Raw genomic sequence first — 57671 nt, forward strand, 5'->3', positions numbered from 1 at the left:
AGACATCCCGAACTGGAGCTTCACGATATTATACATATAGGCGATAATCCTGTTGCAGACGTTCTTGGTGCAAATGCCATTGGGATCAAGAGCTTACTGATCAATTCAAATCATCTAACCATCTCACATCTACTTTCATGATTCCATTTACTTATTCTTTGCATAAAATTGATAACACCAGCCATTTTGGCTTTCATCCGGATGACTACAGCCTTTTTAAATTCGGAGATGATCTGGTTGCTGAAAAATTCGGGAAAGACCTGGCCGATGGATTTATCCGGGACTTCCTCTCAGAAAATCAGATCGAGGAACAAATGGTGGTGATTTCCAGTCCATATTCTTTCATCCCAACGGCAACCTTCGCGATGAAAAATTATTTTGTCTACCAGCTGAACCGTTGGCTGGCGGAACAGGGGATGCCCGTCGTACAGGAGGCAAAAGTGCACCGGACCATTACTTATAAAGAAGATTATGGAGAATTGAGTGCGGAAGAGCGAATCAGGCTGATCGGTAACGATTCTTTTCATATTGATAAAGATTTTCTGGAAGGAAAAACCTTATTGTTTCTCGATGATATCAAAATCACCGGGAGCCATGAAAGAATGATTATGAAAATGGTCAAAGCATATCAGCTGAAAAACGACATCCATATGCTTTACTTTGCTGAGCTGGTGAATAAAGAAATTCATCCCAACATTGAGAATTATCTGAATTATCATAAAGTTAAATCCATTTTTGATCTTGAAGAGATTATTAACAGTGGTCATTTCTGTATGAACACCAGGATTGTAAAGTACATCCTGAACTGTGATTATAACAGTTTTGCAGTATTTCTAGGAAGGCAGGATGCACGTTTTATAGATCAGTTGTATGATCTGGCACTGGGCAATGGTTATCACACGATAGAAGCCTATGCTGAAAATCTGGAGCTTGTAAAAAAGAACTTAAATAATAAAAACTATAAATTGATATAATATGGCCATTAACTTGCAAAAAGGGCAAAGAGAAAATATTGGAGCCCCTAAATTTACTATTGGTTTAGGCTGGGATACGAACAGCTCAACAACGGGTACTGCGTTTGATCTTGACGCTTCCGTTTTTATGTTAAACGACCAGAAAAAACTGGTTTCCGATGAGAATTTTGTCTTTTATAATAACTTAATCTCTCCCGACGGTGCTGTGGAGCATACCGGAGATAATCTAACCGGAGATGGGGATGGCGATGACGAGCAGATCAAAGTAGATCTGACAAAAGTAGATTCTAAAGTAAGCGAAATCTGTATTGTAGTAACCATACATGAAGCCGATCAGAGAAGACAAAACTTTGGACAGGTTAGAAACTCTTTTGTGCGTATTTTTGATCCGGTAACAAATGAAGAACTATTGAATTATGAGCTGGATGAGGATTTTTCTATAGAAACTGCAGTGGAGTTTGGCCGCATCTATAAACGCGAAGGCAAATGGAAATTTGAAGCAGTTGGAATGGGAATGAAAGGCGGATTACAGGACTATGTAAACAAATATCAATAAGAAATTATGGCAATCAATCTTCAAAAAGGGCAACGCATCAGCCTTGAAAAAAGCAACGGAAGCAAGCTTCAGAACATTTGCGTAGGAATCAACTGGGGCGCAATAGAAAAGAAAGGCTTATTTGGTTTTGGAAAAACAAAAGAAGCTGTAGATCTTGATGCAAGCTGTGCCTTGTTTAACGACAAAAAACAATTACTGGATGTAATCTATTTTGGCAGCTTGAAATCCAAAGATGGCTCTATTAAACACAGCGGTGATGACCTTACTGGTGATATGGGCGGGGACGATGGATTAGACAACGAGATCATTACTGTAGATTTCACACGTCTGAACCCTGAAGTAAACCATGTCGCTTTTGTGCTGAATAGTTTTAGAGGACATGATTTTGGTACCATTCCTTTTGCCTCTATTCGTATTTATGAAGGAACTCCAACACGCGTAAATGAGGTTTTTGCGACATATGATATTGCACATGGATCCAATTTTGCAGGCCATGTTTCTATGGTGATGGGTATTTTCTATAAGAAAAATGGAGAATGGAAATTTAATGCCATAGGAGAACCTACCAAAGACAGAAAGCTTGAAGATACTGTAAAAACTGTAACACAGAGTTATTTATAAACTCTAAATGCTATCAATTTAAATGCTATGGAAACAACCCCAAATGCCCCTTCTGAAATTACCCCGGTAAAACTGGATAAAGATGGTAATGTAGACTTAACGGCCATCACACCAGAAGAAGAGCAAAAATATAAGGAGATCAGCAAGTCCCTTGAACCCTCTGATGTGAATTCTATATTGAATTACGGGTTAGATGCCCAGAATTCAATGGAGAAATACAGTAACGATTTTCTGGCTTCTGTACGAACTTATAACAGCGGAGAAGTGGGAGGACTGATCAACGAACTGCTTTCTGAATTGAACTATATTGATGTCAATGAGTTAGAACAAAGCGGATTTAAGTCTTTTATTTCAAAAATTCCTTTTCTGAAAAGCTTGGTCGTAGACGTAAAAAAGCTGTTCCAGAAATATGATGTGGTGGTCAATAATATTGACAAGATCACCAATAAAATCAAAGCCGGGCGCTTAAATTCGATCAAAGACAACAGCTCACTTCAAACCATGTTTGATAGCAATGTAAGTTATATCCACCAAATGGAAGAACTGATCATTTCAGGTCAGCTTAAATACAATGAACTGAGCATTAAACTGGCAGAGATGGAAGGGCGCCCTGCGGATTACCAGGATTATGAAATTGCAGATCTCCGGGACTTTCTGGGCAGGCTGGATAAAAGACTGGCTGATATGAAGATCGTCCGTTTTATCATGCTGCAGTCTCTTGCGCAGATCAGGGTTGTACAGAACAACAATACCTCTATTGCTGAAAAAGCACAGTCTATTGTATCTACTACTATTCCAGTCTGGAAAAATCAACTTACCCTGGCAGTTGCCCTGCAAAGGCAGAAAGCCAATGTAGAAATGCAGAAAAAAATCTCGGATACCACCAATACCATTCTTCAGAAAAATGCTGAAATGCTGAAACAAAATAGTATTGATGTGGCAAAGGAGAACGAGAAGACAGTGGTATCCATAGATACCTTAAAAAGAACAACACAATCTTTAATTGAAACTTTAAATGAAGTGAAGAGAATTCACGAAGAAGGCAATCAAAGCAGAAGGGCGCTTGATGGTGATCTGAAAAATTTAGAAGCAGAGCTTAAGAAGAATGTGACGCGTGTTAATTAACTTTAACGCATGGATGAAAACCGTTTAAATATCTTAAAAGAATCACGCAGGGAGATGAGCCGTTTACAGCTTCTCTCTGCGTTTTTTGAAGAGGATGCGGTCTATAAAATCTATCTAAGGAGCCAGGTGATCCACCAGATGTTCGAAAACAATGAAGAACTGGACATAGAAAAGCTGGATCTTTTTCATGTACAGTTTACTTCTAGTGTAATTGAGTTGCTCCGGAAAATAAAAAAAAGCAACGAAAAGAACGTCAGTCTGATCTATGATGAAGTTCATCTGAACGAGGAGCTTATTGCACAGATGAACAACCAGCTTTTTAGTGAAAAAGCATTCCATCTTGACAAGCTGAAACAGGCATCAAAGGTTAATTTGTCTTTAAGAAGATTGTTTGAAGTGCTGTCTGATTTAAGTACAGATTTTCCATTTTCCAAGAACATCAATGCCTTCAGCTCCAGATATGCAAAAGATTTCTTTCATGCCATTTCTCCGGATGAATTAGGCTTGTTGACGGACTATGATCCTAAAAACACCTATGTGAGCAGTTACGCGACCATAGAACGGAAACTGATGGGCTTGCTATGCAAACAGGAATTCCAGACAGAATTCTTTTGTGGTTTAAAATCCGGACAGCTGGCTGCTGAGATCTATAAGTTCCTGGATATAGATCGGTATTTTCTGTTTTTTCCAAGCAGGAATCTTTTTCTGTTCTGTGATTTAAATTTGTTAAATAAAATAGATCTATCTGCTAATAGATCTGAAAAAGAGAAACTGATCCAGGAGCTGGCCTACAAAAATGATAAACTGCAGGCCAATGCTGCTGCTCAAAAAACATTTATTCCTAAAGAGATCATTGATTTGCTGGAGGAGAATTATTTAAAGATATCAGATATTAATTTTATTGATCATTTGAACAATTTTGATGTACAGGCTAATATTTTAAAAGCGATGCTGAAAACGGATCTCTTTTAACTGTACTTGTACATGAATACCTAACCAATAACAACAAACACATACATGGATTTTTTACACACGATTCTGGGAGAGGATATTGAGGCCGGGCTCCTGATTATTTTAAATTTAATTGTTATAGAAAGTTTGCTTTCTGTAGACAATGCTGCTGTACTGGCCACAATGGTGATGGACTTGCCTAAAGAACAAAGGGATAAAGCACTAAAATATGGTATTATCGGTGCTTATGTTTTTCGTGGAATTTGCCTCTTTTTAGCGGCATGGCTGGTTAAAATCTGGTGGCTTAAACCATTGGGCGGTCTTTATCTTTTATACCTTGCTTTCGATTATTTTAGAAAGAAGAATGCGAAGGGTGCTGAAAAGGAAGAGGAAGAAGTGGATAAGAGTAAAAGCTGGATCTATAGATCTACAGTTGGGTTGATTGGAACCTTCTGGGCAACTGTGGCTTTGGTAGAGGTGATGGACCTTGCTTTTTCTATTGACAATGTCTTTGCGGCTGTCGCATTTACAGATCATATCTGGTTAATTTATATCGGCGTATTTATCGGTATTCTGGCCATGCGTTTTGTTGCCCAGGCTTTCGTAAAATTGATGGAGAAGTTTACTTTTCTGGAAACTGTTGCATTTATTGTGATAGGGGTTTTAGGGATTAAACTCACCTCGTCTTTATTGACACATTTTTATCCGGAGTCTCCGGTTTCGCAACTGATCGAGGGCGAAAAGACAGATCTTTTTGTTTCAATATTCACCGTTGCCATATTCATTTTACCTGTATTGTCTTCGTTGTTGTTTAATTATCCGAAAAAGAACCTCATAAAGGAAGAAGAAGGAAATTAGTGCGGAAAATTCTGTACAGCTGCTTCAAGACTAACGATATCAGGCGGGCTGAAGAAGCCCGCAGATCTCTGAGGTCTTTCCGCAGCGTACGAGAATTTTCCGTAGCAAATTGCAGAGGAGGGTGGTGACCAGGTATAGCGCAGAACAGCAGGAGGAGATGTACGTTTCCGGAATTCAAATGTTCGTTAATGGACATTTGAATTTGATCACAGGCCAGCAAAAAGCTTTTGAAGGCCTTTTTTTTAACTGGCATGCCATTGGCTGGCGTAGAAATAAAAAGACCATAATGTTCAAGCTTAATCTAAAAATTGCGCTGCGCAACCTCTGGAAAAACAGGGGCTATACACTGATCAATGTTCTTGGTTTAACAATTGGGATGGCCAGTTGTATTCTCATCTTTATTTTTATACGCTTTCAGTTGAGCTTTGATAAAGGGTATAAAAATTCAGATCAGATTTACAGAGTTGTCAGTCAATGGAGATACAATAGTTTTGAAGATTATTCGTCTGGGGTGCCTATCCCAGTATCGGCAACTGTAAGAAATGAATTTGCAGGGGTGGAAAAGGTTGCTGCTATTGTAAAAAATGGTGGTGTGATGACCGTTAAAGATGCACAGGGAAAGCAGACCATTAAAACAGACCGGACATACTTTTGTGCAGAGCCCAGTTTTTTTGAAATCTTTGATATTCCATGGCTTAGTGGTGATCATGGTAGGGGTTTAGCTGAACCCAATACAGTTGTTTTGTCTGAATCTACAGCAAAAGAATTTTTTGGAAGTGCGGAGAATGCTGTCGGAAAGAGTTTTTTATTGGGAACAAAGACCAATTTAAAGGTAATAGGGGTATTTAAGGATATGCCCGAGAACAGTAGCTTTCCCTTAAAAATTGTGTTGAGTTACCAGAATTTTTGGGCAAAAGAGGATAAGTCATGGGATTCTGTAAGTTCTGGTATCCAATGTTATGCCCAGTTGAAGGATGGCTTGAAGGAGGCTGATGTACAGGCTACATTGAAGAAATTTAATAAGACATATCTTGAATCCAGGAAGCTGGAAGGAAATCAGACGGTAGATTTACAGCCTCTGGATGACATTCACTTTGATCAGCGCTACGGGAGTTTTGCAGATACTTCAATTACCTTAAAAGAAGTATATGGGTTAGGAATTATAGGCTTGTTTTTAATGATTACAGCTTGTATTAATTTCATTAACCTGGCTACTGCACAGGCTATTAACCGCTCAAAGGAAGTTGGCGTTCGTAAAGTAATGGGAAGTAAACGTAAGCAACTGGTCGTTCAGTTTTTGACAGAAACTTTTGCCATCACTTTAATGGCGCTTTTGCTGGCTTGCATGATAGCTGAGCTGGTTATTCCGAGTATGGAGAACCTGTATAAACCAGGTGTTGATTTTAGTCTCTTTGGCCACCCAATGATTTTTGCCTTCATGTTTGGATTGGTTCTCTTCGTAGGCTTTTTGGCCGGACTCTACCCGGCAATGGTGATGTCTGGATTTAATCCAGCACTGGCTATAAAAAATAAGGCTACTGTAAATGCGGGTAATTTCAGTTTGAGAAAAGTATTGGTGGTGGTACAGTTTACCATTACCATCATTTTGATCATTGGAACACTGGTGATCATAGAGCAGATGAGCTATGTGAGGCAAAAACCACTAGGCTTTAATACAGAAGCTATTGTAATGATCAATGCACCAGCGGATAGTTTAAACAAAATGAAACGTGAAGGATTTAAGCAAAGGGTGTTAAAAATACCTGGGGTAAAACAGTTGAGCTATTGCATCAGGCAACCCCTCTCTAACGACATGAATACCACGAATTTTAGTTTAGACGGTGTAAGAAATAAAGATTTTGAAGTGCGGCTGTCCCCGGTCGACCGGAATTATTTTGATGTTTTTAACCTGAAGATCATTGCTGGAAAGCTCTATGCTGAAAGTGATACTATTAATGGTTTTATTGTAAATGAAACCTTTTTGAAAAGCGTTCATCTTTCCGATCCGCAATTGGCCATAGGGAAGATTGTTGAGGAGGATAATAAAAAGGCCCCTATAGTTGGAGTAGTTAAAGATTTTAATGACCGGTCCCTTAAAGAGAAAATTTCTCCAATGCTGATGTTCTCCCGTGAAGAACAATACTACAGAGCGGCCATTAAAATAGACAATAAGCAGATTATACCTGCTATGAAAGAAATTGAAGCGCTGTGGAACAGTACTTTTCCTACCGCAGTATATTATTCGGCGTTCGTTAATGAAGATATTAAAAACTACTATGAAACAGAGCGGATTATGGGGGTATTGTTCAAAGTTTTTGCAGGCGTGATCATTTTTATATCCTTTATTGGACTGTTTGGTCTGATCTCCTTTGTCGCCACACAACGGACTAAAGAGGTAGCCATCAGGAAAGTACTTGGAGCATCCACCCTGGAACTGGTCAAAATGCTTAATGGATCGTTTCTGTTCATGGTTTTCCTGGCCAATCTGGTCGCCTGGCCGCTGGCTTATTTATTGGTGTCCAAATGGCTTTCAGGTTTTGCATACAGGATAGAGATCAGCATATGGCCTTTTCTTTTTGCGATGGTTATTTCTATGCTAATTACCTTGGTTACGGTATCCGTAAGGTCTTATAAAGCTGCTGTAGCCAATACCATCGATGCCTTAAAATATGAATAGTTTATCTAATTGTTGGGAACAACAAGATCAATGTTAAACAGCGGAAATTTGGAAGCATAGAGGAAAAAAAGAGAACAGAATAATTTCAGTTTTGTGATTGTGCATTACATCAGTAAGAAATAGCTGGGTTTTATTTTGCCAAATTTCTATTATTTGATTTAAAATTTTGGTAAATTGGATTAATGTTTGCAATGTATAAACAGAGTTTGAACTAAAATTTAAATTACGGACTCCTATAGCAAAGAAAACCATGAAAAGACTACTTTCACTATTGACCATTCTAAGCTTCTGTGTAAGCTTAAGTATGGCGCAAACTGCTCAACCTGCGCAAACTACTGCCGCCCAAACCAAGAAGGCCGCAAGCAAAGCAAAAGCTGAAGCAAAAAAAGAAGCAAAGGCTGCTAAAGATGCCGCCGCCACAACCGGAGTTAAATTAAAAAAGGATGGCACACCTGATAAGCGTTATGCAACTAAAGCTGCAGATGCAGCTACCAAAACTGCAACTAAAGCAGAAGCCAAAAAAGATGCGGCTGTTGCAGCCACAAATGCAGCTGGCGTTAAATTGAAAAAGGATGGCACACCTGATAAGCGTTATGCAACTAAGGCTACAGATGCAGCTACCAAAACCGCAACTAAAGCAGAAGCTAAAAAAGATGCTGCCGTTGCAGCAACAAGTGCTGCTGGTGTCAAACTAAAAAAAGATGGTACACCAGATAAACGTTATTCTGCGGCCAAAGATAAAGTACAGGCTACTACTCAACAGGCAGAAACTAAGGCTGCTGATGTGAAAAAACAAGCCAGTTCGACAGTAGCTTCAACTAAAAACTATACTCCTACAGTAGATGGATCCTTGCATGGACCAAACGGCGAACAAGTTTTAACTGGTCCCCGCGGTGGAAAGTATTACATCAACAAAAACGGTAATAAAACCTATCTGAAAAAAGATAAACAATAATATTAAAGTTTTTAAGAACAGAAAGCCCCCAAATAATAATCTAAATTTTGGGGGCTTTTTATGCTTAAAATTTAACCGGTTCTCTTAAAATAGTTCTTAATTTTTCAGGGGCTGTTCTGTTAAAATCTGTAAGGTAGATCTCCTGATGAAATCCATTCCTGATGAGTTCGTTTGCGTCCATAAACCTTTTAATCTGTTTTAAGGTTTCAGGTTCGGTATCAAATGGGCCAATATGCATCATTTGTACAACCCTTTCTTTGTTTTTTTGCAATAATTTAATTTGTTTGACCAACTGATTTTGCTTTTTTTTCACAACCTGATCAATTGCATCAGAAAGGTGACTGTTCTCTACAAAATCAGGCATTCGTATCATCATGGTGTAGTTCCATTCATTTCTGGGAATAGTGACAGGAGCATCTTCCATAGTCGCTTTTTTGTATTTTTCTTCATCAAAAGACCACTGTCCTTCAAGTTTTGCAATTACAAAATCTCTGTTTGCTTTTTTTAATAGAAATTTAACAGCATACGCTGTTTGATACAAGGCTTGTACATTTTCTGAGAACCCTTTTCCGGAAGGGTCGCCTTTTCCCTGAATGGACAGATATTGCGTTTCTTCAATATCGACGATCTCTGGTTGCATTTTTGCATTGTAATAAGCTTTATAATGCTTTGTCAAATCTAATTTTTCCATTTTATTTTGTTTAATGATTCAAATAAAAATGGCCTGACTGACAACCTTATGGCAGTTGTTGTTATTTCTTTATAATAATGTCCCTCCCAGTTACTAAATGAATGGTATACACCCTGTACAATCCATCGTCGCTTATGTCTATTTTTTCAACCAATCCGGTTTTACTGAAGGTATCTGTGACCAGATCGCCAATTTTAAGATCTTGTAGTACTTCTGAGGGGGTATCCTGATTCAATCTGATCATTTTTATAGTTTTACTTGTCTGATGATGTTTTTAATATTTAACTCAATAATATCTGTCATTGTTTTACATTCCAGATACTGCTGATCAGAGAAATATTCCGCCATTCCATTTTTTAAGGTTTCTATATTTTCTGCTGAGGTGAGTACCTCTGTATTGGATACGTCTCTGAGGTCTGTTAATCTGTGCCTTTCGCTGCGAACCCGATGCAGAATAGAGGATTTCTCTTCCTGTTGATATTGAAGATAGGTTTTATCGGTCAATTGCTCCATACACATTTTTACATAAGGAAAGTTCTCCTTGAAAAACTGGGGTAGATAGACTTTGATGTTGCCTTCATAAAACTGCTGATCAAAATCAATTGCACGGATCCGGAATTGGATATCGTCAAAGTCTGGAGTGATCTGAACGACGAAGTTATAGGCCCGCATATCGCCAAGGAGCATCACCAAGCAGCGTTCATTAAATTTTACAAATTCTTTAGCTATACGGGTAGGATTATATTCCGGATTGTGTAAGTAGTTTTTTGCGAAAACATCTCCTGGGATACCTGCAATGTGTTCTTCAATCAGGGTTTCCCGGTCTACTAAATAATTTACCTGATTTGGGGATAAGATTTCCTCCATTTCCAGGCCATAAATTCTGGAAGCATCTGCTCTTTTTACATAAAAATAGTCATAAACATCATTTAAACGGTTTACAATCCTGATCCTGAACGGATGGGTATTGCCAAAGGTACAATACTCTATTTTGTCAATGTATTTATGCTGGACAATTCTGAGGTTACCTGAAGCTTTTAAATTGGCATAAATAACTTTTAGACCATTGTGAAGCTCCTCTATACGGTCATTGGCATAAATAGGCCCTTCCCACAGAGAATCTTTTCCATATTTATCCATGATCGGAAAAGATTCATCAAACTGCAGCAAATCAGTATAGGTGATGGGAAGCCTGGATTCCCGCTGGTAAGTCCTGAGGTATTTTTGTAAGGCAGGAGATACCGGAAAAATAGGTTTTTTTAAGGCTATTTTTACATCATTCAGTTCCATCAGAAGCAATTTGCCTCCAATTTAGTGTTTTCTGTAATTAATACAATAAATCAATCAGACGGGTCTCTTCATTTTCCTGAATGGAGTTGGCCTTTTTAAGATAAGTATTGTCTTTATAATGCATACCTGCCAAAATGAGTATTTTGTACATTTCCGTTTTATCGTAAGGGCTAATTTGCTGATGTTCTTTCTTTTTATCCTCCAGCGTATAGGGGATCAACCAGTCCAATGCTTTTTGTAAATTTGCGCCATTTGGAGTTTTATAAGTCCAGACATCGAGGCCTACCTGTTCTCCAAGCAGGGCGATATTAAACCAGTTGCTTAGATTTAGCGTGCTGTAGCCATAGGCGTTTGTTCTTTCCAGCTCCAAAGGTTGCTGGCCATCGGGTTCCAGTTGAATAGATAATCTTTTCAGGCTTGCAGCTAAAATTTGCTTTGCCTTTTCTTTATCGCCTGTAAATAGCGCAAAAGAAGCTGTTTGCATATCGTAAATGGTGCCATGGTTATTTTTTGCGTTATGCTCGTCGTTCCCGTTTTTACTCGTCAGCATCCAGTGCAGGTATTGTTTATACCAATCTTTGATCTGTTCTAAATCGGTTGGTGTAAAACTTTTTGAAGTTGTCATAATCTGCATCCAGTCGGCCAGGTCGGCTAGAGATCGGGTCTCTATAATTCCTATACCTCTGCCATCGTTTACGCCTTTGATGGCCTGAGCATAATTAAGATTAGGGTTCATCTTGGTTTCGGGATTAAGAAACCAGATGCTTAGCAATTCTTTTGCTTTTGCTGCATATTTATCCTGGCCACTAAAAAAATAGGCAAGGGAAAGAAACTGGCACATATTAGACACGTTCTTCATATTCGTACCATCCGTTATTTCTTTGATCTCCGGATTCCTTTGTCCATCCTTTCTGATATAAGGAAGTCCATCGGGTTTAGAAGGGTCTGGCCAAAAATAAGGAGCCAGGCTCATATAGTCGTGTTTTGATCCACTTGGTGGTGTAAATGATTTATCCATTACAGATTTTGGTTTTATAGCGAGGAAGCCATCTGCTTTATGGATAATTTGTTGTACTTCATCCGTTACTTTTTGATCTCCTTTTTTATAAGCTTCTTTGACAGATTGAAGACGTTTCGGATGAATTAAAACGATCTTAGAAAGCTGGGCAAAAGACAATTGGAAAGAAAATGCAAGCAGAATGATGCAAGCTGAAATGGATTTAATCATCAGGAAGATTTGGTTAGGTTAATACAAATCTACTCTTTTGGGAAGCTTACACAAGTAGAACTTTTGTTACGTTAAATCACGCTTTTTTTTGAAGAAATCTGAAGGTACATTCGTTTTCTGCACTAAGTTTGTAATATTTCATGCAAAGCACAGAGACAAGATAAGTAGGGGCATAGCTGATCATCAATTCATCAAAACCCTGTCTTCTGAAATTTCCGGAGAGGAAGAGATATATAGAGAATACTAATGCAGACAGTAGTGTGGCGGTACAAATAATCGTATTTTTGCGATAATCATTTCCATTGGATTTTGGAATGTTTTTAGCAGAAAGGAGAAATGCAAAAAAGAGACTTGAAAGAAGTACCGCTAAATCAAGATAATTTAACTGCATATCAAAACTCCACTGCTGTTGCATTACATCCATGAGCTTCATATACAGGAACATTACAGATAAAGTGACCGGAAGAACGAGAATAGATGTTGTAAACATCGCTTTTAAAGCATGCTGAAGTATGTGTTTCATAATATTAACCTAACTGCTCTTTGATGCTTTTGTTATATTTTTGTTACAATGAATTTTGGTTTATAATGAATTTATTTTAGGACCAATTGAAGAGGGAATGATCCTGGATATGCACTCCTGCAATTACAATTGTATATTTACCAGCGTTAATAATTATACTCGAATGAATAAAACAATTCAAATTGCAGTTCTTGATGACTACCAGAAGGTGGCTTTACAAACGGCAGACTGGACAGTGGTACAGCAGCTTGCAGATGTAGTGGTGTTTAGTGATCATCTTGAAAAGGAGGAAGCCATAGTAGAACGGCTTTTGCCTTTTCAGGTACTTTGTGTAATGAGAGAGCGAACGCCATTGAACAAATCTGTTCTGTCAAAACTCCATCATCTGAAACTAATTGTATCTACAGGAAGGCGCAATGCCTCAATAGATGTCAAGGCTTGTGAAGAATTCGGAATTGAACTTCGGCATACAGATTACGTGGAAAGTGGTGCACCGGAACTGACCTGGGCTCTGCTGATGGCGATGGCTAGAAATGTTATTGTCGAAAATGAAAATTTTAGATCCGGCAAATGGCAATCCACTGTTGGAACGGATTTGTCTGGAAAAACCCTTGGCTTGGTGGGATTAGGGCGTATAGGGCAAAAAATGGCCAAATTTGCTCAGGCCTTTGATATGGATGTGGTGGCCTGGAGCCAAAATTTAACTACAGAAAAGGCTGCAGAAGCAGGAGTAAAGCTCGTGAGCAAAGCCGAACTTTTCAGAACAGCGGATTTTGTAAGCATTCACCTGGTACTGAGCGAACGCTCAAGGGGAATTGTGGGGGCACAGGAATTGGCTTTGATGAAAAAGGAAGCCTATTTAATTAATACTTCACGAGGTCCGTTAATTGATGAAGCAGCGCTGATCGACACCTTGCAAAACAAACGTATTGCCGGCGCTGCACTTGATGTGTTTGACAAAGAACCTTTACCTGAAAATCATATCTTGAGAAAACTAGACCAGGTTCTTGCTACGCCTCATATTGGTTACGTTACAGAAAAAACTTATCGGGTGTTTTACGAAAATACCGTGCGTAAAATTGAACAATGGCTGAAAGAGCATTTTGTTTAAGGATTTACGTAAATAGATGATTTTTTTTATGTAAAATATTTATTTAATGTCTAAACGATAAATTTGTTTTTTGTTTAGGTTTAATTATTTTTTATATAAGTTGCTTTTGTTAAATAAATTAACAAAATTTGGGATGACATTTATTGAACATTGCCCTGTTGGTACGAACAGATTTTCTAATTGCGCTCAAGACATGAAAAAATCTTCTTTGTTTAAGGCTGCCATGCAGTGTACTGTGGTTCCCTAGGTTTAAAATCAGTAATAATCTTATTTATAAAAATGGGCAAAGAAGAAATCTTGATTGAAATTGAAGAGGCGGTTGCATATGCTGACTTAGTGGAACTGGATAGATTATTCGATCTTTACTTAAGTATGGAAACGGAAGATGAAGCGAGTAAAACGCTTGCAATGATCTTATATAGCAATTACAATACTTTTTCGGAAAATAATACGGTAAGAATGATGGAAATGCTGATCCGTAAGTGTTCAAATCTGGCCACTTTAAGAGAATCAGAAAACTTTTTATTTAGAATATCAGTTCTCAGAGGGTCTGTAAAGCTGTATAATTGTTTTATTAAAGAGGGAATTGAACCATTCTTGTTGAATTGTGGTTCGGAAGAAAGGGAGAGTTACTATAGTAAACTGGCCGGTGTAGCAGAGATGCTGACCAATGTGCTTTTTAAGAAATATAGCCAATACACCAGAGGAACGGATTATAACGGAGCATTTGAAAGGGATGAGGGAAGCAAGGATGTTCTATTGATCAACAAAGAAGATTACGAATTGATGGATGATATTATAGAGAAATATAATACCATCGTTGGACGCCGGGATATTATTAAAAACCTCATTAAGCGTTCAGGTCAGAAATGGCAATACAGCTAGTCTATAAACGGGAGGGTAAACCAAAATGTAGTTCCCTTTCCTGGAGCACTGTCTACACCGATATTTCCACCATGGCGCTTAATAATTTCTGAACAGATGTAAAGTCCTAATCCGAGGCCGGAATATTGTTTTTCTGTGTAATCTGCCCGATAATAACGATCAAAGAGATGGGGTAATTTGTCTTCAGGGATGCCTGGTCCAGTGTCTCTTACGGAAATTATTGCCAGATTACGGTCTTTTTCTACCTTTAGATAAATAGACTTAGAATCCGGGGCATATTTAACGGCATTATTTACAAAATTAACGATAACCTGCTCAATTCGATGTTCGTCGGCATTAATCTGCAGGTGCACATCGCCTTGTACAATAAGCGTATACCGACCTTCTTCCCTGATATGACTACAACATTGATTGAGCATATTGATCACGGTAAAAGTGGTCTTATTCAGGGTCAATTGTCCTTCGCTCATCCGGGATACGTTAAGAAGGTCGTCAATCAGACTGGTGATCTTTTCCATACTTTTTGTGGACTGATCCAGGAGTCTTGAAAATATAGGTTGAGAAGGATTGTCTCTCATGCGGTTCATGAGCTGTAAAGATGCTTTAAGACTTGTAATTGGGGTTTTTAATTCATGACTGGCGATACTGATAAACTCATCCTTTTTCAACAATAATTCCCGGGTACTCCGTTCCAAAGATTTCTCCATAGAGATATCCAGGACAGTGCCAATAAAACGGGTAGCTTTGTTTCCTTCATTGAGATAGGCCTTACCTTTGGATTTTATCCAGCGAATTTTTTGATCATGATGCCCGATAGAACGGTATTCAATATTAAACTCCCCATTATTTATACCGCTTAATGCCTTATTAACTGCTTCGGTAGTCAATTCACGGTCGTCGGGATGAATCAGGCTTAGAAAGATATCAAAGTCAATTGCATCTTTAGGGTATAGTCCATATAATTCCTTACAGCGGTTATCCCAGATCAATTCTTTTGTAAATACATTTAGATCCCAGGAACCAATTCCTGCAGATTCTATGGCAAAGTGCAGTCGTTCTTTACTTTCTGCAAGTAAACGTTCCGCTTCGGCAAGACCTTCCTCCACTTTGCGTTTATCCGTTAAATCATGAATAGCAAGTAATGTCAATGTTTCATACGTATGGGTATCAAATTGTCTTGCTGTGAGCAGCATAATCTTATGACCAATAGTATTGAATACATGATTCACTTCAAAAGCCTTAAAAAAGCCTTGTTCAGGTAGTATATGCTCTAATTGCTGCCGCAGAACTGGTATGTTCCATTGTCCGTTCCCCAGGAGATACAGAAAATTTCCTTCTGTTTCTTCTTTAGTTACTTTGAAGGTCTGATAGAAACCATCTGTTGCCCGGATTACTTTAAGATCTTTGTCCAGAATGACCAGTGGGTCATGTATGGTGTTGAATATTTCTTCAATGTATTTTTTAGAATTATTCAGTTGTTCATTACGATCATGTAATTGCGTGTTTACGAGTGTAATTTCGTCATTCGTCCTGAGTAGCTTTTTGTTGGTCATGTCCAGCTCCTGTGATATCTTTTTGAGTTCAGTCACATCATAAAAGCTAATGACTGCACCATCCGGTTGAGAGCTGTTTTTTCGGATATAAGGCATGGTCATCACCTGGTATATTTTTCCATTCGATGCTTCAGCTTCCCTTGTAATGGTCCGTTCATCCAACATAACTTGTTTAATATCATCAACCAGTGTTTCTAATTTTATGTTGGTGGTGATATTACTTAATGGACGGCCAATATCACTTTCCCGAATGTTAATATGTTTTACTGCACCGGGAGAGTATTTTTTTAACAAAAGGTTCTGATCGACGAATAATTGTCCATTGAGGTTACTTCGGAAATAATTGTTCAGGTCGTCATTCAATTCCGTTAATTGCGTATTGGTTGCCTGGTATTCTTTATTAATGGTGTGTAATTCTTCATTTACAGATTGCAATTCTTCATTTGCTGATTGCAATTCTTCATTTGCCGATTGCTGCTCCTCGTTAAATAATTGCATTTTTTCATCGTAGGATATGGATCTTTCATTAGCGGCCTCCATTAATGCTCTGGCTTCCGCCAGTTCCCGTTCCAGACTTCTCAAATGGTCTTGGGCCAAAAGACTAAAATCGGCAGTTGCGATCACATCAAGATCTTTTGATCTGATCTTATTTTCAAAGAATAAGATCAGTAGTAATTTATCCTCCGGCTTATCGATGGAAAACGGCTTGATTACTATATTAACAAAAACCGTCTCCTGAAATTTTAAACCATTGAGAACAACTCTTTGGTTCCATTTCAATGCTTTGTATGCTGCGGCTTTAAAAACAACCAATACATCGTCTGGTATTAAGTCATTTAAATTAAAATTGAAATTTTCATTCTTTAAATATCTTGTGGTATCTCCAAAGGAATGGGTAACCATTAAATCTTCATCAGTACAAACACCACTAAAGCCAGATTCCTCCAAAATTGCGCTGTTCAGGTCATCTGCTTTTACTAACCTGGTCGAAGAAGGCATACTCTTTTTGTTAGAATTCATTTTTGTGTTTACATCTGTTTTTTGAAAGAATAGGTTTTCATTCGGCCTGGGAAGCTGGATCTCTTTTACATAATCTTCAATAACCTTAGGCATGTGTTGAGGCGAAAGAACAAAATCGGCGCAACCTGTTTGCAGAGCAGAAAAAGGCATTTCTTTGAAGGCAGCAGTCTCTGGATCCTGTACGATGATCATCCCTCCGGATTTTTTAATCGCTTCAATACCTTTGGACCCATCATGACCTGTACCTGATAAAATAATCCCTATAGCTTTTCTCCCGCGCTCTTCTGCCAATGAGGAAAAAAAATGGTCAATGGTTAGATGCGGCGGGTGTTTATCTTTTTTATCCGATAGAATCAATCTCCCCCTTTTGATGGACATATAACTGTTACTGGGAATCAGATAAACTTTGTTGGCTTCGACTGGAGTTTGATCGGTCACCTCAATGATCCGTAACTTACTATGAGATTTAAGGATCTGAGCCATATGGCTTTTAAAATCAGAAGAAAGGTGTTGGATCAGAATATAAGATACCGCATCTAAAGGGGTGTGATCAAAAAAATCGGATATGGCCTCAAGGCCACCAGCGGATGCGCCAATGGCAATGATATATTGTTTATTGTCAATTTTTGCCATTGGATGAGGATCTCCAGTAAAGAGAAGGATGAGAAAGGGGAAGAGACCCTATCAAAGATAGTCATTAATAACTGTCTTTGCATTGAATATCCGTATTTACGGAAAATGACGGTTTAATCATTCTTTAGGGTTTAAACCTGCTTTTTTCAGATACTGTTTCTGTACCAGTAAAACACTGTCGGGCATCCTGTTCAGGGTTTGATATTGAATATCTAAAGCTTTATATAAAGTGTGTCTTTTTTCGATATTCTTTTCGTCAATAAGTTCACCTGCAGATTTGCCATATTGTTCTATACTTTTAAAATAAACCGCGACTGCATTGCGGAATTCTGCCGCATCTTTATTGCTGCTTTTCATCACATCCAGAGAAACGAGGTTGCTTTTTGCGCCATTGGCAATATTACCAGCTATGGCCCCTAAACGAATCGAAGTGGAAGGGTCAGAGGAAAAGATAAGGGTAGAATCACTGAAGGTTTTTTGAGCCCCGTCTACCTGATTCATTTCGCGTACAAAAAGATCAGTAACAAATTCATTGTAGGCATATTCTTTATTCTCATTGCAGGCGGTACCGAGCAGTACAATGAATAAAATTGCAGTTAAAGCTGTAGGTTTCATAGGATTTTGAATAGAATGTTTAACAAGATAAGAAATAATAAAAAAACGCACCTGTTAACAGATGCGTTTTTCATTATATTGTAGAGATGTATTCGTTCTCTAAAGAGCCATCGTCATAGAGTTTAAGGATGGCATAACCTGGAGGTGTTTGCTGATAGTAATAAGGCTGGGCTGATTTTGCATCTCCCTTATCCCACCAAAAGCCACTCATTGCTCCATTACAGAAATATTGAACATCATTGTACCAGGCGCGGTCCAGTAAATGTTGATGGCCGCTCAAGCAGACTTTGACCTTATCCTTGTATTTATAAAACAACTGTTTAAGTTCTTTGTGATCACCATGCTGGCCACCTTCCCAGGTATTGGTTACCGTTAAGATCGGGTAATGTGACATCAACAATACTGGTGTATTAGCAGGAAGTTGTTCCAGCTCTTTCTCCAGCCAACTGTATTGTTCCTGATCCAGTGTAATGTTCTTATTATTACCATCTAGAATGATAAAATGCCAGCCTTTTTTTGAAAAACTATAATAGCGATTAGGTATTTTTAGTCTTTTGACCACGTAATCTTTTCCATACATTTCATCTTCCTTAGATGGAGCTGCCCACCAGGTATCGTGATTACCAATACAACTGTGGACTTCATAGTCTGAAATTTCTTGCAGGCATTTGTCCCAAACACCCCATTGTTCCACAACGGATTCTCGTTTGATGTTGTCATAATCGGCAGCATGAATGCTGTCGCCACCATTCAGAAAAAAGTCAATCTTCAATTTCTTAATATCCCTAAGATAACGTTTAAATTTCTCGGGAGCATCTTGAAAATTGCGTATGTGTACATCTGTGATATGCGCCACCGTGAGCACCAGTTTCTTTTTTGAAGGTTTCTCAGATACGGGACCGGCTACCGCCTGGCCAATTTCCCCCAGGGCCAGCGCTAAGGTGGCCAGGGGAATTGCTTTAATTAAACTTCTTCTTTTCATATAGGTCCGTATTATTGCCAGCCCGTAGGTTGCGTTAATTTTGGATTAAGAACAATCTGTTGCAACGGTATTGGAAAATAGTAATATTTAGGCTCTATAAATGAACGCGGGGAACTGATGTCTTGCGGAAACATGACAAATCCTTTGGTTCCCTCACTTAAATAGAAACTATTGCTGTTCAGGTAATACAGAACCAGTTTTGAACGCACTGACTCTGGAAGGGAGGAGATAGGACCGGTTTCTGATGGTGAATTCAAGATGGCAATATCTTCTACACCATCGCCAGTTACATCATAGGCGCCTAAAGCTGGAACATACATACCTTGGGTAGGCTTAGCCAGTAATTTACCCGCTTTCCATCTTAAAAGGTCGTCAAACCTGAAGCCTTCACAAGCCAGTTCAACATTGCGCTCCCGTCTGATTTCCAGCAATACGCCTTGATTGGCTCCAGTGGTTAAAGGATACATGGCAACCAATACAGGATCGGGTTGTGCATTTGCCGTAGTCATATTCAGTGCAGGCATCCCTACACGGCTTCTTAATAAATTAACAGTTTTATCCAGATCTGACTGAGTTAAGGTATTGAGTTCTGTTTTTGCTTCTGCATTGATCAGCAGTACTTCCGCATAGCGGATTACCGGCAGATCTGTAAATTCTGTATAGACTTTGGTAGAAGGGTCAAGTGCATAGAATTTGATTTGCGGATAACCTCCAAAAGTTGGCCTGGTTTTATTGGGAATACCTCCTATAACTGTAGAAAACCCAGGAGGCATAATGGTTGTGGCCATTCTTGGGTCTCTGTTGCTGAACATTTGTACATATGGTTTTGTACTGTAACCAGGGCTGGATGTAAAAGGTGTACCATCGAGCATCAGATAGGTATCTGCCAGTGATTTGCTCAGAGACCATTGCCAGTCAAAAACATAGTGTGTACTGTTGGAACGGTTTAAGGCCTGATCGTAGTCCTGGTAAAAGATCATTTCTTTGTTGGAACTCAGATCTGTACTGGTAAATAATTTTTGGTAATCTTCTGCTTTCTTACCGGTATTATAAATGCTAAAACCGGCAGCCATAACCTCCTGAGAGGCTGAAACCGCTCTCTCCAGAAAAGAGTTTGCTGTACTTTGAAGGTTCAGTTCGTCATGGTATTTCCGGAAGGTACCTTCAAACAGGCAGAATCTGGCCAGCATAGACAGGGACGCCCATTTGGTAATTCTGGTGGCAGAGCCATCGGCTTTCACATGTGCTGCTGCAAATTCGAAATCCGCACGAACTGAATCTGCAACCAGGCTGCGTGGGTCTTTGGGTTTATACAATGCGGCATCGTCAGTTGCACCCAATACTGTATTGTAAAAGGGCACATCACCAAAGCGTTTCATCATCTGGAAATAAAATACAGCTCTGTAAAAGCGGGCAATGCCTTTAAAATGATCAATAGAGACCTGATCTCCTTTTACATTTTGGAGATTGTTCAGCATATAGTTGATCCGGCGCAGATTATCCCACTTCCAGGAATCGGAAGAGACATTTGAGGCACTGATATTGCCCCGGATCATATTGTCCACCTCGCTTCCGCCAAGGTAGACTGAAATATTGTCTGAAAAGACATCACTTGTACCGGGTCCAAATGAAGTGTTTCCACTCATCTCGTAAAAACCATTGCTATAGGTTTCCATATCGGCAACAGTCTTAAAAAAATCTGTGGAGGTAATGGCAGTTTGAGGAAGTCTTTCCAGAAAATCTTTCTTGCAGCCGGCAAAGAGAACAGCTGCAAAAAATGCCATCAAAAAAGTATGGTAGTATCTTGTTTTCATGATGCTTAAAAGTTAACGTTCATACCAAATGAATAGGTGCGCTGGAAGGGGTAGATATTCCCGTTAAGACCTTCCGGATCTAATTTCACTTTGAGTTTAGTGTATTCAAAAAGGTTTTCACCACTTACATAGAAGTGAACATTGGCCAGTTTTAATCTGTTTAGAATACTTTTTGGAAGTGTATAGCCCAGCGTTATATTTTTAACCCTTAAATAGGCTGCGTTTTGCAGGTATTTGTCATTTGGAATACCAAGTTCCATTCCCGCATCTTCAGCGGCATAGGCTTTTACTCTTGGAAAATAGGCGTTAGGGGTTTCTGGTGTCCAGTGATCCATGTTCTGAACGGTGACATTTGTCCATGGCTGGGCATAAATTCCCCAGAAATAGATGTTGGAATTTCCTGGGTACCAGTCTCTTTTGGCTACGCCCTGCAAAAATACGCGCACATCAAATCCTTTCCATGCAGCGGAAAGATCGATGCTGTAAGGTAAGTGAATGGCATTGTTTCCGATTTTGGTCTGGTCTCCGGGTTTATCAACGGTATTGTTTCCAAAATCAACCTTTCCGTCGTTATTGCGGTCTTTAAATTTAATGTCACCTACATAATAGCGGTAGTTGTTGTCGTCTTCACCAACAGCAGTCTGATCAGCGTGATTTTTTAAGTCGGCTGCGTTCTGGAAAAAACCTTCTGTTTGTAAACCCCAGATCTCGCCAATTTCCATGCCTTTATAATAGTTGGTCAGGGAGTTTGTTGGATTATCAAAGCGGGTAATGAATGTTTTACTATCACTTAAGGCAAGAGTGACATTATAGCTCAACGGAGAACCGGCTATTGGAACATCATCTTTCCAGCTCAGTTTCAGTTCCCAGCCATTTGTTTTTAGATCTGCGGCATTAGTTGTTGGTGAAGTAGCACCGAAAACCCCTGGCAATGGTTTTCCTGGAACCAGCATGTTTTTTGTGTATCGGGTGTATTTATCCAGACTCAGTTCCAACTTGTTGTTTAAAAAGCTCAGGTCAGCCCCCACATTCACTGTAGATACTTTTTCCCAGGTAAAATCATCTGAGATCGGCGCCGGAGGGTTTACATAGGTTCCCTGTTTACCGCCCAGGATCTGTCCGCCTTTGGCACTTTTCAATATGGACAGGTAATCATATTCATTGACCGAAGATTGATTTCCAAGTATCCCATAAGAACCTCTGATTTTAAACTGGTCCATGTGCAGGGCTTTCTTTACAGATTCAAAGAAGCGCTCTTCAGAAACGATCCATCCAGCAGAAGCGGAAGGAACAAATACCCATCTCCGGCCAGCAGCAAACCTGGATGAACCATCATAACGGCCATTAAACTCCAGCAAGTATTTCTCTTTATAATTGTAGTTTAAGCGGTAGAAAAGTCCCTGAACTGCCCATTCTCTAATGTTTTCTGTCGTAGTTTGATCGCCCGTTGCGAGGTTGATTGACGGAATATTGGTAGAGATCAGTTGTTTACGATCGGCCTGGAAATACGTATTGATGGAATGCTCCTGGTTATAACCCACCAGTCCGGAAATAAAATGGTTGCCCAATTTTTTATGTGCATCTGTATAGACGTTGACTACATCGTACTTAATGTTTGTGTTTTGATCTTTGGCACTGGTCGTAGAGGTTAAAGGAGGCGATAAATTTGGCCCTGTTTTATAGGCTACGGGAATTTCATAAGATTTGGCAAGTGTGTCGATTCTGCGGAAAGTCGCATCCCCTTTTAAACTCCAAACATCTTTAATCAAAGAGGTATTGAAAGAGAAAGTGGTTTGTAGGGTATGGCTGTTGACATTTATTCTTCCTCCTTCCTGTGCTGCGCCCAATACACTGGCACCTTGTGAAGTCCAGGATCCATCCGGATTTCTAGGTACGTCAATAACATTGGAGCGATTGATTTGTTGAAAATAACTTCCACCATTTACAATAGTAGGGGTTTCATAACCGCCCTGGCTAAGTACTGTATTGTTAGATAAGGTAAGCCATTTGGTCACATTTAAATCTACTTTAGCCCGCATGTTATATCGGTTATTCTTCTCATTGGCATTTTTTACCAGGCCTTGCTGATTGTAATAACCTGCAGATAAATAATAACTTAACTGATCAGTTTTTTTCGAGAGTGTGAGGTCGGCATTATAAGTAGGGGCTGAATTGTTATAGGCCTCTTTAATCCAGTTTGTATTTCCAATATAGAACCATTTATTTGGATCATTTGGATCGATGATAACGCTTGGTAAGGACATATCTAAGGAGCGCAAACGTGCAGCTTCGACCAAAGCCGGGCTATAGGCTGGATTGTACAATGGATAGGCCGCCTGGTTCTTCATTTGTAATACCGTATAAGGATCAGTAACCAGGTCTGGCAGTTTCCCAACGGTCCGAATGGCAGTATAGGCATTAAAGCTCACATTGAGTTTGTCGCTTTTAGCAGATTTGGTCGTAATCAGCACAACACCAAAAGCAGCCCTTGCCCCATAGATTGCTGCGGAGGCCGCATCTTTCAAAACGGAAACGCTTTCAATGTCGGAAGTGTTTAACGATAGAAGTTCAGAAGAAGAGTAGGGAATATTGTCTACCAGGATTAAAGGCTTGCCGCCATTAATGGAAGTAAAACCACGGATATTGAATTCTGGTGCGGTATTGGGCGCTCCATTGGCAATCGAAATGTTCAGGTTAGGGATCAATCCCTGTAAGCCCTGACCTAAATTGGCAATAGGCCGGTCATTTAGTTGTTTAGCCGTGATCGCATCTACTGCACCTGTTAAATTCGCCTTTTTTTGCGTACCGTAACCTACCACAACCACTTCATTCAAATCAGAAAGTGCAGGAACCATTTTAACCGACAGCTCATTGGATGTTTTTAGAGATATCTCCTGTGTTTGATAACCCATGTAAGAAAGCACGAGTACAGCATCATTATTAGGAACCTTAAAGCTGAAATTTCCATTCTGGTCTGATTTATACCAGGTTTTGGTACCTTTAACCAGGATAGATACATAGGGCATAGGCATTCCTTTTTCATCCAGAACCTTTCCTTTAACCTCTATATCTGTAAAAACCCTGACCAGTTTTTCAAAGAAAGAAGTAGAAGATGGCTTAATGACAACGGTATTGGCTTCAATTGAAAAGCTTAAATTTTGCCCTTCCAGACACGCTACCATGACCTCATTAAGAGGCGTGTTTTTAAATTTCGCATCGATGGTCCGGTTGGTTTTAAGCTTATCCTGTTCCCAGAGAACATTGTACCCTGTTTGCTTTCTGATTTCCTTAAAAACGGATTTTATGCTGATGTTTTTTCCTGTTAAAGAGATATTCTGCGCACGAATGCTGGCACTGGCCTGGACCAGGAAAGCAAGCATGAGCAGGGAAGTAAGTTTAACGTTCATTATCAACTGCCTTTTTAATGCGGTTTTTGGTAAAAATTTGGCCATATAGGTACTTGCCCTATGTAAAAAGCCCGTATAAATTTTATACATTTGATTGTTTGTTGTGGGTTTAAGTATTGTATATCCTAATTTATTTTGCTTGCCCATACTCAGCACGCAGTTTACTGCGAACATAGATCAGTGGTGTTCCGAGGCATCACTGATTTTTTCTTTTGGAACAAAGCGGTTGGTTCATTTTAAAACGATAATTTTCCTCCCTTCTATTTTAAAGTGAACAGATTCGGTTAATTCCAATGTTTTTAAGATCTGCGATACACGCCCAAATCTGGACACTGTACCATTAAAAGATTTTTTTCGAAGTTCGTTTTGCTGAAACTCAATATCTACATTATACCAGCGGGATACTTTTCTCAAGATGCTCTCCAGGTTCTCATTATTGAACATAAAAATGCCTTCTTTCCAGGCTAAGGCCTCTTCTACATCAACCGACCGTACTTTAATCTCCCGGTCAACAACAGCCTGCTGGCCTGGAGCCAGTATTTGAGTATCTCCACTATTATTGGTTAAAGACACCTTTACACTGCCTTCAGCTAGTGTGGTTTTAGTGGTTTGCTCGTCGGTGTAGGCATTTACATTGAAATGTGTGCCCAGCACCTCAATATTTTGTCGCTCACTATTGACAATAAAAGGCATTTTCTTGTTCTTAGCCACTTCGAAATACGCTTCTCCCTTTAAAATAACCCTTCTTTGCTGCCCGCTAAATCTGGCAGGGTAGCTTAAACTGGAAGCTGCATTTAGCCATACCTTAGTTCCATCGGGCAGGTTGATCTGGTACTGGCCGCCTTTAGGTGTTTCAATGGTATTTAAAGCAGCAGAACTACCTGCATCAGCTGCACTTAAGTTTGCTTGTTGGGTGTAAACCAATTGGCCGTCTGCGGTTTTGGTGATCAATATTCCGGATTGTTTTGCAATGGTGCCCCTCAGCGCATCTTCAAGCACAATTTTAGATCCATTGGCTAAAGTCAGGATGGCCTTGTTACCACCGGAAGGCAAATCTGTTTTTGCAAAGTCAGTTAAATTACCCCTTGAAGTGGTTGGTTTTGTGAAATATAACGAAACCCCCAATATTGCAATTACGGCAGCTGCAGCGGCAGACCAGTACAGTGTTTTTTTGAAAGGATATTTTATGCTGTTCTGCTGGCTGATGTTTTCCCAGAGTACTTTTTCCATCTCCGGGTAATCAAGCGGATCAATATCCTCAGGCCTGTCTTTGGTCTCTTCCAAATACCAGCTTTCTACAAGAGAGGCATCTTTAGGATTGCCCTTGCCTTCCAGGTATCTGGATATTAATTTTTTCGCTCTTTTATTCTTCATTCTATATTACCAGTTGGGGCGTTTTTACATAAGAGCATTTGTAAGGACCCAGGTAGTAGAGAAAATTGAAAAATATTTTAAAAAAGTTTAAAAAAATGGAAAAACAACAGAATAGTCATGCTGGCACCCAATTTCAGTTTGAGTATTTTAATGGCATTGTTCATTTGTTTTTTTACCGTTTTATCAGAAATTTCCATCTTACAAGCAATTTCTTTTTGAGAGAGGTGTACTTTTCGGCTCAGTTCAAATACTTCTCTCATTTTAGGTGGGAGTTTGGAGATCTCACTCTCTATGCGGTTGGATAATTCCCGGTTGCGGACCAGGTGATCTGTAATATCGGTGCCTTCATCTATGAACTTTTCCAGTGAATTCATATAGCGATCTTTGATCTTTCCTTTTTCAAATAACCTTAAGATGCTGTTTCGAACACTGGCGTATAAAAAAGCAGACAAAGAAGTATGGAGATCAATAGTGGATGATTTGGCCCAGATCATGACAAAAACATCCTGGATCACATCTTTTGATTCCTCCTCATTTTGTAGCATTTTCTTGGAATACCTGTAAAGTATACCCCAATATCTTTTATAAATTTCCTCGTAGGCCCTGTGGTTGCCCGCTTTTAAAAGCACCATAAGTTCCTCGTCAGAAAGTAAATTATAAGCGATCATATATGTCTGCAATGAAAAGACAAAATAAACATTATATTTTATACTTAATGTTTATTTCTTATTGTTGTTGTGTTAAATCTGCAGCAGATTCGGAATGCTGAAAAGGGCATCATTAATTATATACGACACCTACGGTATAGGTATGTTTATACTACGACTTACCAGGAATTAAAAGTTAATAAAAATGAACAGAAAATGAACACGTGAGTATAAAGATATTGCTGTCAGGTAAACTATTTTTACCTGCTTATATCTTTTGGGCACAACCTTCAAAGGGTTATATTACTTATGGGGAAAAGACGACTCTTATTATTTATATTCACGATACTTTTTATGAACGCTGCCCGGGCGCAACAAGATGCCCAGTTCAGTCAGTATATGTTTAACGGAATTTATATCAATCCTGCTTACGCAGGCTACAAAGAACAGCTGAACATTCATGCCTTTTACAGGAGCCAGTGGACCGGAATTACCGGAGGGCCTAAAACCATGTCATTGGCTTTGGATGCTATTGCTAACGATGGTAATGTAGGTCTGGCTTTGCAAATTTCCAAAGATCAGCTTGGTGCACAGAGTAATCTGGCTGGTTATGTCAATTATGCTTACCGGATCCGGATGAATGAAGACGGCAGCGCCCGCCTGGCTTTCGGTCTAGGGGTGGGTGCGGTACAGCTCGGTATTGACGGAGCGAAACTAAATCCTAATGAAGCAGAACCGGACCAGCCTACCGGCAACCAGAGTACCACTGTGCCAGATGCGAGGGTTGGTGCTTATTATTCTGACAAGCATTTTTATGCAGGGTTCTCTGCTGATAACCTGATCTCTCAATATACGAACATAAGCCGTTATGCTTTTATTCCTCAGCCTAAACCCCATTATTATTTAACTGCTGGTGCATTGGTGCCTTTATCAGAAGATTTTCTGTTAAAACCCTCTTTTCTGTTAAAGGATGACCGGGCAGGCCCGACCAGTTTAGATCTGAATGCCTTTTTACTCCTTGGAGAACGGATATGGGTGGGTGGATCTTACCGAATGGGCGTAAAACTCTATGACAAGAGTTACCTGCAACGTGACCTGAGTATGCAAAATTCGGTGGTCGCGGCAATAGAAATTTTCGCTTCCGATAACTTTCGCATTGGTTATGCTTATGATTTTTCCGTGGGGCCTTTGCAAGGGTATAGCGGAGGAACGCATGAGATCTCAGTTGGCTATTATTTCAAGCCCAAAAAGACAAGAATGTTAACACCCAGATATTTTTAAGGCTATGAAGTCTATTCTATTTAAAAACGCATCGATTGTTGGCTGTGTTGCAATTCTGTTGTGTTATGCTGGCGTTGTAAAAGGGCAATATGTGATCAAAGAAGCAGATGCTGCTTATGAACTGTATAATTATGAGAAAGCTATAGACCTTTATGAGCAGGCCTATCAAAAAAAGGAAAGCTTACATGCAGCAGAGCGACTAGCCTTTTGCAATCAGCAAGTGCGAAATTACAAAGCAGCAGAAAGCTGGTATGCAATAGCCGTAAAATTGCCGGAGAGCAGAGCGGAAAACGTGTTGAATTATGCACAGGCCTTGCAGAACAATAGTAAATACAAGGAAGCACGGGAACAATATGTAAAATATGCCGCATTGAACACCGCAATCACAGCCCAGCAAAAAGAGCGCTGGCTGGCCAGTTGTGATTCGGCTTCAAGCTGGATGAAACATCCCAAAGCTATAAATATTGACGACCGGAAAACGTTGAACAGTAAGGCATCTGACTGGGGAACTGCGGTTTATGAGAATGGCCTGGTTTTTAGTTCTGACCGTGGAAATGTGGAGTCAGAGGGGCTCAGAAAAGGGAAACCTTTTTTGAAATTTGATGGTTCTGAAGTTCCCGATCGGAAGGTATATGGCTGGACTGGGAATGGCTATTTAAACCTGTATGAACAGAAGACGGGCGATGATACGGTTACTCTTTTTCCCCTGCACGTACCTACTGATTATCATGTGGCTTCCGCTAGTTTTAGTACCGATGGAAACGAGGTTTATTTTACATTGACCCGGATTCCCAAAAAGGGAGAATTTGACAATAAGCGGATCCAGACAGTGAACATAGAAATCTACAGTGCAAAGAAAGATACGCTGGGAAACTGGACCGAACCCATTCCCTTCAAATATAATAAGGTGAATGCTTATTCTGTTGGCGACCCCTTTTTGAGTAAGGATGGTCAGGTGCTTTATTTTGTGTCCAATATGCCAGGTGGTCGGGGTGGAACTGATCTTTACTACAGCCGGCGTGAAGCTTCAGGAGGCTGGGCTTTGCCAGTTAATATGAGTGAATTGAATACTGGAGGAAATGAGCGCAGCCCCGCCTTTGATGAGCAGGGAGGTTTTTATTTCAGCAGTGACGGCCGTATAGGAATGGGAGGGCTGGATATTTTTAAGGCAAAACCTGACGGTGATCATTTTGGTGTGGTAGAGAATGCAGGTTATCCTTTAAATTCTCCTCAAGACGATTTCGCCTGCTTGCCCATTTCAGCAGATCAAGGGTATTTTTCTTCTAACCGGATGGATGGCTTGGGTAGCGATGATATTTACAGTTACCACAGACAAAAGATGCTGGCGTTCAGGCTGGAAGGTGTGGTCTACAAAAAGGGGACTGCTGAGCCTTTAGGTGAGGTGGTGGTGACGCTGCAGAAAACCGGCGGAGGAAACCTTAAGGTACAAACTGGTGTCGATGGGCGTTTTGGGTTCCATCTCGCCGAATCTTCTAGTTATGGTTTAACGGCAGAGAAGACCGATTTCAGGCGTGACAGTGCTTCGGTGAGTACAATCGGTTTAACAACCTCAACCGTATTGAAACAGGACCTGTATCTGGAAATGATAACCTTGAATAAGGCGATCCGTTTGGAGAATATTTATTATGATTTTGATCAGGCAGGCATTCGCCCTGATGCAGCGATAGAATTGGATAAACTGGTGCGGATCATGAAGGATAATCCAACGATGTGGATAGAGCTGGGATCTCATACAGACAGTAGGGGGAATGACCAGTATAACCAATGGCTTTCTCAGCGAAGGGCAAACTCAGCAGTGCAGTACATCATTGATCAGGGTATTCATAAAAACCGGATCTCAGCTAAGGGTTATGGTGAAAGCCAGTTGTTGAACCGTTGTGCTAAGGGGGTGAAATGTTCTGAAGCTGAACATCAATTGAACAGAAGAACAGAATTTAAGATTGTGAAATATTAACTGAAAAATCCTGATGCGCTGCTCCAAGGCTAACGATATCAGGTGCGCGAAGAGCGCACAGATCTCTGAGGCCTTTCCGCAGCGCATCAGGATTTTTCATAGCAAATTGCAGAGGGGATTTATCTAAATTCTACCACACCTCCAAAACCTGTTTTTTCATTGATGTTAGATTGAAACAATACCGTAACAGAGCTGTAAGCCTTATCCTTAGGAAGGTCGACTTTAAAATCAGCTGGTTCAGCATTTGTTTTCTCTCCGATCTTTTCTCCGTTTGCCCAGATCTCCGCTTTGCCCGTCAACTGTTTAAACAAAATTTCGGAACCGCGTTGTATTTGCCGCTTGGAAAGCTTGATATTGCTTCTATACATCACGTACTTACCTGTCATTTTTTGCAGTTTTCCAGTGGTACTGGGCTGCCAGCTGTTCATGTCATTTTCTGCAATTTCCTTTTTAGGATCGGGCTTACTCATGCTCATTTCCGATACCAGCCATTTTTCTAAAAGCTGATTGGAAGAAATGACAGGTACATAAGACAGGGCAGGTGCTTGTTTTACCGGAATAACCAGCCGAGCGGGTTTCATCCCTTCTGCGGAAGCGGTTATAGTGATGGTTTGATCTGCACTGATTTCATCAGTTTGAATAATAACCTGCGCCAATCCATTGAACAAGCTTCTAACATTTCCTTTTTCCGGCTCGTGCGAATTGGGATCCCCATTACCTACACTAACAATTCGGCCAGGGCCATTTAAGGTGAAATTAACCTTGAAGTTGGCGTGAGGAACAGCTCTGCCCTTGGCATCCAGAGCTTCAACAGTGATGGGCAATGCGTCAATACCATTTCCTTTTACTGAAGCACGGTCTGGGTTTAGTGCTAAACGAACCGGCGCACCTGTGGTTTCAACCGCGTAACGCGAAATTTCTTTTCCTCTTTTATAACCAATGGCCATTAGTTTTCCTGGCTGATAGGGAACTTCCCAGGTGTTCATTTCATATTTATCTGCATTTTGTTCTCCAATCAACTTGCCATTTAAAAAGAGTTTTACAGTTTCTGCATTGCTGATGGCCATTACTTTGATATTTTTGCCAATACTATCGGCAGGCCAGTTCCAGTCGGGAACCAGATGCATAACGTCTTTGTCTTCCAGCCATTGTGCCTGGTGGATGTAGTACGCTGCTTTTGGAAATCCGCAGAGATCCATAATACCGAAGAAGGAACTGACAGTTGGCCAGGCATGAGGCGTTGGTTCTCCGTGATAGTCGAAGCCTGTCCATACAAAACCACCTGCAAGATAGGGGCGTTCCGCAATCGCTTTCCAGCCATTGCGATGGGTTGCACCCCAATCTGCGGCATGGGTATCATAACCGTCAAAAACATGTTTACTGTTGTTTGTTGTGTATTCACCCCGGGTCATAAAGGCCGATACGTCTTCTGAACTGGTTAAAGGGATGGTCGGGTTTTCTTTATGAAAGCGGTCATAAGCCCAGATTTGATAGTTAAAGCCAACTACATCTACGGCCTGGCTTACGTTTACAGGGTCAAATAATCCTCCGTTCATGGCAGCGGTTACCGGTCGGGTAGAATCCAGTTTTTTAACCTCATGGCTCATTCTTCTAACCATTTGATAGCCGATTTCTGTTCCCTGCATCGGCTCTTCATTAAAAACAGACCATAAAATGATGCTTGGGTGATTGCGGTCCCTGCGCACCAGCCATTGCAGTTGCCTAACATATTCCGGCGAAGAGTTGAAGTTTCTGTTTTCATCCATCACCATGATTCCCATGCGGTCGCAAAGGTCAAGAAACGACGCGGAAGGAGGGTTGTGTGAGCATCTGTAGGCATTTACGCCCATTTCTTTCAGCTTTCTTAACCTGAATTCCTGGATGGCATCTGGTACGGCTACACCTAAACCCGCATGGTCCAGGTGGTTACATACGCCTTTCAGTTTTACGTGTTTGCCATTGAGGTAAAAGCCAGAATCTGCATCAAATTTTAATGTTCTGAACCCACATTTAGTACTCAGGGAGTCTGTTATGCTGCCATTTAATTTTACGATGGTTCTGACATGATAGAGTGCTGGATTTTCAAGTGTCCATAAAGCTGGATTGCTGGTCTGGATTTTAAGAGTTACAGAATTTGTATCCAGGGTATTTACAGTAACAGATTGCTCTTTCTTCTCTACCAATTTTCCTGCTGGCGTATATAGTCCAACTTCCACTTGAGCCGTTACGGGTTTGGAACCCGTATTTTGTAAACTGATCTCTGCCGGGATTTCCCACTGGCCACTGGCCAGCTTAACAGGGTTGGCATATACGCCATCAGTAATGATATGTACTGGTGAGCGTTTAATGAGCCAGGTATCTCTGTAAATTCCTGCACCTTCGTACCACCAGCCTTCCATGGAGTTTGCATCCACGCGAACGGCAATGGTGTTCACCTCATCGCCGTATTTGGCAAAAGGGGTAATGTCAATATAAGAAGAGGTATACCCGCACCAGTTTCTGTGGACAACTGAGCCATTGATCCAGATGGTGGCATAGGTGGCAATACCCTCAAATTGTAGTTCCAGGTGCTTTCCGCGATCTAGTGAATCTAATTTGAACTTTCTTCTGTACCATCCAAACCCTCTTTTCCTGTAACCCTGTGAAACATTCTCTGTTGAATCACTTGGGTTTTCTATCGCCCAGTCGTGGGGTAAATTCACTATTCTCCAGTTATGGTCATCGTAGCCTGGTGCAGCTGCACCAGATGCACTGCCTGCTTTCGCATTCATGTAACTTTGACCATGTCCTTTGATAACGGGAAAGGCAATATCTCCTTCATAGAACTTCCAGCCTTTATTGAAAGATAATTTTTCCTGTGCCTGAGTTAAGATACTGCATAGGAGTATGCAGGTAAAGAAGATTGTTTTTTTTAAAAATAGGTTCATCGGGTTATTGAGCAAGTTTGTAAAGGCCAATATTGGAGATATGAGGTGTTAATCTGGAAGACTCAATACGAATGCGGACTTTAGTCGCGGTAATTGCATCAAATTTGATCAATCGCTTATAACCAACTGTAGTTCCTTCTGCAAATTTTACCCATTGGTTATTGTTCCAGTATTCGGCTGTAAATTTTTCCACCCGCTGGCCTTTGCTGATGTCTTCCTGGAGGGAGAGTACATCGAAGGTTTTAACTTGTTTTAAATCATATTCCCAGGTCATTCCATTTTTTTTAACCGATGCTCCAGACAGTAGATTATGGTTAAAAGTTGCATCCATTTTGTGTTTCCATCCCTGTAAGGTTTTTTGGTCGCTTTCGCTGATCAGGCCTTGCTTATTAGGTGGGATGTTGAGCAGAAGCACACTGTTACGGCCAACAGAGGTGAAATAAATATTCATCAGTTCATCCGGTGTTTTAACTTTTGAATCTTCAGCAGCATGGTAGAACCATCCTGGTCTTATCGATACATCCGTCTCTGCTGGATACCAGGCCAGCGTTTTGGCCTTAATAATTTTGTCCCTGCCACCCAGATCATCTCCAGTCATATCACCCTGCGGTGGAAAAGAAATATCTTTTTGTGAATTTTGTGCGGTACTGGTATTGGTTTGCTGACCAATTGGTACGACGCTCCATTCTGTTAAACGGCCTTTTCCTGATTCTGTGCCTACCCAGCGAACATCGGGACCGGATATTGCAATTACGGCTTGTGGCTGGATTTTACGGATCAGACGATACCAGTCTTCAAAATGATAGGCTGGTTTTTTACCGTTTGGCCCTTCTCCGTTGGCACCATCAAACCATACTTCATCTACTTTTCCGTAGTTACTCAGCAATTCAGTTAATTGCTCCATAAAGTATTTGTTGTATTTCTCGGTATCTCCATAGTCTGCATTGTTTCTATCCCAGGGAGAAAGATAAACGCCAAAGCCTACGTTGTAAAGTTTACATGCTTCTGCAACTTCTTTTACGATATCTCCTTTTCCGCCTTTATAAGGGGTGTTTTTAATGGAGTGTTCTGTGTATTTACTTGGCCAGAGGCAAAAGCCATCATGGTGTTTAGCGGTAATGATGACTTGTTTAAAACCGGCTTCTTTAACGGTTTTTACCCATTGTTTTGCATCTAGTTCTGCAGGGTTAAATGTAGAAATGTCTTCTTTTCCATCTCCCCATTCCCGGCCGCTCATCGTGTTAACGCCAAAATGGAAAAAAGTAGTGAGTTCCAGGTTTTGCCAGCGCAGCTGCCTTGGCGCGGGAACTACATTCGCGGCTTTTTGGATCACCTCTTTTTCGGTATCCGTTGGCAGAATCTGGACAAAGTTCTTGGTTTGGGCATTTGCCGATAAAGTACAGATCAGCAAAGGCAGGCTTAGGTGTTTCAGATATTTCATTTGTTGTGTTTGTGGTTGCTAATTTAAGATAAAAAGGAGCCCTTTTAAAGAGGACTCCTTCATTAAAATTTAATATTTGCAGAATAAAACTACCATCCGGGGTTTTGTTTTAAATTCGGATTTAAAGTGAGTTCCTGTGTTGGTATTGGGTACAGGTACAATTTATCATTCCAGGTCCTGGTAATGCCGGGATATATTTGTATGTAATGGTTGTTGTCTACCACAATGCTGCCTACTTGTCCGGCAGGATATTGCGCTTTAAGTGCGGGGGTGAGTTTCATACCTAAGGTGGTTTCGGAGTTGTTGATCAAGCTTCCGGCATGCCATCTGTGTAAGTCATCAAAACGAAAACCTTCAGAGCCCAGTTCTATTCTGCGTTCCCGCCTGATTTCATCAATTAATACAGGCAGTCCTGGAAAATCTGACTTCGGATCTTTTACCAGGTTGGCTAACATCATATGTGGCATGCCCACTCTGTCGCGTAACTTGTTAATGGTTTGGTCCAGTACGGATTGTGTACATAAACCGAGTTCCGCTTTGGCCTCTGCTTCAATTAAAAGTATTTCAGCATATCTGAAAATGAAAAGATCTAAGGTGGATTGCCCTGCATTCCAGGCAGCCAGACTCGACGATCTTCCTTTAATAGGCTGATAGCCTGTAGAGGTTACCGATGTGCCTATTCTAGGAAGTGTAATCAGGTCTCCGTTCAGAAAGTCGAAACCTCTTGTTGCTATTTGCTGCTTATAACGAGGGTCACGATTACTTGCTTCATCTTCTGGTGTGTCATCTCCTTTGTAGAGGGGGCTAATTGAAGTGGGCAAACCATCTTTACACAGAAAAGATCTAGCAAAATTCTTGCTGTAACCATCTCCCGCTTCTCCGAGCTGCCGGTCATAGTTGTTCATGAGTATAGTGGTAATGTACCTCATTGGCATGATGGCTTCTGTGTTTCCCTTGAGTTCATCCTGGATAAAGAGATTGTAATAGTCGGAACCGGGATTTCCAGTTGTATAAATGCCAAACTTTCCTGAGCTCATCAGCTGTTCTGCAGCATCTGCTGCCTGTTGAAGGTATATGGACTCATCACCAACGCCAAAGTATTTTCTGTAAGTGCCTTCCCATAAACACATACGGGCTTTAAGAGCAAGAGCAGCATATTTATTCAAACGTCCGTCGGCTGCGTTTACCGGCAAATGATCAATCGCAAAATTGATATCTTTCAATACAGAATCCATGACCTGTTTGTGTGGCATTCTTGTGCCATACAGAACGCTTTTGGAAGTATCAGATATATATATGTTGATATAGGGAACATCTCCAAATGATTTTACTTTTCCCCAAAAATCATTAGCCCTGAAGAATAAGGTCTCGCTTACATAGATGTTCTTGATGTCGGCACTGATATTTGCTTTGGCGTAGTTGGCCAGAAAGAAATTGTAACTTCTGATGTAACTAAAATTCCATTGTACCTGAGTTAGGTCAGGGGAAGTTGGTGCTGTATTTGGAATGGTATATGTACCGGCCAGAAAGACATTTAAGGAGGCATTTGCTTTATCATCCGAGTTGTCATCTGCATTTACAAAAGTTTGTACCGGCAGCTGAGAATAGTATTGATTGCAGTACAGCTGCAAATCATTCTCATTTTTGAAAAAATTCTGCGGACTGATGTCGCTTAGCGGGGTCCGGTTTAGGAAACTATCTTTTTTGCAGGATGCAAAGGCAATTGCTGCAAACAGGAGTATATATATAATTTGTTTAGTTTTCATGTTGTTATAATTAAGTTTCTACTCTTTTATAATGTAACCTGTAAGCCGAATGAAACGGATTTATTGATCGGATAAACTTGATAGCCAAAACCATTGGTTGCCATTTCTGGATCATAGGCTTTAAACAGTGAGGTAATGGTGAACAGATTTGCTCCTGTTACATAAAATCTTACTTTTTGGATGTTTAACTTATTAATGAGCGGTGTAGGTAGTGAATACCCTAAAGTCAGTTGCTTTATCCTCGCATAAGCTGCATTTTGAAGATATTTGGTTTGAGCCTGTTGGTTACCAGATCCTGCAAAACGGGGGCGTGCAAAATAAGCGTTGGTATTTTGCGGGGTCCAGTAGTCTGTCGCATACTGATAGGGAATATTCCATTCATTTCCCTGAAATGCATAAAAGGCATAATCATTAGGCATAAAATCAGCTTTTAAAACACCTTGAATAAAAGTGGTGAAATCAAAGTTTTTGTAAGCAAGGCCCAGGTTAAAGCCAAATTTGTATCTTGGGGTCCTGTTACCTATAATCTTCTGATCACCGGGGTCTGATAAGGTACTGCTGCCTTTGCTGATCTTTCCATCGTTATTCAAGTCAGCATATCTGATGTCTCCCGCAAGCCATTTGTAACCTGCAAGAGCAGTGTTGTCAACTGCAGCGGCTTCAGCATCTGTTTTGTAGAAACCTTCTGTCACAAATCCCCAGATGTCTCCAAGTCTTTGACCGGGGTAACTCTGAGTGATACTCATAATAGGGTTTAAGTCGTATTTTTTGATGGTACTGTAGGCGTCCGAAAGTCCTAATGTCATGTTATAGGACAACTGATTGTTAAAAGCGCGGTCTTTCCAGGTCATACTCAGCTCCCATCCCTGTGTTCTTAGATTTGCTGCGTTCCTTAAAGGCGCACCGGTTCCAAGTGTAGCTGGCAATTGCTGCCCGGCAACGAGCATATCCTTGGTATCCGTAATAAAGTAATCGAAACTCCCACTCAGCTTGTTGTTAAACAGAGCATAATCCAGACCGATATTTTTTGTTTGTACTTTTTCCCAGGTAAGGTCTGGGCTGATTAAAGAAGGAACCCCCACTGTAACACCTTTCTGGTTGTTGAACAAATAACCCACAGAGCCACCCGGTTGTGTTGCAATATATGGATACTGAGCTGCAGACGTAATTACTCCGGTACTCACTTGCTGGTTAGGAAGTTGACCATATGATGCCCTGATTTTTAATTCGTTCAAGATGTTTTTGGTGCTTCCCATAAAGGATTCTTCAGAAATATTCCATCCTGCAGAAACAGACGGAGAAAAGGCATAGCGGTGATCTGCAGGGAAACGTGAAGTTCCGTCATATCTGCCATTTACTTCCAGAAGATATTTTTTATCGTAAACATAATTCAGTCTGAAAAAAGAACCAATTAATGCATATTGGGTTTCAGTTCCACCTACGCTTGGTTTAGGGTCATTATTGGCGCCGATGGCAGGGAGCATATTGTCAATAAGATTGTTTGCGCCCTCATTGCTCAAGACATAGTGCTGGTATTCCTGGTTATACCCTGCCATGGCCTTAAAGTAATGTTTTTCTGCAAATGTATTCTCATAGGTAGCATAAGCATTAAAGGCGTTATAGTTGTTGTTTTGCCTGGATTCATAAACTCTTGATGGGTTTGTATAGGGGAAAACATCTAAAAAAGCACCATTTACACCATATTCGTTAAAGGGAATTAAATGTTGTTTTTCAGATTCATTATAATTGTTCCATGTATAATCTGAGGTAATGGTAAGATGGTCTACCGGTTTCAAAATAACTCTTCCCGTAGTCCAGAAATCATTTTGCGCGTCAATATCCCTTCCATTTTGATTGATTACAGCAATTGGGTTGGTATAATTGCCCTGACCGGAGTAATTTCCATCTGGATGATAAACAGGCATTACCGGACGAAGGTCGCCGGGAATCCATGCTCCACCTTGATTTACATTTGTACTTGCACTTTTATTGTTGTCTGTATGTGTCATGGACATACTTAAATTAAAAGTCAGCCATTTGGTTACATCAGAATTCACTTTTAAGCTTGGTGTATAGCGTTTGTAAACCTGATTGGCAACTTTTTCCAGACCGTCCTGCGTAAAATAACCCATGTTTGCGGAATAGGTGGTTTTGCCTTCACCACCGGAAACAGACAGGTAATGCTGTTGCTGTGGCGCCCATCCAGGATATAAGACTTTTACCCAGTCGGTATTCCCAACATATCTGTATCGTTTTGGATTACCCGGATCAATATAGGCATTGGGATTGTTGGCAGGATCTCTGAAGTAAGCTGCAATTAACAGAGAATCCTGATTGGTAAAGGGCTCTGAGGAAGTATAACCACCACTTTTTGAGCCCGTTCTCTGTGCACTGTTGAATATATCAATATACTGTTGCGAATTGATGGAGGAAAGTACTTTTGTTGGTCGTGAGGTCGTGTACGAACCAGAATAACTGACTTGTGTTTTACCCTTTTTTCCCGTTTTTGTAGTGATCAGAATTACACCATAAGCTGCTCTGCCACCATAAATGGCTGCGGAAGCGGCATCTTTTAAAACCGTCACGCTTTCGACATCATTCGGGTCGATCAGGTTAGGGTCACGCTGCACACCGTCAACAAGAACTAAAGGGCTTGAGCTCGAATTTTGGCCAATGGTTGTGTAATTCCTGATGTTAAAACTGGCACCCGTTCCCGGTTGTCCATTATTAATATTTACATTTAAGTTTGGTACCAGGCCATTTAAACCGTCGCCCAGATTTGTCATTGGCCGGCTGTCTAATTTTTCACTTCCAACACTTGCAATGGAGCCTGTTAAATCCAGTTTCTTTTGCGTACCATAACCAACCACCACAACCTCACTTAAATCACTGTTGGCTGGCTTTAGCTGAACATTAATAGTAGATTTTCCATTGATACTCACCTCCTGACTGATGTAGCCAATATAACTAAATACCAGTATGCCATTGCCATCGGGAACGGTAAAGGAATAAGATCCATTATTGGAAGAAATGACCGTGGTTGAGCTGCCTTTAAGTTTTATGGTCACACCCGGCAGCCCCAATCCCTTTTCGTCAGTAACCATCCCTTTTACAGAAAATTCATTTGTCTGGATCTCATTGTTTTTGTTTTTTCGCTGAACAACTATTGTATTGTTAACAATGGTATAGGATAAAGGCTGGTCTTTGAAACAGGCATCCAAAGCTTCAATTAATGTCGCGTTACGCAACGACACATTTAAATGATTTGTGCCTTCCAAAGTTTTGTTCTCATACCAGATTACATATTTGGTTTGTTTTTGAATTACACTAAAAATTTTTTTCAGAGAGATATTCCGCTCTGAAAAATTGATTTGCTGAGCATAGCCGGAGGCTGAGGCTTGCAGGCAAAATACAGTCATTAAAAAAAACACACACTTCATAAACAGAATGAGTTTAAAGGAAGCCTGGCGTTTTTGGAACGCAGGCTTAAATAGCGTATAAAAATTCATACTTTTGTTATTTGGTTAACTGGAAAAATGATCTAGAAATAGATTTACCGTTGGGAACGGAAGGTTAACTTTTATTGCCCGGCAATGTTGGTCGCATTGCCGGTTTTTTTATTAACCGGGAGATGTTTCTATGCGGTTAATGTTTCATAGCTGATGTATTTAAGGTTCATAATTGGTTAGTTTTCTAAGATTAGGGGGTTACAAGGAGTTTTCTGCCTTCTATTTTAAAATGAATATGGCTTAATTCCAGAATTTTTAATATTTCCTGGAGATTCGAGTTTTTTGAAAAGCCGCCGTTAAAGGAGCGTTCAGGTATATTACCTCTGTATTCCACATCGATATCGTACCAGCGGGAGACCTGGCGCATAATTGATTTGATATCCTGGTCTGCAAAGAGGATTTGACCGTTTTTCCAGGCAACTACACTATTTAAATCTATGTTATCGGAAATAATGAAGCGTTTATCGTCCTGAAGGGATGCCTGCTGTCCTGGTTTTAAGGTGTTTTTCTGGAAAGTATTGGAGACTTCAACAGATCCTTCAAGCAGGGTAGTTTCAAGTGCGGGTTCATCAATATAAGCCTTAATATTAAAATGGGTGCCTAAAACCTTTACTTTCTGCTTGTCTTGTACATCAACAATGAATGGTACATTTTTATTTTTTGCTACTTCGAAATAAGCCTCGCCCTGAAGTTTAACTTCACGCGTTGCTTTTGCAGTAAAACAAACCGGATACTTCAAAGTTGAGGCAGAATTTAACCAGACCTGAGTTCCGTCTGGTAAACGTATTTGATACTGGCCGCCTCTTGGTGTTTCTACGGTGTTGTAAACCTCCGCGGATTCTTTCTGTTGACCCTCTGCTATCGTATAAATGAGTTGTCCATCTGCGGTTTTACTGATTTGTACGCCAGATTCTTTAGCTAAAGCACCATTGCCCGCATCTGTCAGGACAAGACGCCTTCCGTTTGCAAGGGTGAGATAAGCCTTATTTCCACCTGGTTGTATTGGCTTCGTACTTCTCTTTAAAGTGAGGAGTGGAAGGGGAGATCTGTTGAAATAGAAGTGAAGAGCAACTGTAGTACATAAAAATAAAGATGCCGCGACAAGGACACGAGGCCAAATACGGTAGGTTTTCCGTTCTGTAAATTTTAATTCTTTCTGTATGCTTGCAAAAATTTCTGCTTTATGTGCTTTTTCTGTGATCTTTTTATGGAATAGAATAGTTATAGGTTCATCAAGGCTTTGTTCAAACCAGTGATCAAACTCAAATTGTTCAGCAGATGTTAGCGTTCCGTTGAGATATTTGTGTGCTAGTTCTTGTAATCTGATCTTTTCTTTGTCCTGCATTTTAAGGGCCTTTATATACTAGTACCCTGAAAGGAGAAAATGATTCAAATTATTTCAAAAATATTATTTACAAAAAGGTGTCGCCTCGAATTAAAGCAGAAAACTGGCGAGGAAACTGCTTAAATGAGCACGCAATACCTTTTTTGTTCTAACCAAATGCGAATTTATTGCCTTTTCGCTCATACCGAGTTCTAAGGCAATTTCCCGGTGGCTCATTCCCGCTTCTCTGTTCATTCTGTAAATGATCACACTTTTTTCGGGGAGTGTGGCCAATACTTTTTCTAAACAATCGCGAAGTTCCTGAAATTCCAGATATTGTTGGGTAGAATCATCCAATATGTCATAAGTAGCTAGTTGTTCTCCTTCATAAAGCCGCTGGGACCTTTGTTTGTCCAGCCATTTAATAACCCGGTATTTAATTGATACCACCAGATAATTATTTAGACTTGAGCTAATGCTGAGATTTTCTCTTCGTTTCCAGAGTGAAACAAAGATATCCTGAACGATATTCTCTGCCTCAATGATATCGCCTGTTTTTTGGGTGGCCAAGTGTAAGATCTTTTTCCAGTATCGATTGTATAGTTCTTCGAATGCGGCATGCTGACCTTCTTTTAGGAGCAGAACAAGTTCGTGATCTGAAAGTGCAGATGGCATTTGGCTATAGGTTTAGTTCACAAAAAAAAGATGAGTTTTTAACAGCAAAGGATACACTATTTTTTGAGTCTTCCAAATAAACAAGGTCTATTCTTATTTTTTGGCAATAAGACTTAATAATCAGCTTATTTCAGTTAGTATAGGTTGTCGGAATACGTAAAAGCTAAATCTATGTTATTTTAAATGTGGCTGATTCAGAAGAGAAAGCTGGTTAAATAAAGGATCGTCACTGCGGTGATCAATAACAATGGGGTAGCCCATAAACCAACACGGAAGAAATCGTATGCACTCATGTTGATTCCTTTTTGCCTTGCTGAACTGATCACCAGCATAGTGGCTAAAGAACCAGCTACGGTTAAGTTTGGTCCAATATTACACCCAATCAATGCCGCATATTGGACCAGTTCTGGTGAATGTGCCATGTTCAATACGGAAATAGATAATAGTGCCATGGGGATATTGTTGATGATATTTGACCCAATCCCTGCTCCAAATGTAGCACCTAGCATCTGCAATGACAGGGGAATATGCTGGAGTGACATTAATCCCTGCGCAGCGTATTTAGTTAAACCCAAATTTTGTACGCCCTGTATAACGATGAAAAGACCTATAATAAAAGGAAATAGTGACCAGGAAATCCCATTGATGACCTGCTTGCTGATCTGCTTTCTGTATATACTCCAAATCAATAAAGCCGCTGCGCCTGTCAGCGCGATAATATAAGGCGCAATTCCAATTAAAGCACCAATAAAATAACCGATAGTTACACTGGCTAATACAACAATTGCACCCTTAAAATAAAGCAGATCCTTAATTACACTTTTAGGTTCCGGCAAATTCAATACATTAAATTTTTCCGGCAGATTTTTTCTAAAGTACCATTTGAACAAATGATAGTTTAAGAAAATGACAGCAATTTGAGGCAGAAACATCCGTAAAGCGAACGCTGCAAATGAAAATTTTAGCGGCCCCTGGAAAAGAAGGTTAGTCAGGTTACTAACGGGTAAGAGTAGTGAACCCGTATTCGCAATAAAAGCGCAGGCCATTAAAAAAGGTAAAGCGGGAAGTTTTAATCTCTTTACAAAGGATAAAACGATTGGTGTAAGGATGATCGCCGTAGTATCAAGCGATAGAAATGCCGTGATAATGGCGCCCAGAATAAAGACATTCCGGTAAAGTAGTTTTCCATTTCCAGCGGCCCACCGCGCTGCCCAGATGGCCGCCCATTCGAAGAAACCAGAACGGTCCAGCAGATCTGACAATAGCATTAAAGCCAATAGAAACAGCAATACATCTGCACCTTGAGCAGTAATTTGTAGCGCTTGTGCTATGGTTTCCCTTTGGGTAAGCAACATAAGGGCGGCACCTATTATAGTAGCCCAGGCCTCAGGTAAACCTTTAGGCTTCACAAGAATCAGGAACAAGGTTAGCACAAAAATGCCAAGCGTTATTATTATAGATGCCATTGGTCGCTCTTCTAACAAAATCAGTTCCAAAGCTGGTGAAAATATATTAGAATCTTTTTTGCAAAATAAACTAGCTTTACCAGACCAATTGAGAATTACAATAGATGCAGGAAATTAAATGGGGAATTATAGGTTGCGGTGATGTAACCGAAGTGAAGAGCGGGCCGGCTTTTAATAAGGTGCCCTACTCATCTCTGGTGGCCGTAATGCGCAGGGATGCAGTAAAAGCAGCAGATTATGCCCTTCGGCATGGTGTGCCGAAATGGTACAGCAATGTACATGAACTCATCAATGATCCTGAAGTAAATGCAATATACATCGCCACCCCTCCATTGCAGCACGAAGAATATACATTGCTCTGTATGGCCGCTGGTAAACCTGTTTATGTAGAAAAACCTGTAACCGTCAATGCGAGCTCTGCTGTACGAATGAAGATGGCTTCCGAACAATATGGTGTTAAATTGAGTGTGGCTCATTACCGGAGGGCGCAGCCTATGTTTTTGAAGATCAAAGAACTGCTGGAGCAGAAGGAAATAGGCGATGTACGATTTGTACAATTGCAAATGCTGCAGCCTGAAAACACGGATATTATAGCTTCCTCAGAAACCAACTGGAGATTAAATCCGGAAATTTCAGGAGGGGGATTGTTCCATGATCTTGCTCCTCATCAACTCGATCTGATGATCTACTTCTTTGGTGATCCTTTGGTATCATCGGGAGTGTCTGTCAATCAGTCTTTGATCAGCAAAGCGGATGATCTGGTGGCCGGGCATATTTTATTTGAAAACGGAGTGGTTTTTAACGGAACCTGGTGTTTTACGGTTTCAGCAGAAAACAGGAAGGAGGAGTGCGAAATTCTGGGCTCCGAAGGAAAGATCAGTTTTTCTGTATTTGGAAATAAAGTTTTATTGACAAAAAAAGGACAAGAAGAAGAATTGGTTTTTGCACCTATCCAGCATGTAGAGCAGCCTATGATTGAAAAGGTGAATGAGTATTTTCTTGGTCGTTTGTCAGACAATCCTTGTTCTATTGAGCAGGCTATTTTATCAATGACCGTTATGGATAATTTTACTGCACTGCCATAGGGTTGTCAGTAGGATGTTTTTTCTTTGGCGTTAAATCCATAGAAAATCAACCATGAAAGACATCCTGACCATTCAAACCAGAAACATAGTTCAAAATTTTTACCAGGCATTAGCCAGCAGAGAATTAGAAACACTTTGCGGCCTGTTTTCAGAGCAGGTAGACTGGTACATACCAGGAAACGAAGGCGTGGCACCATGGCTGGGAAGAAGAGAGAGCAGAGAAGAAATTGAAGATTTCTTTCATCTTTTATGGCAGAATATAGAACCCGTACATGCACAGATTGACCATATTCTTGTTGAAGGTCATTTCGCTATTGCTTCAGGCGAATTTAGCTCGAAAATGCTAAAAACCGGAAAACTGTATTCTTCTATGTTTTCTGCACAGTTTACTATAGAAAGCGAGAAGATAGTACGTTACCGATTGCAGGAAGATAGTTATGGATTATTTAAGGCATTGACCTTAGCCAGGGATAAACGTTATTCTTCGCCTTTTTTATTGTTCTTTTAAATGATATCGTAGCGAAGAGATCGTTTCTTTTGCCGAAATTTTCTTAAATTTACGTTTATGAACAGCACGCTTAACTTTCCACTCAAAGTTTGGCTGACCAGTATTTTTATTGGCCCTTTGTTTTTGCTTTTAAATGCCAGTAACAATAATGCCGTGATGTTCAATACCGATATTACCCAGATTATCGATTACGTTTTTTCAAAGGATTTTGTCATCTATTATTTGGTTGCAGTGGGGGTAGGAGGGGCTTGCTCAATACCCTGTTTTCTCTTATTATGGCTTTGTTATGCACTTCTGGTTAAAACCTCTTTGTCTGCACTAAACATCAGAGTGCTGCTGATCCTGTTTAGCCTGATATGTACTATAGGGATCTTTATGTTATTTTCTATGTCTGATTTGGAGCATTTTTGGAGTATGGGCAATATCGTTATGATGGCTTCGTATGGATTGCCTTTGATGATAGGCTTGTTCATTTATAAAATGAATTTAAGAAATCAACTCTCTTCTGCAACACCAGAATCCGAACTTGCTGAAAAGGGTCAAGACTAAATCATATTACATATTAGCCAATAAGCTTCTTTAACCAGTGGGGGATTGGTATGCGAATCATACCATCGCCAACAATCGCTTTAATAAAACCGGTTTTCGAATCAATAACAAGAATTAAACCGAGTAGTATAATGATCCCCATTAAAATGATTTTACTCCGAATATATTTTGTGCTTGCAGGAGTGACTTTTTTGGGTTGGGGACTTGGGCTTTTTGATTTTTTCTTCATTGAAACAGAAATGATAATAATGCAAAGATTAAAAAAAAAATGTAGCATAGAACAGCAATATGGTGCTGATTTTACTTCAATTGGTACGTTAAAAACAAGAATGTTAAAAATATTTGGATTTAAGAAATAATAGAATACATTTGCACTGTATTACATAAGTAATACAGTAATACGATAAACTTGTTTCTATGATTGAATTATCGAACCTTAGTTTTGGATACAGCAAAAAATCGCTCTTATTCAAAAATCTCAACCTCAACCTGGATGTTGGTCATATTTATGGTCTCCTGGGTAAAAATGGTGCAGGTAAATCTACTTTGCTGAAAAATATAGCTGGTCTGGTATTTCCCTTTGAAGGGAAATGTAAGGTAAACGGGTTCGATGCTGCCAAACGTTTGCCTGTATTTTTGCAGGAGCTCTTTTTTATCCCCGAGGAAGTGTATATGCCGTCAGTGACAGCTAATGAATTTATTCGTCAGACAGCACATTTTTATCCAAAATTTGATCAGGCCTTATTTTATAAAGTGCTTGCAGAATTTGATGTTTCACCAGATTTGATTCTCAGTAAGTTGTCATTCGGACAGCAAAAGAAAGTAATGATCACCTTTGGTCTTTCTACCAATACCTCCTTGCTAATCATGGATGAGCCCACCAATGGATTGGATATCCCTTCTAAAGTTCAGTTTCGGAAAATTGTAGCTTCGTCGTTAACCGAAGACCGCTGTGTAATTATATCAACCCATCAGGTCCGGGATTTGGACAGTTTAATCGATACGCTTGTCATCTTGCATGAGAAAGAGATCATCCTCCATAAGAGTCTGGACGAAATTGCAGATCGTTTACATTTCAGTACCTCTGGGCAGGCAAATAAAGAGGCTATTATCTATACTGAACAAAATGGAATAGGTAACAATACCATTAGCTTAAGTCGTCCTGATCAATACAGTAAAGTAGATATGGAATTGCTTTTTAACGCCATTATTAACGATCACCAGGTCATCATTAACTCTTTAAAATAAGTCCTATGAACAATACATTTAATCTTATTCGGTTTCTGCGCCTTTTTAAAAAGCAAACAGCCGAACAGTACAAAACCTATTTGATGTCAGTAGGCGTACTTATCGGAATTCTGGCATTGTTGCTTGGATTTATATCTTACAGTAACGGTGGAAATATAGGTCCCACGGCTCAAGGGGCTGTTTTTTTTAATTTAATGCTTTTTTCTGGAACTATATTTACCAGTCTGATCTTTTCAGATTTAGGCAATAGTAAAATGTCTATACCGATTTTAACCCTCCCGTCATCACATTTGGAAAAGTATCTTGTGGCCTGGCTGTATTCCTTTGTTATATTTCAAGTCCTGTACATAGCTTGTTTTTATGCTATAGATTACGCTGTAATTGCTGTAGGCAATATGGATCAGACCCATAAAAGTGAGGTGGTCAACGTATTTTCGATGAATTTTAAAATTTGGATTGCGTTTCCAATGTTTGCAGTGTTGCATTCCATTTGCTTCATAGGCTCTATCTTTTTTGAAAAACTGCATTTTATAAAAACTGCATTTACTTTTTTTATATTCCTTATTTTTCTTTGTCTGATCAATGCCATCATGCTTGGTGCAATTTTTCCTGCCAAAGTATTGAAAGGAGTTCCATTTAATAGTGTAGCCCTTGAAATTAATGAAAAGTTTTGTTTTATCAGACCGACCAATACCAGTGACGTTATTTTATTGGTTATGGCGGGTTTATTAACGCTTGTGTTGTGGGCGAGTACTTATTTCAGGCTTAAAGAAAAACAGGTATAATATGGAATTTAGAGATAACGAAGCCATTTATATCCAGATTGCTGCTTTTGTAACAGAAAGAATCATGACACAGGAGTGGCTACCGGAACAAAAGATCCCATCGGTAAGAGAAATGGCCTCTGACCTGCAGGTCAATCCGCTTACTGTAGTGAGGGCTTATGACTTTCTTCAGAATAAGGAGGTGATTGCCAATAAAAGAGGAATAGGTTTTTTTATATCGGCAGATGCTAAAGAGAAAATCAAAGTATACAGCAAGGAACGCTTTATAGGGCAGGAACTTCCTGAACTATTTAAAAATATGTATCTGCTGGGGATTACTATAGAAGAGATCGAAGTGCGTTTTAACAATTTTATTGAACAGAACTATAAAACTAAAGAATTATGAGAACCAGTACAATATTAATTATTACAGCGGTTATCATCACATTAATTTGTCTTGCCGCGTATAATTTTAACCTGAAGGCTTCCTATTTAAGGGGCGATTACAAGAACCCTTTTTATGGTTTAGAATACAATGCTGTAAAGAATATAAACTCACTTGAAATAGAGTCTGCAAATAAGATTTCTATTCGTGTGGAGCAAGGAAAAGCAGAAGGACTTTGGATAAATGACAGAATAAAAGACAAACTGGTATGGTCTATAGAAGGGGGGATACTTAAAATTGACCTTACTAAAGAGGCAAAAGAAAGCGACTTCCAGGTGAATGGCAACGAGCTTGTTTTGACCACGCCAAATATTTACAAAGTTGTTGCCCACCCGTATTTAGAAAAGGAGAATCATGGCGACCGAAATTACCAGGGCTATATTGGTATATCCGGATTTAATCAGGATTCATTAACACTGGACATTGGTTCAGCCATGTATGCCAATCTGGACAAAATGCAGTTGTTGACTTTGAACGCTGTTATTGGAGACCAAAAAAATGGAAATACCAATCTGGTACTTTCCAGTGCTAACGAAATCAAATCAGCCACTTTTAACATCCCGGGAGAAAGCAAACTTGACCTGCAGAGTCCTTCAATCGTTAAAACCAGCTATATTTTATCCAACAAAGCGACCGTTTCCCTTAATGGAAAGGCTTTGCAGCCATTGAATCAGCCTTAGGTCATATTTTGAATATATATATTCATTTTCAAAAAAGCAGACTCCATAGAGTCTGCTTTTTTGGGATAAGGTATTATCTTTATGGTTGTTAAACTATGTTAAAAGTAGGGGGTTGGCTATAAAATAAGGAAATATCGCTTTTGAAAAAGCGTTTCGAGAGTATAAAGATGGAAATGCTTTAGGAAAATGCCAATTGTTTGAATTTTGCAATCATTACTTGGATTATTGCAATTCTAAGAAAGGCCTTTACAGTAAATTTGTATTATAAAACTAAAACATAACCTTTAAATTAATTATTTTCCTATGAAAAACTGCACTAAAATAAACCTCGACTTCCTTAAAACAGATGGTAATCTTTGCGCTAAAGTACCTTATAATGGGCTACTGTTTAACTCTTCACAAATTATGACGGAGGCAGGCCTGGATAATTTAACTCTTAGCTGGCCGAAAAAAGATCCAGTACCTGGAAAGGGAAAAGATTTGGCTTTTGATCTTGACTTTTATCTGTCGATATCGGGATAAAAATCAGATTTCTATTAAAGAATAATTCACGCTGCCATAGGGTTGTCAGTGAAATGATTTTCCTTTGTTTATCTTTAAATAAACCAATGGACGATGTTAAATGTAGATTTCTCCCCCTTTCCTGAATTGACAACAGAAAGATTGTTACTGAGAACTATCTCTGTCGATGATCTAGAACCTATTCATAAAATGCGCTGTGACCAGGCTGTGAATGCTATGGTTGGCAGAGCAACGCCCTCGTCTTTAAAACAAACTGAAGAGTTTATCTTAAAGATAGAGCAGATGATTAAAGGAAACGAAAGCCTGTACTGGGTAATTTCTTTAAAGGAAGACCATCGTGTGCTTGGAGCAGTTTGTTGCTGGAATTTTGATGTTCAAAATGAAATTGTAGAGGTCGGATATGAAATGCTTCCCGAATTCCGGAGAAAAGGAATAATGGAGGAAGCTCTAAAAAGAGTAATCGAATATACTTTTGATCAATTGAATGCCAGAGTTATTACGGCATTCCCATCTGCAGTGAACATAAATTCTGTTGCTCTGTTGAAAAAACTAAATTTTCAACTGGAAGATAAAGCGTACAATAATACGCATGACGATGTAGACGATATACTAACGTATATATTAAGAAACGATTTGAAATAATATCCATTATTTGTTTTTTCCTCCAAAGCTTCTATATTTGAATCACCAGGCTATAGATTAATAGAACTGGATAAATCAAATACCGTGATGAACAGAAACGTACTTCCTCCTCCAACTGTTTAATTTCCTGTTATTATATTAGACATTGCTGTTGGCTGTTCCGGCCAGCAATCGCTATTCTGTGTAATAGATTCACAAATTGTGTTTGTTCTTCTTACTCTATTATTTGCTTGCGTATGCAGGCAAGATTATCTTTTGTATAAAATTTTTTTTCTGATGAAAACAGCATATATAAAATTACATATAGCATTAATTCTTGCAGGTTTTACTGGAATTTTTGGTCGTTTAATCACCCTGAATGAGGGCATGCTCAGTTGGTATAGAATGTTGATCTCTGGAGTAGTCATGTTGATTTATCTGACGTTAAGCGGTAAGCAGCGGTTCATATCTTCTCCAGGTAAACTTAAAATTGCAGCTACAGGCTCTATTCTGGGGCTTCACTGGTTATTCTTTTACGGCAGTATAAAATATTCCAATATCTCGGTAGGGGTGGTTTGCTTTGCATTAACCAGCTTTTTTAATGCCATACTGGCTCCGGTCATCAATAAAAAAAGGCTTTCTGTGCAGGAGCTCTTGCTGAGTGGGTTGACTTTGTGTGGCATCGGTTTAATTTTCGGGATGGATGCAAGTTATAGAACCGGAATACTTTTAGGTGTCGTCTCTTCCATCTTTGGCGCACTCTATACCATCTTTAACGAGAGATTGACAAAAGTGTACAAAAGCGAGACCATGATTCTTTACCAGATGCTTGGTGGTTTTCTCGGATTGACCCTCGTAATGCCTTTATTTCTTGCCCTCTCTCCAGCCTCATCTTTGCTGCCGTCTCTGGCAGATCTATGCTGGCTGTTGGTACTTTCCATTCTTTGCACTATAGTGATGTATCTGTTGATTATAGATGCGCTAAGGGTCATTTCCTCTTTTACAGTAAGCTTAACTTTTAATCTGGAACCATTGTATACCATTTTGCTTGCAATCGTAATTTATCATGAAAATAAGTCCTTATCAATTGGGTTTTATGCAGGCTGTATGCTTATACTACTTTCTCTGGCATTGCAAATGTACCGGACCGGAACTCAAAGAAAACTGGCCGTTAATTAATGTTTGGTTCTGTGCAGAAGCCGCCATGACATTTAAACAGATTTATTTTTAATATCAGAAAATAAAATTTTTGTTAAGCAACGTGTTGGATGTATGATGGTTAAATATTAATGGCATCAATTTATCGGTCTGAAGCAGGTTCTGGACATATATTTTAGAGAAAATTATTTTGATTATTTAAGTAATAACTCTATCTTCGCGCTCCCTTTAAGGGGGAATGATTCCGTAGCTCAGCTGGTAGAGCATTACACTTTTAATGTAGTGGTCCTGGGTTCGAATCCCAGCGGGATCACCAAAGGCGCAAGAGATTGCGCCTTTTCTGTTAAAAATATCCTTTAAACGGGTTTTCTACAAAAAGCATATCAGGAAAATCAATAAAAATCACCAACTAATTCCCATGAATATCACCTTTGGGCTGTTGTAATTTTCTGAAGACTAAGGTGTGTAAGAACAAAATGGTAGCGGGCGCAAATGCGGGGAACCAAACGAACGGAAATATCGCCATTTCCCGGAGATTCCCATTCGCACCGGTGATCACCGCGATCACCAGCAGGTTGATAATGTCCAGCATGCCGAAGATATTCCAAGCATAAACGGCGGTTTTCCACCCTGGTTTTTGTTTGGAGGCCATCCTTGCCACCGGTAGGGTCAAAAGCGCGGTAATGATGTCTCCCAGCCCGGCTGAAAAAGCAAATTCGGCAGGAAGTAAATGATTGCCATAAAGGATGATAAAAAATACTCCGACCAGCCTGAATATATGGATCGCGATCAGGGACTCCAGTTTAATTGAGTGAAGTAATGTCTTGACCAAGCCAGTATTTCCAATGAATCCGAATAAAATGAACAATAAGGGCATACCCGCCCAAATCATCACTTTAGGCGGTAAAGAATTAACATCAAGTATACCCTTTAAAGCCAGTACGGAAACATAAGCCAGATAAAGCATATAAAAACCAAAAATACCGAACTGTATATTCCTGGATTTAGGCGGCGTAAATCCAGCATCTAAAGCTGCCTGTTTTACCCGTTTTGTGAGGAATGCAATGGAATAAAGAAAACTTGCGATGAATAGCACGATCACCAAAATGGGCGCGCCTGAAATGAAATTTGCCATTTGAGTTGCCGATTAATATGAAAGCAAAGAAAGGGCAATTAACTTAAATTCCACTTGACATAGGACAGGAAATGAAACAGGCTATTTTTTTACAGCCTCTTTTCTTATTCTGCTTAAGGAAGTATCGGCAATCCCCAGGTAAGAGGCAATATATTTTAAGGGGACATGTTGAAGGATTTCCGGATGAGAATGAATCAGATCGCTGTAGCGTTGGTCGGCTGTTTCCTGCAAATTCGATAACATTCTTTCTTTAAGCAGGCTGTATTGGTTGACAATATTCAACCGTCCGAATTCACGAAATTCCGGGATGGCATGGAAACTGGCCTGCATATCTTCGTAAGTAATGGACCAGGTTTCACAATCGGTGATGGCCTGGATATATTCTTTGGCAGGCGTTCTTTTAAAAAAGGACAGCAGGTCACTTGCATAAGTGTTTGCCGGATAGAACGCGGTTGTAACCTGGTTGCCTTCGAGATCGTAGGTATAAGACCGGGCAATGCCTTTTTCCATAAAATGAGATGCGTTGCAAACCGAATCTGCTTTCAAAAAATATCCGTTCTTTTCAATTTTCACAGGTTTAAATTTCGCCACGACCAACTCAGCCCTGGAGGTGCTCATGGGCAATACCTGCTGAATAAACTGAATTAAATTTTCTTTCATCATTTACTAAAAAAGAATTGCAGTATCGTGGATAGTCCTGCTTTACCGGATTCCGCCCAATAAATGTATTATAATAAATTTAGTTTTCCACAATCTAAATCGACAACATGGCTATTGAAAGCTACCCTATTTTCAGAAACCAGGAAGGCGGCTGTCTCCTCTAGCTGTTTGTTAATGGTGTTTTTGCTATTGTCTTGTGGGAAAATAGACTGCCTGACGATTCCGATCTAAAAAAAGTAGAAATTAAATTTGCGTAACTCAGAAGTTACCTATATATTTGAGTAACTCTTAAGTTACTCATTATGGCAAAAGTTATTAAACACCAGTATTTCTTCGCCCATCCCCTTGAAACGGTTTGGGAGTATTTAACCAATTCCGATCTCATGGCACAATGGCTCATGAAAAATGATTTTCAGCCTGTTTTAGGCCATGAATTTCAGTTCAGGACCGGCAGCATAGCCAGCCTGAATTTTGACGGCATTTTTTATTGCAAGGTGCTGGATATTCAACCTCTAAAAACACTAAGCTATTCCTGGAATTGCGGCCCTGGTGAGGGCACAATCACGCTTGAATCTGTTGTGACCTGGAGGCTCGAACCCAGGAACAACGGCACCGAAGTATTTCTGGACCACCGTGGCTTCGATAAGGCAGAAAATCTGGATATGTACCATGGCCTGCTGCATGGCTGGGTGGAGAAATTCCAAAAAATCGAAAAACTTTTAAATACAGAACCACATGGCCATACCAACGCTTGATACCTTCCAGGTGATCGGAGACCCGAGCCGGCGGAAAATGCTGATGCTCCTTTCGGAGAATAGTTTGACCATCAACAGCCTGGCCGATAATTTCGATATGAGCCGCCCAGCGGTATCCAAGCATGTCAAGATATTGGAAACTGCCGGATTTATTTCTATTCAGGACCTGGGCCGGGAACGCTATTGCACGCTGAAAAAGGACGGTTTTGAAGAATTGCAGGCCTGGCTGAACTACTTTGATGAGTTCTGGACATCGAAACTGAAAAAATTGGAAACCTTATTAAATAATAAATTACCTAACTAAAGACAATAAATGATTGCATCAAATTTGACAGCCGTCCTTTTGACGACACTATTGCTCTCAAACTGGAACAATTGCTCAAAGCAAATGACCGAAACAAAGTATCAGGTTAAAGTAACCCATTTAAAACAGAAAGATATGGAAAAGCAAGATTACACCGCCTCCATTTTAGTGGAGCAGAACCCAAAAGTAGCTTTCGAGGCTATCAGCAACTTTCGCGGCTGGTGGTCTGAAGAAATAGAAGGCCAGACAGATAAGCTGGGCGAAGTATTCGTCTATCACTATAAGGACGTCCATATATGCAAAATTAAACTCATAGAAATGGTCCAGTATAAAAAATTGGTTTATGAGGTTCTGGACAATCAGTTCAGTTTTACAAAGGATAAAACGGAATGGATCGGTACTAAACTCATCTTCGATATTTCTACAGAAGGAGCGAAAACAAAGGTAAAATTCACTCATCAAGGCTTAGTGCCGGAATATGAATGTTACAAAGTTTGCCACGATGCCTGGGGGAACTATATTAACAATAGCTTATACAGTTTAATTACTACCGGCAAGGGAAAACCTAACCCTAAAGATGCTGATGGTTTTAATGCCGAGTTAGCAGATAAATGGAAGATCAAACATTAAAAATCCTGATAAGACGAAAGTCCAGAAACGCTGATCTTTGAATTAGGTTCGAATCCCAGCGGGATCATCAGATTCAGAAACAAAAATTAGAAAACCTTGCAAATAATCATTTACAAGGTTTTTTTTGCTTTTGTAGGAATATTATAATTTATACCGATTCTCCTAAAAAATTGATTAGACGATTAAAAGAATCCTGTTTCTTTATTTCCAGTATAAAATTCCTATTTTTAGTAAAGAAATGAACAAGATGATCAAATGCCATGAGAACAAAATGAGAAGGCTAATGCTGATGCTTACTTTGGTATTGGGTATTTTGACATTCTTCGGCAATGCGAGATCTGTTATTGATCCAAAGCCAACGCAAACTGAGGTCGAAATCTCTAATTCCCGGAAAGCTGGCAACAGGGCCATTTCCTATCAGGATGCCTTGGGCTTGTTTCGGGTTGATCAAGCACCTTGTTTTCGGCTGAGCTGGAAAGAAGCCTTGCTTTCATTCAATAATTTAATGCAGGTTAAACTGGTCCTGGTCAATGTGCAGCAGGGTTTTCAGCCTCCAATCTTGTACTACTGTTTAACCAGAATGCTTCCTCAAAGTTCGGACGAGGAAGAACCGTTTAGCGCCTAAGCTTTTCTTCTCGGCAATCTTTTTCGGTTGCCCTATCTTAAAAAAAAAGGCCTGGTATTTCATCAGACCATAGCGGTTATTTTTCAAAAAATCAATAATGAAATTATTTAAAAGAATATTAAAGTTTACTGGCATAGCTCTGTTGGCGCTCCTGACTTGCGCTTCATTTTACTTTTATAATTCGGGCCCCGAGATGCCCCCCGGAACTGATGCACTCATTACAAAAGTGCTGGAAAGTCCGCTTCCGGAACAAGTAAAAGGTAAAACAGGTTTTGCAAAATCTCATGGACTAAACATTTGGTACGAAAGCATAGCTCCTAAGCAACCCGCAAAAGGTGCTGTTCTGCTCATTATGGGGATCTCCAATGATGCCTTAGGCTGGCCTCCGCAGTTTATCAGTGCCCTGGTGGATTCTGGTTACCAGGTGATCCGTTATGACCACAGAGGGACGGGAGAATCTGATTGGGTAAAGAACTGGAACAGTAAGCATCCATACTCGCTGGCCGATATGGCAGATGATGGTGTCTCGGTATTGAATTCCCTCGGGGTTCGAAAAGCAGATGTGGTGGGGATATCTATGGGCGGGATGATTGCCCAGGAACTGGCTATCAATCATCCGGACAGGGTAGCTACATTAAATTCCATCATGTCTTCTGGCTATATAGAAGATCCGACATTACCCCCGATATCTTCTGCAGTAGCCTGGGACCTGGTTAAAGTAGCCTTGAAATACGGTATTATCCGGACGGACCGCAATATGATCAAAATGCATATAGCAAGCCGGATCATCCTGAAGGGGAAAGCAAACTATCCATCGAACTCCAAAGAGTTGGCCGAACAGGTATTGTATGATATCCGAAAACGAAAAGGATACAATTCAGATGTCTCCAGACAACATCAAGCAGCAGTTTTTCTTTCCGGATCGAGATATGATAAGCTAAAGAAACTCAGTATGCCTACGCTTGTCGTTCACGGAAGGGAAGACCCCTTCATACCGATCGCGCATGGTAAGAAGTGTGCGGCAATCATTCCTATGGCAGATAGTCTCTGGGTAGAAAATATGGGGCATGACCTACCGAACAATCTGATTGGTGTCCTGACAAAGGCAATGATTGCCAATTTCCATAGAAAATAAAAATTTATAAAAAATGTAAACTCATTAGCAATTGTAATTGCTAATGAGTTTAACTCAAACCTTCCAAAAGGCAGCTTCAATTCTTTATTGTGCTAGGGATTGGTCATTGAAATATGAGCAAGTATATTTACCAGTTTACCAAAGGGATCGCGCACGTAAAAGCGACGTACACCCCAAGGTTCATTTGTCAGTTCATATTCAATTTTAAAACCATGTTCCTGCATTAATTTATAGGCGGTATCCACATCATCAACTTCGATAGATAGATCTGGGACAGGTGTGCCAGAACCACCCTCACTCGCAAAGCTGATTTGTACACTCATCTCTTCTTCTGAACCGTATGTGGCTATCCAACCCTGATCCATTAAGACTTTCATGCCCAGCAACTCTACGTAAAATAGTTTTGCTTTCTTAATTTCCAGTGATGCTATATTGGCAACGATGCGTTTAACTTTCATTCTATATAAATTAAATCAAATATAATTATTCAATTAACATAAAGCGATATAAAGAAGCTAGAGAGAGGCTAGGTTGTCGCTATATCAAGTGGCTAAACATAACGTACCTAAAACGCACCTGAGACGCAGTTTATTCGGGATTTTCCATGTCGTGTGCGATTCATATGCGGATTTACTTCCAGTTGTACATCTTGTTGTTATAGCCCCATATTAGGATGTCTACCTGTTCAGCGTATATGAAACCATCATGATTTTTCAAATCAGATAGCGGTATAGATATTTTTTAGTCTATATATCAGGACATTAATATTTTTCTTGCAGTTAAAGTGAATTAATTCGATATTAAAGTAGGAGAATCAAATATTTTTTTTAATTTTGCACTCCTTCAGAGATGAAGACGATTCCGTAGCTCAGCTGGTAGAGCATTACACTTTTAATGTAGTGGTCCTGGGTTCGAATCCCAGCGGGATCACAGAGAATAGCATCAGGACGTATAAAAGCCTGCAAATCATTTGATTTGCAGGCTTTTGTTTTTACGGGATATGTCAAATTATACAACAATCGGATCTATTTTAAAACCAGCACCTGTTTTTATTGTTTAGTTGGTATAAACATTTTAACTAAGAGACGATGACTATTCAATTAAACACCGACAAAAACTTAACAATACATCAGGAATACGAAGAAAAAATTAAAAATGAAATCAATGAAGGCCTGGGGATATTCGATGATTTAATCACCCGCCTGGAGGTACATTTATCAGACGAAAACGGAAGTAAGGAAGGCTTAGATGATAAACGTTGTTTATTGGAGGCAAGAGTTTCAGGTAGAGAACCTGTTGCTGTTTCCAGCTTAGGAAACAGTTATGATTTGGCCCTTCATGGCGCCATTACCAAGTTAAAAAGCAAGCTGGAAACAATAGTCGGCAAACTTAAAGCCCGATAACAATAGACTGGGTTCGAATCCCAACGGGATCACCAAAAAAGACCTTCTAAATAAAATTTAAAGGGTCTTTTTTTATGGCTATTTTGATGCCTTATCTAAAGGTAAATATAGAAATTCGATGTAAAAGGGAGGACGACTTCATATAAAGCTATCCCCCCAATTACGGGCTCTCGACCCTTTTTGTTGGTTATATGGCAATAGGATAGTGGCAAAATCTATGAGTTTTCAGAGCGAGGCATAATTTGTCATTGGAGGTGAGGGTTAATATTCATTATGTACGAAATCAGGAAAGAAATTGATCAGAACGAAATACAAGCTTAGAAGACCTTAATTCAAGTTCTTGATCCTCTCATTCAAATATAATAATTTTTCTTTAAAATAAAACACCTATCTTATTGTGGTTCAGTGTTTAGTGTGCTTTTTGTGATTGACACTGACAATCCTCAATTTTAAAGTTTGTAATACCGTCGGGAAGATTATAATTGTCCAGCGCTCCTAAATTTGGAAGGCTTTTTTTGTCCATTCCAAATGCTTGTTTCTTATTGTTTAGAAAATCTGATCTTATAAATTTTTCCTTTGTTGTAATAGGT

Annotated in this window: 53 protein-coding genes and 2 tRNA genes (2 of these 55 cut by a window edge); 32 read left to right on the plus strand and 23 right to left on the minus strand. The window is 39.9% G+C overall.

Going from position 1 to position 57671, the window contains the following annotated elements:
* The 9 genes from R2S08_RS01530 to R2S08_RS01570 all read left to right on the plus strand — a co-directional run.
* Window positions 1-141, plus strand: partial view of an HAD family hydrolase gene (locus R2S08_RS01530; protein WP_316833551.1) — the end only. It extends 555 nt beyond the left edge of the window; 141 of the gene's 696 nt are visible here — the last part of the coding sequence; its start codon lies off the left edge, out of view; its stop codon occupies window positions 139-141.
* Window positions 138-974: a phosphoribosyltransferase family protein gene (locus tag R2S08_RS01535; RefSeq protein ID WP_316833552.1), complete on the plus strand. Its 837-nt coding sequence runs from the start codon at window positions 138-140 to the stop codon at window positions 972-974. The genes R2S08_RS01530 and R2S08_RS01535 overlap by 4 nt, the downstream gene beginning before the upstream one ends.
* Window position 975: 1 nt before the next feature.
* On the plus strand, window positions 976-1530 hold the full coding sequence (locus R2S08_RS01540) for a TerD family protein (RefSeq protein ID WP_133777532.1): 555 nt from the start codon (window positions 976-978) through the stop codon (window positions 1528-1530).
* Between the two features lie 6 nt (window positions 1531-1536).
* Window positions 1537-2151, plus strand: a complete 615-nt coding sequence (locus R2S08_RS01545; protein WP_133777531.1) for a TerD family protein — start codon at window positions 1537-1539, stop codon at window positions 2149-2151.
* Between the two features lie 27 nt (window positions 2152-2178).
* Window positions 2179-3276 (plus strand): toxic anion resistance protein, encoded by a 1098-nt coding sequence (locus R2S08_RS01550; RefSeq protein ID WP_316833553.1) that lies wholly within the window; start codon window positions 2179-2181, stop codon window positions 3274-3276.
* Between the two features lie 9 nt (window positions 3277-3285).
* Window positions 3286-4248 carry a hypothetical protein gene (locus R2S08_RS01555; protein ID WP_133777529.1) on the plus strand — a complete coding sequence of 321 codons (963 nt, stop codon included), beginning with the start codon at window positions 3286-3288 and terminating at the stop codon, window positions 4246-4248.
* 45 nt (window positions 4249-4293) lie between these two features.
* Entirely contained in the window at window positions 4294-5085 is a 792-nt protein-coding gene (locus tag R2S08_RS01560; protein WP_316833554.1) for a TerC family protein, read from the plus strand.
* Between the two features lie 124 nt (window positions 5086-5209).
* Window positions 5210-7762: an ABC transporter permease gene (locus R2S08_RS01565; protein WP_316833555.1), complete on the plus strand. Its 2553-nt coding sequence runs from the start codon at window positions 5210-5212 to the stop codon at window positions 7760-7762.
* 250 nt (window positions 7763-8012) lie between these two features.
* Window positions 8013-8717: a hypothetical protein gene (locus R2S08_RS01570; RefSeq protein WP_316833556.1), complete on the plus strand. Its 705-nt coding sequence runs from the start codon at window positions 8013-8015 to the stop codon at window positions 8715-8717.
* 64 nt (window positions 8718-8781) lie between these two features.
* Here R2S08_RS01570 and R2S08_RS01575 read toward each other — a convergent pair whose 3' ends face one another.
* The 5 genes from R2S08_RS01575 to R2S08_RS01595 all read right to left on the minus strand — a co-directional run bounded on the left by R2S08_RS01575 (window position 8782) and on the right by R2S08_RS01595 (window position 12449).
* Window positions 8782-9408 carry a GyrI-like domain-containing protein gene (locus R2S08_RS01575; protein ID WP_316833557.1) on the minus strand — a complete coding sequence of 209 codons (627 nt, stop codon included), beginning with the start codon at window positions 9406-9408 and terminating at the stop codon, window positions 8782-8784.
* Between the two features lie 61 nt (window positions 9409-9469).
* Entirely contained in the window at window positions 9470-9652 is a 183-nt protein-coding gene (locus R2S08_RS01580; protein ID WP_133777524.1) for a hypothetical protein, read from the minus strand.
* A 2-nt stretch (window positions 9653-9654) separates the two neighbouring features.
* A complete protein-coding gene (locus R2S08_RS01585) occupies window positions 9655-10698 on the minus strand; it encodes a hypothetical protein (RefSeq protein ID WP_316833558.1) in 1044 nt (347 codons plus the stop codon).
* A 37-nt stretch (window positions 10699-10735) separates the two neighbouring features.
* On the minus strand, window positions 10736-11926 hold the full coding sequence (locus R2S08_RS01590; RefSeq protein WP_316833559.1) for an alginate lyase family protein: 1191 nt from the start codon (window positions 11924-11926) through the stop codon (window positions 10736-10738).
* A gap of 76 nt (window positions 11927-12002) precedes the next feature.
* Window positions 12003-12449 (minus strand): hypothetical protein, encoded by a 447-nt coding sequence (locus R2S08_RS01595; RefSeq protein WP_316833560.1) that lies wholly within the window; start codon window positions 12447-12449, stop codon window positions 12003-12005.
* 163 nt (window positions 12450-12612) lie between these two features.
* Between R2S08_RS01595 and R2S08_RS01600 the strand changes: the two genes are divergently transcribed.
* Window positions 12613-13560, plus strand: a complete 948-nt coding sequence (locus R2S08_RS01600; protein ID WP_316833561.1) for a D-2-hydroxyacid dehydrogenase family protein — start codon at window positions 12613-12615, stop codon at window positions 13558-13560.
* Between the two features lie 279 nt (window positions 13561-13839).
* On the plus strand, window positions 13840-14445 hold the full coding sequence (locus R2S08_RS01605; RefSeq protein WP_316833562.1) for a hypothetical protein: 606 nt from the start codon (window positions 13840-13842) through the stop codon (window positions 14443-14445).
* Here the strand turns inward: R2S08_RS01605 and R2S08_RS01610 are convergent.
* The 7 genes from R2S08_RS01610 to R2S08_RS01640 form a co-directional block, all read right to left on the minus strand.
* Complete coding sequence (locus R2S08_RS01610) at window positions 14442-17651, minus strand: chemotaxis protein CheB (protein WP_316833563.1); 3210 nt, start codon at window positions 17649-17651, stop codon at window positions 14442-14444. The genes R2S08_RS01605 and R2S08_RS01610 overlap by 4 nt on opposite strands.
* A gap of 117 nt (window positions 17652-17768) precedes the next feature.
* Window positions 17769-18266, minus strand: a complete 498-nt coding sequence (locus R2S08_RS01615) for a hypothetical protein (protein ID WP_316833564.1) — start codon at window positions 18264-18266, stop codon at window positions 17769-17771.
* A gap of 73 nt (window positions 18267-18339) precedes the next feature.
* Window positions 18340-19248, minus strand: coding sequence for a metallophosphoesterase (locus tag R2S08_RS01620; RefSeq protein ID WP_316833565.1), 909 nt, complete (start codon window positions 19246-19248; stop codon window positions 18340-18342).
* Between the two features lie 11 nt (window positions 19249-19259).
* A complete protein-coding gene (locus tag R2S08_RS01625) occupies window positions 19260-21062 on the minus strand; it encodes a RagB/SusD family nutrient uptake outer membrane protein (protein WP_316833566.1) in 1803 nt (600 codons plus the stop codon).
* Between the two features lie 5 nt (window positions 21063-21067).
* On the minus strand, window positions 21068-24469 hold the full coding sequence (locus tag R2S08_RS01630; RefSeq protein ID WP_316833567.1) for a TonB-dependent receptor: 3402 nt from the start codon (window positions 24467-24469) through the stop codon (window positions 21068-21070).
* Window positions 24470-24700: 231 nt separating this feature from the next.
* On the minus strand, window positions 24701-25843 hold the full coding sequence (locus R2S08_RS01635) for a FecR family protein (protein WP_316833568.1): 1143 nt from the start codon (window positions 25841-25843) through the stop codon (window positions 24701-24703).
* A gap of 77 nt (window positions 25844-25920) precedes the next feature.
* On the minus strand, window positions 25921-26511 hold the full coding sequence (locus R2S08_RS01640) for an RNA polymerase sigma-70 factor (RefSeq protein WP_316833569.1): 591 nt from the start codon (window positions 26509-26511) through the stop codon (window positions 25921-25923).
* A 288-nt stretch (window positions 26512-26799) separates the two neighbouring features.
* Here R2S08_RS01640 and R2S08_RS01645 point away from each other — a divergent pair, with 288 nt between their 5' ends.
* Both R2S08_RS01645 and R2S08_RS01650 read left to right on the plus strand, forming a co-directional pair.
* On the plus strand, window positions 26800-27771 hold the full coding sequence (locus R2S08_RS01645; protein ID WP_316833570.1) for a type IX secretion system membrane protein PorP/SprF: 972 nt from the start codon (window positions 26800-26802) through the stop codon (window positions 27769-27771).
* A 4-nt stretch (window positions 27772-27775) separates the two neighbouring features.
* Window positions 27776-29746, plus strand: coding sequence for an OmpA family protein (locus R2S08_RS01650; protein ID WP_316833571.1), 1971 nt, complete (start codon window positions 27776-27778; stop codon window positions 29744-29746).
* A gap of 119 nt (window positions 29747-29865) precedes the next feature.
* On the opposite strand, the gene galA is transcribed toward R2S08_RS01650, so the two are convergent.
* The 7 genes from galA to R2S08_RS01685 form a co-directional block, all read right to left on the minus strand.
* Entirely contained in the window at window positions 29866-32673 is a 2808-nt protein-coding gene (gene galA / locus R2S08_RS01655) for a beta-galactosidase GalA (RefSeq protein ID WP_316833572.1), read from the minus strand.
* Between the two features lie 4 nt (window positions 32674-32677).
* On the minus strand, window positions 32678-34114 hold the full coding sequence (locus tag R2S08_RS01660; RefSeq protein WP_316833573.1) for an alpha-L-fucosidase: 1437 nt from the start codon (window positions 34112-34114) through the stop codon (window positions 32678-32680).
* Window positions 34115-34203: 89 nt separating this feature from the next.
* Window positions 34204-35880 (minus strand): RagB/SusD family nutrient uptake outer membrane protein, encoded by a 1677-nt coding sequence (locus R2S08_RS01665; RefSeq protein WP_316833574.1) that lies wholly within the window; start codon window positions 35878-35880, stop codon window positions 34204-34206.
* 26 nt (window positions 35881-35906) lie between these two features.
* Window positions 35907-39320 (minus strand): TonB-dependent receptor, encoded by a 3414-nt coding sequence (locus tag R2S08_RS01670; RefSeq protein ID WP_316833575.1) that lies wholly within the window; start codon window positions 39318-39320, stop codon window positions 35907-35909.
* A gap of 259 nt (window positions 39321-39579) precedes the next feature.
* Window positions 39580-40734 carry a FecR family protein gene (locus R2S08_RS01675; RefSeq protein ID WP_316833576.1) on the minus strand — a complete coding sequence of 385 codons (1155 nt, stop codon included), beginning with the start codon at window positions 40732-40734 and terminating at the stop codon, window positions 39580-39582.
* A gap of 90 nt (window positions 40735-40824) precedes the next feature.
* Complete coding sequence (locus R2S08_RS01680; protein WP_316833577.1) at window positions 40825-41388, minus strand: RNA polymerase sigma-70 factor; 564 nt, start codon at window positions 41386-41388, stop codon at window positions 40825-40827.
* A gap of 194 nt (window positions 41389-41582) precedes the next feature.
* Entirely contained in the window at window positions 41583-42854 is a 1272-nt protein-coding gene (locus R2S08_RS01685; RefSeq protein ID WP_316833578.1) for an ArsB/NhaD family transporter, read from the minus strand.
* A gap of 104 nt (window positions 42855-42958) precedes the next feature.
* On the opposite strand from R2S08_RS01685, the gene R2S08_RS01690 reads away from it, so the two are divergent.
* The 12 genes from R2S08_RS01690 (at window position 42959) to R2S08_RS01745 (ending at window position 50750) form a co-directional block, all read left to right on the plus strand.
* Complete coding sequence (locus tag R2S08_RS01690; protein ID WP_316833579.1) at window positions 42959-43939, plus strand: Gfo/Idh/MocA family oxidoreductase; 981 nt, start codon at window positions 42959-42961, stop codon at window positions 43937-43939.
* A 52-nt stretch (window positions 43940-43991) separates the two neighbouring features.
* Window positions 43992-44447 (plus strand): nuclear transport factor 2 family protein, encoded by a 456-nt coding sequence (locus R2S08_RS01695; RefSeq protein WP_316833580.1) that lies wholly within the window; start codon window positions 43992-43994, stop codon window positions 44445-44447.
* A gap of 57 nt (window positions 44448-44504) precedes the next feature.
* Window positions 44505-44996, plus strand: coding sequence for a hypothetical protein (locus R2S08_RS01700; protein WP_316833581.1), 492 nt, complete (start codon window positions 44505-44507; stop codon window positions 44994-44996).
* 131 nt (window positions 44997-45127) lie between these two features.
* Window positions 45128-45355 carry a hypothetical protein gene (locus R2S08_RS01705; protein ID WP_316833582.1) on the plus strand — a complete coding sequence of 76 codons (228 nt, stop codon included), beginning with the start codon at window positions 45128-45130 and terminating at the stop codon, window positions 45353-45355.
* 58 nt (window positions 45356-45413) lie between these two features.
* Window positions 45414-46244 carry an ABC transporter ATP-binding protein gene (locus R2S08_RS01710; protein ID WP_316833583.1) on the plus strand — a complete coding sequence of 277 codons (831 nt, stop codon included), beginning with the start codon at window positions 45414-45416 and terminating at the stop codon, window positions 46242-46244.
* Between the two features lie 5 nt (window positions 46245-46249).
* The gene (locus R2S08_RS01715) at window positions 46250-47029 is read left to right on the plus strand and encodes a hypothetical protein (protein ID WP_316833584.1); all 780 of its coding nucleotides are present in this window, start codon (window positions 46250-46252) and stop codon (window positions 47027-47029) included.
* 1 nt (window position 47030) lies between these two features.
* Entirely contained in the window at window positions 47031-47414 is a 384-nt protein-coding gene (locus tag R2S08_RS01720) for a GntR family transcriptional regulator (RefSeq protein ID WP_316833585.1), read from the plus strand.
* The gene (locus R2S08_RS01725) at window positions 47411-48133 is read left to right on the plus strand and encodes a hypothetical protein (protein WP_316833586.1); all 723 of its coding nucleotides are present in this window, start codon (window positions 47411-47413) and stop codon (window positions 48131-48133) included. Before R2S08_RS01720 ends, R2S08_RS01725 begins: the two co-directional genes overlap by 4 nt.
* Before the next feature lie 303 nt (window positions 48134-48436).
* Window positions 48437-48655, plus strand: coding sequence for a hypothetical protein (locus tag R2S08_RS01730; protein ID WP_316833587.1), 219 nt, complete (start codon window positions 48437-48439; stop codon window positions 48653-48655).
* A gap of 93 nt (window positions 48656-48748) precedes the next feature.
* Window positions 48749-49297: a GNAT family N-acetyltransferase gene (locus tag R2S08_RS01735; protein WP_316833588.1), complete on the plus strand. Its 549-nt coding sequence runs from the start codon at window positions 48749-48751 to the stop codon at window positions 49295-49297.
* Between the two features lie 276 nt (window positions 49298-49573).
* The gene (locus tag R2S08_RS01740; RefSeq protein ID WP_316833589.1) at window positions 49574-50455 is read left to right on the plus strand and encodes a DMT family transporter; all 882 of its coding nucleotides are present in this window, start codon (window positions 49574-49576) and stop codon (window positions 50453-50455) included.
* Between the two features lie 219 nt (window positions 50456-50674).
* Window positions 50675-50750: transfer RNA gene (locus R2S08_RS01745), tRNA-Lys, on the plus strand.
* Window positions 50751-50843: 93 nt separating this feature from the next.
* Here the strand turns inward: R2S08_RS01745 and R2S08_RS01750 are convergent.
* Both R2S08_RS01750 and R2S08_RS01755 read right to left on the minus strand, forming a co-directional pair.
* The gene (locus R2S08_RS01750; RefSeq protein WP_316833590.1) at window positions 50844-51569 is read right to left on the minus strand and encodes a hypothetical protein; all 726 of its coding nucleotides are present in this window, start codon (window positions 51567-51569) and stop codon (window positions 50844-50846) included.
* An 81-nt stretch (window positions 51570-51650) separates the two neighbouring features.
* A complete protein-coding gene (locus tag R2S08_RS01755; RefSeq protein ID WP_133777492.1) occupies window positions 51651-52232 on the minus strand; it encodes a Crp/Fnr family transcriptional regulator in 582 nt (193 codons plus the stop codon).
* 299 nt (window positions 52233-52531) lie between these two features.
* On the opposite strand from R2S08_RS01755, the gene R2S08_RS01760 reads away from it, so the two are divergent.
* The 5 genes from R2S08_RS01760 to R2S08_RS01780 all read left to right on the plus strand — a co-directional run bounded on the left by R2S08_RS01760 (window position 52532) and on the right by R2S08_RS01780 (window position 55678).
* Complete coding sequence (locus R2S08_RS01760; RefSeq protein ID WP_133777491.1) at window positions 52532-52984, plus strand: SRPBCC family protein; 453 nt, start codon at window positions 52532-52534, stop codon at window positions 52982-52984.
* Window positions 52965-53288 carry an ArsR/SmtB family transcription factor gene (locus tag R2S08_RS01765; RefSeq protein WP_133777490.1) on the plus strand — a complete coding sequence of 108 codons (324 nt, stop codon included), beginning with the start codon at window positions 52965-52967 and terminating at the stop codon, window positions 53286-53288. Before R2S08_RS01760 ends, R2S08_RS01765 begins: the two co-directional genes overlap by 20 nt.
* Before the next feature lie 135 nt (window positions 53289-53423).
* The gene (locus R2S08_RS01770) at window positions 53424-53918 is read left to right on the plus strand and encodes an SRPBCC domain-containing protein (RefSeq protein WP_133777489.1); all 495 of its coding nucleotides are present in this window, start codon (window positions 53424-53426) and stop codon (window positions 53916-53918) included.
* A 238-nt stretch (window positions 53919-54156) separates the two neighbouring features.
* Window positions 54157-54543 carry a hypothetical protein gene (locus R2S08_RS01775; RefSeq protein WP_316833591.1) on the plus strand — a complete coding sequence of 129 codons (387 nt, stop codon included), beginning with the start codon at window positions 54157-54159 and terminating at the stop codon, window positions 54541-54543.
* Window positions 54544-54640: 97 nt separating this feature from the next.
* The gene (locus R2S08_RS01780; protein ID WP_316833593.1) at window positions 54641-55678 is read left to right on the plus strand and encodes an alpha/beta hydrolase; all 1038 of its coding nucleotides are present in this window, start codon (window positions 54641-54643) and stop codon (window positions 55676-55678) included.
* A gap of 92 nt (window positions 55679-55770) precedes the next feature.
* Here R2S08_RS01780 and R2S08_RS01785 read toward each other — a convergent pair whose 3' ends face one another.
* Window positions 55771-56136: a VOC family protein gene (locus R2S08_RS01785; RefSeq protein ID WP_133777487.1), complete on the minus strand. Its 366-nt coding sequence runs from the start codon at window positions 56134-56136 to the stop codon at window positions 55771-55773.
* Window positions 56137-56535: 399 nt separating this feature from the next.
* Between R2S08_RS01785 and R2S08_RS01790 the strand changes: the two genes are divergently transcribed.
* Window positions 56536-56608: transfer RNA gene (locus tag R2S08_RS01790), tRNA-Lys, on the plus strand.
* Window positions 56609-56766: 158 nt separating this feature from the next.
* Window positions 56767-57081 carry an HPF/RaiA family ribosome-associated protein gene (locus R2S08_RS01795; protein WP_133777486.1) on the plus strand — a complete coding sequence of 105 codons (315 nt, stop codon included), beginning with the start codon at window positions 56767-56769 and terminating at the stop codon, window positions 57079-57081.
* A gap of 539 nt (window positions 57082-57620) precedes the next feature.
* Here the strand turns inward: R2S08_RS01795 and R2S08_RS01800 are convergent.
* On the minus strand, window positions 57621-57671 hold the 3' portion of the coding sequence (locus R2S08_RS01800) for a hypothetical protein (RefSeq protein WP_316833594.1). 339 nt of this gene lie beyond the right edge of the window; the window shows 51 of its 390 coding nt (coding positions 340-390); its start codon lies off the right edge, out of view; it ends in the stop codon at window positions 57621-57623.

Source organism: Pedobacter nutrimenti, from assembly GCF_032678445.1.
Lineage (GTDB): Bacteria > Bacteroidota > Bacteroidia > Sphingobacteriales > Sphingobacteriaceae > Pedobacter > Pedobacter nutrimenti_A.

Coding starts and splice junctions, on each gene's coding strand:
- R2S08_RS01685 (WP_316833578.1), bottom strand. CDS start 42,854: ATGGCATCTATAATAATAACGCTTGGCATTTTTGTGCTAACCTTGTTC.
- R2S08_RS01585 (WP_316833558.1), bottom strand. CDS start 10,698: ATGGAACTGAATGATGTAAAAATAGCCTTAAAAAAACCTATTTTTCCG.
- R2S08_RS01675 (WP_316833576.1), bottom strand. CDS start 40,734: ATGCAGGACAAAGAAAAGATCAGATTACAAGAACTAGCACACAAATAT.
- R2S08_RS01665 (WP_316833574.1), bottom strand. CDS start 35,880: ATGAAAACTAAACAAATTATATATATACTCCTGTTTGCAGCAATTGCC.
- R2S08_RS01770 (WP_133777489.1), top strand. CDS start 53,424: ATGGAAAAGCAAGATTACACCGCCTCCATTTTAGTGGAGCAGAACCCA.
- R2S08_RS01765 (WP_133777490.1), top strand. CDS start 52,965: ATGGCCATACCAACGCTTGATACCTTCCAGGTGATCGGAGACCCGAGC.
- R2S08_RS01600 (WP_316833561.1), top strand. CDS start 12,613: ATGAATAAAACAATTCAAATTGCAGTTCTTGATGACTACCAGAAGGTG.
- R2S08_RS01575 (WP_316833557.1), bottom strand. CDS start 9,408: ATGGAAAAATTAGATTTGACAAAGCATTATAAAGCTTATTACAATGCA.
- R2S08_RS01680 (WP_316833577.1), bottom strand. CDS start 41,388: ATGCCATCTGCACTTTCAGATCACGAACTTGTTCTGCTCCTAAAAGAA.
- R2S08_RS01620 (WP_316833565.1), bottom strand. CDS start 19,248: ATGAAAAGAAGAAGTTTAATTAAAGCAATTCCCCTGGCCACCTTAGCG.
- R2S08_RS01740 (WP_316833589.1), top strand. CDS start 49,574: ATGAAAACAGCATATATAAAATTACATATAGCATTAATTCTTGCAGGT.
- R2S08_RS01785 (WP_133777487.1), bottom strand. CDS start 56,136: ATGAAAGTTAAACGCATCGTTGCCAATATAGCATCACTGGAAATTAAG.
- R2S08_RS01780 (WP_316833593.1), top strand. CDS start 54,641: ATGAAATTATTTAAAAGAATATTAAAGTTTACTGGCATAGCTCTGTTG.
- R2S08_RS01650 (WP_316833571.1), top strand. CDS start 27,776: ATGAAGTCTATTCTATTTAAAAACGCATCGATTGTTGGCTGTGTTGCA.
- R2S08_RS01560 (WP_316833554.1), top strand. CDS start 4,294: ATGGATTTTTTACACACGATTCTGGGAGAGGATATTGAGGCCGGGCTC.
- R2S08_RS01695 (WP_316833580.1), top strand. CDS start 43,992: ATGAAAGACATCCTGACCATTCAAACCAGAAACATAGTTCAAAATTTT.
- R2S08_RS01590 (WP_316833559.1), bottom strand. CDS start 11,926: ATGATTAAATCCATTTCAGCTTGCATCATTCTGCTTGCATTTTCTTTC.
- R2S08_RS01580 (WP_133777524.1), bottom strand. CDS start 9,652: ATGATCAGATTGAATCAGGATACCCCCTCAGAAGTACTACAAGATCTT.
- R2S08_RS01540 (WP_133777532.1), top strand. CDS start 976: ATGGCCATTAACTTGCAAAAAGGGCAAAGAGAAAATATTGGAGCCCCT.
- R2S08_RS01640 (WP_316833569.1), bottom strand. CDS start 26,511: ATGATCGCTTATAATTTACTTTCTGACGAGGAACTTATGGTGCTTTTA.
- R2S08_RS01610 (WP_316833563.1), bottom strand. CDS start 17,651: ATGGCAAAAATTGACAATAAACAATATATCATTGCCATTGGCGCATCC.
- R2S08_RS01670 (WP_316833575.1), bottom strand. CDS start 39,320: ATGAAGTGTGTGTTTTTTTTAATGACTGTATTTTGCCTGCAAGCCTCA.
- R2S08_RS01570 (WP_316833556.1), top strand. CDS start 8,013: ATGAAAAGACTACTTTCACTATTGACCATTCTAAGCTTCTGTGTAAGC.
- R2S08_RS01710 (WP_316833583.1), top strand. CDS start 45,414: ATGATTGAATTATCGAACCTTAGTTTTGGATACAGCAAAAAATCGCTC.
- R2S08_RS01550 (WP_316833553.1), top strand. CDS start 2,179: ATGGAAACAACCCCAAATGCCCCTTCTGAAATTACCCCGGTAAAACTG.
- R2S08_RS01700 (WP_316833581.1), top strand. CDS start 44,505: ATGAACAGCACGCTTAACTTTCCACTCAAAGTTTGGCTGACCAGTATT.
- R2S08_RS01645 (WP_316833570.1), top strand. CDS start 26,800: ATGGGGAAAAGACGACTCTTATTATTTATATTCACGATACTTTTTATG.
- R2S08_RS01615 (WP_316833564.1), bottom strand. CDS start 18,266: ATGAAACCTACAGCTTTAACTGCAATTTTATTCATTGTACTGCTCGGT.
- R2S08_RS01630 (WP_316833567.1), bottom strand. CDS start 24,469: ATGAACGTTAAACTTACTTCCCTGCTCATGCTTGCTTTCCTGGTCCAG.
- R2S08_RS01725 (WP_316833586.1), top strand. CDS start 47,411: ATGAGAACCAGTACAATATTAATTATTACAGCGGTTATCATCACATTA.
- R2S08_RS01625 (WP_316833566.1), bottom strand. CDS start 21,062: ATGAAAACAAGATACTACCATACTTTTTTGATGGCATTTTTTGCAGCT.
- R2S08_RS01730 (WP_316833587.1), top strand. CDS start 48,437: ATGAAAAACTGCACTAAAATAAACCTCGACTTCCTTAAAACAGATGGT.
- R2S08_RS01720 (WP_316833585.1), top strand. CDS start 47,031: ATGGAATTTAGAGATAACGAAGCCATTTATATCCAGATTGCTGCTTTT.
- R2S08_RS01635 (WP_316833568.1), bottom strand. CDS start 25,843: ATGAAGAATAAAAGAGCGAAAAAATTAATATCCAGATACCTGGAAGGC.
- R2S08_RS01690 (WP_316833579.1), top strand. CDS start 42,959: ATGCAGGAAATTAAATGGGGAATTATAGGTTGCGGTGATGTAACCGAA.
- R2S08_RS01555 (WP_133777529.1), top strand. CDS start 3,286: ATGGATGAAAACCGTTTAAATATCTTAAAAGAATCACGCAGGGAGATG.
- R2S08_RS01755 (WP_133777492.1), bottom strand. CDS start 52,232: ATGATGAAAGAAAATTTAATTCAGTTTATTCAGCAGGTATTGCCCATG.
- R2S08_RS01545 (WP_133777531.1), top strand. CDS start 1,537: ATGGCAATCAATCTTCAAAAAGGGCAACGCATCAGCCTTGAAAAAAGC.
- R2S08_RS01750 (WP_316833590.1), bottom strand. CDS start 51,569: ATGGCAAATTTCATTTCAGGCGCGCCCATTTTGGTGATCGTGCTATTC.
- R2S08_RS01535 (WP_316833552.1), top strand. CDS start 138: ATGATTCCATTTACTTATTCTTTGCATAAAATTGATAACACCAGCCAT.
- R2S08_RS01705 (WP_316833582.1), top strand. CDS start 45,128: ATGATCCCCATTAAAATGATTTTACTCCGAATATATTTTGTGCTTGCA.
- R2S08_RS01660 (WP_316833573.1), bottom strand. CDS start 34,114: ATGAAATATCTGAAACACCTAAGCCTGCCTTTGCTGATCTGTACTTTA.
- R2S08_RS01760 (WP_133777491.1), top strand. CDS start 52,532: ATGGCAAAAGTTATTAAACACCAGTATTTCTTCGCCCATCCCCTTGAA.
- R2S08_RS01735 (WP_316833588.1), top strand. CDS start 48,749: ATGTTAAATGTAGATTTCTCCCCCTTTCCTGAATTGACAACAGAAAGA.
- R2S08_RS01775 (WP_316833591.1), top strand. CDS start 54,157: ATGAACAAGATGATCAAATGCCATGAGAACAAAATGAGAAGGCTAATG.
- galA (WP_316833572.1), bottom strand. CDS start 32,673: ATGAACCTATTTTTAAAAAAAACAATCTTCTTTACCTGCATACTCCTA.
- R2S08_RS01605 (WP_316833562.1), top strand. CDS start 13,840: ATGGGCAAAGAAGAAATCTTGATTGAAATTGAAGAGGCGGTTGCATAT.
- R2S08_RS01595 (WP_316833560.1), bottom strand. CDS start 12,449: ATGAAACACATACTTCAGCATGCTTTAAAAGCGATGTTTACAACATCT.
- R2S08_RS01715 (WP_316833584.1), top strand. CDS start 46,250: ATGAACAATACATTTAATCTTATTCGGTTTCTGCGCCTTTTTAAAAAG.
- R2S08_RS01795 (WP_133777486.1), top strand. CDS start 56,767: ATGACTATTCAATTAAACACCGACAAAAACTTAACAATACATCAGGAA.